The sequence below is a fragment of the Burkholderia cepacia ATCC 25416 genome (assembly GCF_001411495.1).
Lineage (GTDB): Bacteria > Pseudomonadota > Gammaproteobacteria > Burkholderiales > Burkholderiaceae > Burkholderia > Burkholderia cepacia.
In genome coordinates this window covers 3,328,496-3,384,069 of the sequence record NZ_CP012981.1, presented here as the reverse complement: position 1 = coordinate 3,384,069, position 55,574 = coordinate 3,328,496, and the positions used below count along the sequence as shown (strand labels likewise).

Annotated in this window: 60 protein-coding genes and 2 tRNA genes (1 of these 62 cut by a window edge); 52 read left to right on the top strand and 10 right to left on the bottom strand. The window is 62.9% G+C overall.

Features of this window, described 5'->3' with window-relative positions; all coding sequences use genetic code 11:
* Nucleotides 1–283, bottom strand: partial view of a transcriptional regulator gene (locus APZ15_RS39320; protein WP_080982019.1) — the 5' portion only. Its footprint begins 146 nt before the window's first position; the window shows 283 of its 429 coding nt (coding positions 1–283); its start codon is at nt 281–283; the stop codon falls past the left edge of the window.
* 389 nt (nt 284–672) lie between these two features.
* Between APZ15_RS39320 and APZ15_RS15655 the strand changes: the two genes are divergently transcribed.
* The 23 genes from APZ15_RS15655 (at nt 673) to APZ15_RS15545 (ending at nt 19,424) form a co-directional block, all read left to right on the top strand.
* Nucleotides 673–1,200, top strand: a complete 528-nt coding sequence (locus APZ15_RS15655) for a phage regulatory CII family protein (protein ID WP_027786999.1) — start codon at nt 673–675, stop codon at nt 1,198–1,200.
* A 1-nt stretch (nt 1,201) separates the two neighbouring features.
* Complete coding sequence (locus APZ15_RS15650) at nt 1,202–1,585, top strand: hypothetical protein (protein WP_027787000.1); 384 nt, start codon at nt 1,202–1,204, stop codon at nt 1,583–1,585.
* 277 nt (nt 1,586–1,862) lie between these two features.
* A complete protein-coding gene (locus tag APZ15_RS15645; RefSeq protein WP_099318678.1) occupies nt 1,863–2,348 on the top strand; it encodes a hypothetical protein in 486 nt (161 codons plus the stop codon).
* A gap of 49 nt (nt 2,349–2,397) precedes the next feature.
* A complete protein-coding gene (locus APZ15_RS15640; protein ID WP_027787002.1) occupies nt 2,398–4,905 on the top strand; it encodes a VapE domain-containing protein in 2,508 nt (835 codons plus the stop codon).
* A gap of 220 nt (nt 4,906–5,125) precedes the next feature.
* Entirely contained in the window at nt 5,126–5,713 is a 588-nt protein-coding gene (locus APZ15_RS15635; RefSeq protein WP_027787003.1) for a hypothetical protein, read from the top strand.
* A 329-nt stretch (nt 5,714–6,042) separates the two neighbouring features.
* Nucleotides 6,043–6,921: a DUF4747 family protein gene (locus APZ15_RS15630; protein WP_464153595.1), complete on the top strand. Its 879-nt coding sequence runs from the start codon at nt 6,043–6,045 to the stop codon at nt 6,919–6,921.
* A gap of 9 nt (nt 6,922–6,930) precedes the next feature.
* Nucleotides 6,931–7,590, top strand: coding sequence for a hypothetical protein (locus APZ15_RS42010; protein ID WP_174543642.1), 660 nt, complete (start codon nt 6,931–6,933; stop codon nt 7,588–7,590).
* Nucleotides 7,591–8,055: 465 nt separating this feature from the next.
* Nucleotides 8,056–8,586: a MarR family transcriptional regulator gene (locus APZ15_RS42005; protein ID WP_172535148.1), complete on the top strand. Its 531-nt coding sequence runs from the start codon at nt 8,056–8,058 to the stop codon at nt 8,584–8,586.
* Complete coding sequence (locus tag APZ15_RS15615) at nt 8,531–10,573, top strand: phage terminase large subunit family protein (protein ID WP_319002094.1); 2,043 nt, start codon at nt 8,531–8,533, stop codon at nt 10,571–10,573. The genes APZ15_RS42005 and APZ15_RS15615 overlap by 56 nt, the downstream gene beginning before the upstream one ends.
* A gap of 13 nt (nt 10,574–10,586) precedes the next feature.
* Nucleotides 10,587–10,793, top strand: a complete 207-nt coding sequence (locus APZ15_RS15610) for a phage head-tail joining protein (RefSeq protein ID WP_027787007.1) — start codon at nt 10,587–10,589, stop codon at nt 10,791–10,793.
* Entirely contained in the window at nt 10,790–12,283 is a 1,494-nt protein-coding gene (locus APZ15_RS15605; protein WP_027787008.1) for a phage portal protein, read from the top strand. The genes APZ15_RS15610 and APZ15_RS15605 overlap by 4 nt, the downstream gene beginning before the upstream one ends.
* Nucleotides 12,280–13,356, top strand: a complete 1,077-nt coding sequence (locus tag APZ15_RS15600; protein ID WP_027787009.1) for a head maturation protease, ClpP-related — start codon at nt 12,280–12,282, stop codon at nt 13,354–13,356. Before APZ15_RS15605 ends, APZ15_RS15600 begins: the two co-directional genes overlap by 4 nt.
* A gap of 30 nt (nt 13,357–13,386) precedes the next feature.
* Nucleotides 13,387–13,731 (top strand): head decoration protein, encoded by a 345-nt coding sequence (locus APZ15_RS15595; protein WP_027787010.1) that lies wholly within the window; start codon nt 13,387–13,389, stop codon nt 13,729–13,731.
* A gap of 73 nt (nt 13,732–13,804) precedes the next feature.
* A complete protein-coding gene (locus APZ15_RS15590; protein WP_027787011.1) occupies nt 13,805–14,800 on the top strand; it encodes a major capsid protein in 996 nt (331 codons plus the stop codon).
* A 1-nt stretch (nt 14,801) separates the two neighbouring features.
* Nucleotides 14,802–15,089: a head-tail joining protein gene (locus APZ15_RS15585; RefSeq protein ID WP_027787012.1), complete on the top strand. Its 288-nt coding sequence runs from the start codon at nt 14,802–14,804 to the stop codon at nt 15,087–15,089.
* 2 nt (nt 15,090–15,091) lie between these two features.
* A complete protein-coding gene (locus tag APZ15_RS15580) occupies nt 15,092–15,622 on the top strand; it encodes a phage tail protein (protein ID WP_027787013.1) in 531 nt (176 codons plus the stop codon).
* Complete coding sequence (locus tag APZ15_RS15575; RefSeq protein ID WP_027787014.1) at nt 15,612–16,136, top strand: hypothetical protein; 525 nt, start codon at nt 15,612–15,614, stop codon at nt 16,134–16,136. Before APZ15_RS15580 ends, APZ15_RS15575 begins: the two co-directional genes overlap by 11 nt.
* A 3-nt stretch (nt 16,137–16,139) precedes the next feature.
* Nucleotides 16,140–16,820: a phage baseplate assembly protein V gene (locus APZ15_RS15570; protein WP_027787015.1), complete on the top strand. Its 681-nt coding sequence runs from the start codon at nt 16,140–16,142 to the stop codon at nt 16,818–16,820.
* A gap of 17 nt (nt 16,821–16,837) precedes the next feature.
* Nucleotides 16,838–17,080 (top strand): hypothetical protein, encoded by a 243-nt coding sequence (locus tag APZ15_RS15565; protein WP_226153362.1) that lies wholly within the window; start codon nt 16,838–16,840, stop codon nt 17,078–17,080.
* A complete protein-coding gene (locus tag APZ15_RS15560; protein WP_034195754.1) occupies nt 17,080–17,415 on the top strand; it encodes a GPW/gp25 family protein in 336 nt (111 codons plus the stop codon). The genes APZ15_RS15565 and APZ15_RS15560 overlap by 1 nt, the downstream gene beginning before the upstream one ends.
* Entirely contained in the window at nt 17,412–18,308 is an 897-nt protein-coding gene (locus APZ15_RS15555) for a baseplate assembly protein (protein WP_027787018.1), read from the top strand. The genes APZ15_RS15560 and APZ15_RS15555 overlap by 4 nt, the downstream gene beginning before the upstream one ends.
* Complete coding sequence (locus APZ15_RS15550; RefSeq protein ID WP_034195755.1) at nt 18,298–18,876, top strand: phage tail protein I; 579 nt, start codon at nt 18,298–18,300, stop codon at nt 18,874–18,876. Before APZ15_RS15555 ends, APZ15_RS15550 begins: the two co-directional genes overlap by 11 nt.
* A complete protein-coding gene (locus APZ15_RS15545; protein WP_027787020.1) occupies nt 18,864–19,424 on the top strand; it encodes a hypothetical protein in 561 nt (186 codons plus the stop codon). Before APZ15_RS15550 ends, APZ15_RS15545 begins: the two co-directional genes overlap by 13 nt.
* Here the strand turns inward: APZ15_RS15545 and APZ15_RS15540 are convergent.
* A protein-coding gene (locus tag APZ15_RS15540; RefSeq protein WP_088611304.1) for an IS3-like element ISBcen6 family transposase occupies nt 19,416–20,626 on the bottom strand; the annotation gives its coding sequence in 2 pieces (ribosomal slippage) (nt 19,416–20,311 and nt 20,311–20,626; 1,212 coding nt in all). The genes APZ15_RS15545 and APZ15_RS15540 overlap by 9 nt on opposite strands.
* Nucleotides 20,627–20,801: 175 nt before the next feature.
* Between APZ15_RS15540 and APZ15_RS15530 the strand changes: the two genes are divergently transcribed.
* From APZ15_RS15530 to APZ15_RS15445, 19 genes are all read left to right on the top strand, one after another.
* A complete protein-coding gene (locus APZ15_RS15530) occupies nt 20,802–22,202 on the top strand; it encodes a phage tail protein (RefSeq protein WP_174543632.1) in 1,401 nt (466 codons plus the stop codon).
* Between the two features lie 15 nt (nt 22,203–22,217).
* The gene (locus APZ15_RS15525; RefSeq protein WP_027787024.1) at nt 22,218–22,997 is read left to right on the top strand and encodes a tail fiber assembly protein; all 780 of its coding nucleotides are present in this window, start codon (nt 22,218–22,220) and stop codon (nt 22,995–22,997) included.
* A gap of 84 nt (nt 22,998–23,081) precedes the next feature.
* Entirely contained in the window at nt 23,082–24,251 is a 1,170-nt protein-coding gene (locus APZ15_RS15520) for a phage tail sheath subtilisin-like domain-containing protein (protein WP_027787025.1), read from the top strand.
* Between the two features lie 10 nt (nt 24,252–24,261).
* The gene (locus tag APZ15_RS15515) at nt 24,262–24,765 is read left to right on the top strand and encodes a phage major tail tube protein (protein WP_027787026.1); all 504 of its coding nucleotides are present in this window, start codon (nt 24,262–24,264) and stop codon (nt 24,763–24,765) included.
* A 96-nt stretch (nt 24,766–24,861) separates the two neighbouring features.
* Complete coding sequence (locus APZ15_RS15510; RefSeq protein ID WP_027787027.1) at nt 24,862–25,164, top strand: phage tail assembly protein; 303 nt, start codon at nt 24,862–24,864, stop codon at nt 25,162–25,164.
* Between the two features lie 80 nt (nt 25,165–25,244).
* Entirely contained in the window at nt 25,245–27,686 is a 2,442-nt protein-coding gene (locus APZ15_RS15505) for a phage tail tape measure protein (RefSeq protein ID WP_027787028.1), read from the top strand.
* A 10-nt stretch (nt 27,687–27,696) separates the two neighbouring features.
* A complete protein-coding gene (locus tag APZ15_RS15500; RefSeq protein ID WP_027787029.1) occupies nt 27,697–28,575 on the top strand; it encodes a phage tail protein in 879 nt (292 codons plus the stop codon).
* On the top strand, nt 28,550–28,756 hold the full coding sequence (locus APZ15_RS15495) for a tail protein X (RefSeq protein ID WP_027789299.1): 207 nt from the start codon (nt 28,550–28,552) through the stop codon (nt 28,754–28,756). Before APZ15_RS15500 ends, APZ15_RS15495 begins: the two co-directional genes overlap by 26 nt.
* Before the next feature lie 9 nt (nt 28,757–28,765).
* Nucleotides 28,766–29,815, top strand: a complete 1,050-nt coding sequence (locus APZ15_RS15490; RefSeq protein WP_027787030.1) for a phage late control D family protein — start codon at nt 28,766–28,768, stop codon at nt 29,813–29,815.
* Between the two features lie 76 nt (nt 29,816–29,891).
* The gene (locus APZ15_RS15485) at nt 29,892–30,176 is read left to right on the top strand and encodes a phage holin family protein (protein ID WP_027787031.1); all 285 of its coding nucleotides are present in this window, start codon (nt 29,892–29,894) and stop codon (nt 30,174–30,176) included.
* A gap of 2 nt (nt 30,177–30,178) precedes the next feature.
* Entirely contained in the window at nt 30,179–30,673 is a 495-nt protein-coding gene (locus APZ15_RS15480; RefSeq protein WP_027787032.1) for a glycoside hydrolase family 24 protein, read from the top strand.
* Nucleotides 30,670–31,164: a DUF2514 family protein gene (locus tag APZ15_RS15475; protein ID WP_027787033.1), complete on the top strand. Its 495-nt coding sequence runs from the start codon at nt 30,670–30,672 to the stop codon at nt 31,162–31,164. The genes APZ15_RS15480 and APZ15_RS15475 overlap by 4 nt, the downstream gene beginning before the upstream one ends.
* A 170-nt stretch (nt 31,165–31,334) precedes the next feature.
* A complete protein-coding gene (locus APZ15_RS15470; protein ID WP_027787034.1) occupies nt 31,335–32,120 on the top strand; it encodes a DNA adenine methylase in 786 nt (261 codons plus the stop codon).
* Nucleotides 32,121–32,293: 173 nt separating this feature from the next.
* Nucleotides 32,294–32,725 (top strand): PAAR domain-containing protein, encoded by a 432-nt coding sequence (locus APZ15_RS42685; protein ID WP_226129584.1) that lies wholly within the window; start codon nt 32,294–32,296, stop codon nt 32,723–32,725.
* A 6-nt stretch (nt 32,726–32,731) separates the two neighbouring features.
* A complete protein-coding gene (locus APZ15_RS15465; protein WP_027787035.1) occupies nt 32,732–33,229 on the top strand; it encodes a DUF4123 domain-containing protein in 498 nt (165 codons plus the stop codon).
* Nucleotides 33,219–33,689, top strand: coding sequence for a hypothetical protein (locus APZ15_RS39305; protein WP_080982199.1), 471 nt, complete (start codon nt 33,219–33,221; stop codon nt 33,687–33,689). Before APZ15_RS15465 ends, APZ15_RS39305 begins: the two co-directional genes overlap by 11 nt.
* Before the next feature lie 61 nt (nt 33,690–33,750).
* Entirely contained in the window at nt 33,751–34,188 is a 438-nt protein-coding gene (locus APZ15_RS15455; RefSeq protein WP_370448779.1) for a restriction endonuclease fold toxin 5 domain-containing protein, read from the top strand.
* A 12-nt stretch (nt 34,189–34,200) separates the two neighbouring features.
* The gene (locus tag APZ15_RS42180; RefSeq protein WP_027787037.1) at nt 34,201–34,917 is read left to right on the top strand and encodes an Imm52 family immunity protein; all 717 of its coding nucleotides are present in this window, start codon (nt 34,201–34,203) and stop codon (nt 34,915–34,917) included.
* Between the two features lie 224 nt (nt 34,918–35,141).
* Nucleotides 35,142–36,620 (top strand): sensor domain-containing diguanylate cyclase, encoded by a 1,479-nt coding sequence (locus tag APZ15_RS15445; RefSeq protein ID WP_027787038.1) that lies wholly within the window; start codon nt 35,142–35,144, stop codon nt 36,618–36,620.
* Nucleotides 36,621–36,813: 193 nt separating this feature from the next.
* Here the strand turns inward: APZ15_RS15445 and APZ15_RS40940 are convergent, their stop codons facing one another.
* Entirely contained in the window at nt 36,814–37,764 is a 951-nt protein-coding gene (locus tag APZ15_RS40940) for an AbiTii domain-containing protein (protein WP_049096236.1), read from the bottom strand.
* A gap of 29 nt (nt 37,765–37,793) precedes the next feature.
* Between APZ15_RS40940 and APZ15_RS40935 the strand changes: the two genes are divergently transcribed.
* Nucleotides 37,794–37,909, top strand: a tRNA-Ser gene (locus APZ15_RS40935).
* Between the two features lie 75 nt (nt 37,910–37,984).
* Here the strand turns inward: APZ15_RS40935 and APZ15_RS42175 are convergent.
* On the bottom strand, nt 37,985–38,425 hold the full coding sequence (locus APZ15_RS42175; RefSeq protein WP_063776984.1) for a toll/interleukin-1 receptor domain-containing protein: 441 nt from the start codon (nt 38,423–38,425) through the stop codon (nt 37,985–37,987).
* A gap of 1,650 nt (nt 38,426–40,075) precedes the next feature.
* On the opposite strand from APZ15_RS42175, the gene APZ15_RS15435 reads away from it, so the two are divergent.
* Nucleotides 40,076–40,819 (top strand): chloramphenicol phosphotransferase CPT family protein, encoded by a 744-nt coding sequence (locus APZ15_RS15435; protein WP_100199223.1) that lies wholly within the window; start codon nt 40,076–40,078, stop codon nt 40,817–40,819.
* A 153-nt stretch (nt 40,820–40,972) separates the two neighbouring features.
* Here APZ15_RS15435 and APZ15_RS15430 read toward each other — a convergent pair whose 3' ends face one another.
* Nucleotides 40,973–42,595, bottom strand: coding sequence for an NAD(P)/FAD-dependent oxidoreductase (locus APZ15_RS15430; RefSeq protein WP_027787042.1), 1,623 nt, complete (start codon nt 42,593–42,595; stop codon nt 40,973–40,975).
* 325 nt (nt 42,596–42,920) lie between these two features.
* Nucleotides 42,921–43,724 carry an inositol monophosphatase family protein gene (locus APZ15_RS15425; protein ID WP_027787043.1) on the bottom strand — a complete coding sequence of 268 codons (804 nt, stop codon included), beginning with the start codon at nt 43,722–43,724 and terminating at the stop codon, nt 42,921–42,923.
* A gap of 280 nt (nt 43,725–44,004) precedes the next feature.
* Between APZ15_RS15425 and APZ15_RS15420 the strand changes: the two genes are divergently transcribed.
* Together APZ15_RS15420 and cysE are read left to right on the top strand one after the other, a co-directional pair.
* On the top strand, nt 44,005–44,829 hold the full coding sequence (locus APZ15_RS15420) for an RNA methyltransferase (protein WP_027787044.1): 825 nt from the start codon (nt 44,005–44,007) through the stop codon (nt 44,827–44,829).
* Between the two features lie 307 nt (nt 44,830–45,136).
* Nucleotides 45,137–45,910 carry a serine O-acetyltransferase gene (gene cysE / locus APZ15_RS15415; RefSeq protein ID WP_021162662.1) on the top strand — a complete coding sequence of 258 codons (774 nt, stop codon included), beginning with the start codon at nt 45,137–45,139 and terminating at the stop codon, nt 45,908–45,910.
* A 58-nt stretch (nt 45,911–45,968) separates the two neighbouring features.
* On the opposite strand, the gene APZ15_RS15410 is transcribed toward cysE, so the two are convergent.
* The 4 genes from APZ15_RS15410 to APZ15_RS15395 all read right to left on the bottom strand — a co-directional run bounded on the left by APZ15_RS15410 (nt 45,969) and on the right by APZ15_RS15395 (nt 48,720).
* On the bottom strand, nt 45,969–46,769 hold the full coding sequence (locus tag APZ15_RS15410; RefSeq protein ID WP_027787045.1) for a UDP-2,3-diacylglucosamine diphosphatase: 801 nt from the start codon (nt 46,767–46,769) through the stop codon (nt 45,969–45,971).
* A gap of 27 nt (nt 46,770–46,796) precedes the next feature.
* Entirely contained in the window at nt 46,797–47,288 is a 492-nt protein-coding gene (locus APZ15_RS15405) for a peptidylprolyl isomerase (protein ID WP_006751616.1), read from the bottom strand.
* 88 nt (nt 47,289–47,376) lie between these two features.
* A complete protein-coding gene (locus APZ15_RS15400; protein ID WP_021162660.1) occupies nt 47,377–47,958 on the bottom strand; it encodes a peptidylprolyl isomerase in 582 nt (193 codons plus the stop codon).
* Nucleotides 47,959–47,997: 39 nt separating this feature from the next.
* On the bottom strand, nt 47,998–48,720 hold the full coding sequence (locus APZ15_RS15395) for a tetratricopeptide repeat protein (protein ID WP_027787046.1): 723 nt from the start codon (nt 48,718–48,720) through the stop codon (nt 47,998–48,000).
* A 234-nt stretch (nt 48,721–48,954) separates the two neighbouring features.
* On the opposite strand from APZ15_RS15395, the gene cysS reads away from it, so the two are divergent.
* The 6 genes from cysS to APZ15_RS15365 all read left to right on the top strand — a co-directional run bounded on the left by cysS (nt 48,955) and on the right by APZ15_RS15365 (nt 55,567).
* Nucleotides 48,955–50,352, top strand: coding sequence for a cysteine--tRNA ligase (gene cysS, locus APZ15_RS15390; RefSeq protein WP_027787047.1), 1,398 nt, complete (start codon nt 48,955–48,957; stop codon nt 50,350–50,352).
* Nucleotides 50,353–50,395: 43 nt separating this feature from the next.
* Nucleotides 50,396–51,223: a DNA-3-methyladenine glycosylase family protein gene (locus tag APZ15_RS15385; protein ID WP_027787048.1), complete on the top strand. Its 828-nt coding sequence runs from the start codon at nt 50,396–50,398 to the stop codon at nt 51,221–51,223.
* A 103-nt stretch (nt 51,224–51,326) separates the two neighbouring features.
* Nucleotides 51,327–52,298, top strand: a complete 972-nt coding sequence (locus tag APZ15_RS15380) for an acetyl-CoA carboxylase carboxyltransferase subunit alpha (RefSeq protein WP_006478433.1) — start codon at nt 51,327–51,329, stop codon at nt 52,296–52,298.
* 46 nt (nt 52,299–52,344) lie between these two features.
* Nucleotides 52,345–53,766: a tRNA lysidine(34) synthetase TilS gene (tilS, locus tag APZ15_RS15375; RefSeq protein WP_027787049.1), complete on the top strand. Its 1,422-nt coding sequence runs from the start codon at nt 52,345–52,347 to the stop codon at nt 53,764–53,766.
* A 343-nt stretch (nt 53,767–54,109) separates the two neighbouring features.
* Nucleotides 54,110–55,363 (top strand): aspartate kinase, encoded by a 1,254-nt coding sequence (locus APZ15_RS15370; protein WP_027787050.1) that lies wholly within the window; start codon nt 54,110–54,112, stop codon nt 55,361–55,363.
* Between the two features lie 110 nt (nt 55,364–55,473).
* Nucleotides 55,474–55,567: transfer RNA gene (locus APZ15_RS15365), tRNA-Ser, on the top strand.
* The last annotated feature ends 7 nt before the right edge of the window (nt 55,568–55,574 follow it).

The following is a 55,574-nucleotide window of genomic DNA, read 5'->3' as shown; positions in this document are numbered from 1 at the left end:
CAACCAGCGCTTGAGCATGCGCGCCTAGCGTCTCCTGTCTTTGCGGCGCGGGCGCATTGGCGCGGCGTCGCATCTGCCCTTCACCGGTGGCAAGCCACCAAGGATCGACGTTCAGGAATTCGGCCGCGAGCAGCAAATTCGCCCCTTCCATCTTTTTTGTCTTCCCGCTTAACCAGTCGCTGACCGAGGGCGCTCGCACTCGGCACGCTCGCGCCAGATCCGCAGCCTTTTTTTCGGGCGGCAACTTCATTGCCTGTTCCAGGCGTTCGGCTAGTGTCGTCATTAGGAAAGCCTAACTGAATAGGCATTAGGAATGCCTTGCTTTTTGAATAAGGAGCGCCTAACATTGCGGCATGAATACGCTCCTGAATCGAGACCCGTACGCGTGTGCCGTGATCGATGCATTTGGCGGTACGGCTGCAACCGCACAACTCTGCGAAGTCCGGATGCCTTCCGTATCGGAATGGCGTCGAAACGGCATTCCGCGAGCGCGTCTGTTGTTCTTGAAGCTCGCGCGTCCTGACCTGTTTGCCTCTCTGGATTCACACGACGAGTCGTTGTGAAGCGCTCGCTGTTGTGTGACCGCATCCGACACGCACCTCATGAGCCGAATCTTAGTTGCGGCCCCGAGCGCGCGACAGGATGAAAGCCACCGTCTACCAATCTCCCACTATGACCTGCCGATACGACAGTACCGAATGGCTGGACGTGCTCTATACGTCCGTTCGAAACACGCCGGGCGGTGTCGCCGACGCGGCGAACCATCTCACGATCCGGCGCGGTAAGAACATCACGCCGGAATCGCTTCGCCTGCGCTTGCGTGGTGTTGGCGACAGTCGCTTGTCGATGGAGATGTTCGAGCTGCTGATCGAGTGGATGCAGGAAAAGACCGAGGCAAGTGCGCACGCACTGGATGCGTTGCACGCCCTGAACGCCCGATTCGGACTGGTCGCCGAGCATGTCGACGATCACGGGGTCGACGAAGCGCTTGAGCCGGGAACGATGCATCTCGTTTCGACCACGCTGCACCTGCAGGCGCACGTCGGTCGAGTTGCTGACGACGTGACACGTGCGCTCGAAGATCAGCGGATCGACGACCGCAAGGCCGAGGAGATCATCGCGACGGGGCGCAAGGGGCAGCGCTTGTTTCAGAAGCTGATCCACGCAGCCCGCAACCTCGCTAAACGCCGCCGTCGCTGATATGGAGCGGTTCACGATCGGTATGACATGTTGCAAGGCCGGCCGGGTATCGGTCGGCCTTGCATGTTCGCGCGAGCAACAACTCTCGTGCGGGACGGGGCGGTTGGCATGGTGCTTCGAGCAAGCGCCCGAACGCGCCGGTGGCCTGCTGTCCGATCTCATTTCCACCTTCCCGGACTCTCTCGCCGCGATTCTTGCCGTGGCCGAGGGTGCCGGGATGGTGCGTCAGTTCATCGAGCGTGCCTCGCGCATATGTGCGGCGCTGCCGAACAAGACCGAACGGCATGCATTTCGCGATCAGATCACCGGCCACCTCTCTGCTGGCGATCTGGCCGCGTTCGACGATCAGATGACCGCTGAGTGGCGTCGGCTGCGCGGCAAATAACCGGAGACCGAATTGAAGGTAAGTGCAACGAGTAGCGGCCTGAGACGCGGCACGTCACACATTCGCCGCAGACCGAGCGGCCCCCTGAGCTATGCGGCCGGGCGTGGTCTGTGGCGCAACTTTTCCCACCGGGCTGAGCGCGATCGTCGGCTGCTCGAGTTGCTGAACGATCGGCTGGTTCGCTAACAGTGGATCGCCGTGGGCGTGATCAATATCGACACCGAGGAGGATTGATGCAAACGGATATTTCGACGGTCTTGACGTATTGGGAGGATGCATGACGCCCGCACAACGTGAAGCGATTGTGCGCGATCTGTCGACGCAGGCACGCAAGGTATTTGAGTTCGTGCCTGGTGCAGCGGCGTGGACTCCGCAACAAATCATGGGGTGCATGTACGACACAACGAAGTCGAGGATGGAACTGCGCGCGGTCGCTGGTTGCCTCGCCAGTCTGGTCGACGCCGGCATTGTCAAAGAGACCTCGCGCGGACATTTCCAACGCTCAAAGGTGTCGGTGTCGCGCCCGCAACCGGTCGCCGACGCCGGTCAACCCGCAACACCCGTTGTGGAACCCGTTGCCGTATCTGAGCCGATCGACGTGTTGTCCGGCATTTCGGGGCGTCTGTCGCGCGTCGCCGCCGACATTCATGCAATCGCGTCGGATCTGGAAACGGCGGCGCTCAGGATCGACGAGCAGCGAGAGAACCGCGAACGCGAAGTCGGAAAGCTGCGCCAGTTGCAGGCGCTGCTCAAGGAATTGTGATCGGGCCGCGACATGCGGCCAAAGTGACTTTGATCGAGGAGGATTTTGTATGGCGACACTTGACCAGATTATTCAGCAATTGCGTGCGGCGGGACATCCTGACCTGCCCGCTGGCCATCCGGTTGCGGACGGCAAACATCATCGGTACGGACCGCGCAAGAAATACTGGTATCAGTTGCGCGAGGTGGTTAGCAAGGGTGTCGTGATCGGCTACGGCGGCACCTTCGGACACTTCTCGGGCGACGATCCGGGCACCGAACGCTTCGAATGGAGCGGCGCACCGTTGAGCGAGGAAACACTCGCCGAAACCCGTCGTCGGCAGGAGGTGGCCGACCGCGAGCAGGCCGAGCGCGAGGCTCGGCAGGCAAAGCTCGCCGCGAACCGCGCGCACGATCAGTGGAGCCGTGCAGCAGAGCATGGCGAGTCCGCATACCTGGATCGCAAGCACATCACGGCAGAAGGTGTGCGCTTCGACGCGGACGGCACGATCTTCGTACCAATGTATCAGTACGGCGACGAAGCGCGCCTCGTCGGCCTGCAGAAGATCACGCCGGACGGCGCGAAACGCTTCAATAAGGGCATGGAGAAGAAGGGCGCATCGTATCTGCTCGGCGAGTTGGGTGCTGACGACCAGATCGTGCTGGTCGCAGAAGGCTACGCGACCGCGCGCTCGATCCGCATGGCAATCGACGACGCGTTCGCTGTCAATATCTGCTTCGACGCGGGCGGCATCCTCCCGGCCGTGCGCTACCTGCGTGCGACGTATCCGGATGTGCATGTGCTGGTCTGCGCCGACGACGACTGGAAGATCAAGCAGCGCATGCGCGACTGGCTCGCCGACGAGTTTGCTTTCCGTGGTGAGCTGGTGTTTGGTGCTGACCCGGTGCGGATCGAGGCGAAGAACACGTGGTACATGGTTGCCGTGTCGCGCCGTCGTGACGACAACGGCGTGCCGTACGTCGAGGTGAGCTACGGTAACGATGTGATGCCGCAGCGCCGTAAGCGCTTCGAGAACACAGGCCTGAAGCGTGCGTACGAGGCGGCAGCGACGGTCGACGACGTCAGCGTCGTCTTTCCGGTCTTCGCCAATCGCGGCGAGCGCAAGCTGACCGATTTCAACGACCTGCACGTCGAAGAGTGCATCGAAGCTGTCGAGGCGCAGGTGCAGGCGGCAATCTTGCGCGTCATCGCGCCAGCCAACGAAGAGATCCGACCGGCGACGGTCGACGTGTCGACCGCGGACGTCATGCCGACGAAAACCGCTGCGACGTCCGCTGCCGCGAAACAGCCTGAATGGGATGGCCGTGAGGCAGAGAACGGTGCGCACACGTGGGAGCAGGATCTGGCGCGGTCGGACAAGGGCACGCTGCTGCCGACGCTCGGCAACGTGCACATGATCTTGTCGAACCACAAAGCGTGGCAGGGCGTCATCGAGCAGGACGACTTCGGTGGCCGCGTGATGAAGCGCAAAGCGCCGCCGTTTCCGCAGGGTGTGAAGGGCGAGTGGACCGACATGGACGATCAGCGCTGCGCGCTTTGGTTGTCACAGCGATACGGCCTCTCGGTGCGCACCGATATCGTGATGAACGCGGTTCTGTTGGTGGCGGACGCGACCCACTTCCATGACGTGCGCGAGTACCTCGAAGGGCTGAAATGGGACGGCGTGTCGCGTGTGCGATCGATGCCGTCGACATACCTGCGCGTGGCCGACAGCGAATATGTGCAGCTCGCGTTCATGAAATGGATGATCGCCGCCGTCGCGCGCGTGATGGAGCCGGGCTGCAAGGTCGACAACGTCCTGATCCTCGAAGGCAAGCAGGGGCATCGCAAATCGACGGCGCTGAAGGTGCTGGCCGGTGCACCGTGGTTCACCGATACGCCGATCCAGATCGGCAACAAAGACACGTACGCGGTGCTGGCCGGGAAGTGGGTGATCGAGCTGGCCGAGCTGGACTCGTTGAACAAGGCCGACTCGTCGGCGGTGAAGAGCTTCTTCGCGACCGCCGTCGACCGGTTCCGCAACTTCTACGGCAAGCGTGCGACCGACGTCCCGCGTCAGTGCGTGTTCGCCGGCTCGGTCAACTTCGACACGTACCTGAAGGACGAATCGGGCAACCGACGTTACTGGCCGCTGCGTGTCGGCGGTCTCGTCGACATCGACGGCATTGTGGCCGTTCGTGAACAGCTCTGGGCGGAAGCCGTGCACCTGTATCGCTCGGGCGTCGTGTGGCACGTGGAAGAGCATGAGCGCCCGCTGTTCGAGATCGAGCAGGCGGAGCGCTACGAAGGCGACGTGTACGAAGACAAGATCGCCAAGGCCCTGGAATTCGTGTCGAGCACGACGATGGAAGAGATCCTTGCGGACATTCTGAAGCTCGACACGTCGAAGTGGACGCTGGCAGAGCAGCGCCGTATCGGCAAGGCGTTGAAGTCGCTCGGGTGGGTACGCAAGCGCGAGTCGACCGGATCGCGGGGTTGGTACTACGTGAAGGAAGAGCAGCAGCCGGAAGCGGAGCGCGAACTGGTCGCAGCGGGTGATGACGACAGTCCGCTGTGATCGTGTGGCGCGCCATGGGATCAGTCACGGCCGGCCATTGGGTTCGTCATGGCCGGCCGTGACGTCCCGTGTCCCAACGTCCCAAGGCGTTGCCTCGTGTGCGGGTGCGCAGCGCGACATGCGCGACGTGAGCGGCGCATGTCGCGCATGTCGCCGGCGCGCACCCCCACAAGCCTTATCCCTTGGGACATTGAGACATTAGGACGAGTAGGAGAGAGTGATGATCGATTTGATGGAGCGGGCAGGCATTGCAATGAGCGTTCGTGGTCAGTTCACCGACCCGATTGCCGATCCGAAAGTTACTTTGGGCGCACTCGCATTTGCGAACGATCTCGGTCGGTTGCTGGTGCGGATCAAGGCAGGGCAGGAAACGAGGCCGGCAACGATCCGCAAGGCCACGTTGCTGTTCGCGCAAATGATCCGGTTGTCAGGACGCTTTAAGCGCAACCGGTTCACGGGCCTGAATCGTGAGGAGCGCCGCGATCAGCGCGCTGGACACGAAGTCGAACGTGCGAAGGTCGATATTGTTGAGCGCTTCGCGTTGCGCGTGCTAGACGAGTGGATCAACGATCAATGCGTGCGGTGCGAAGGGCGCGGCATCGTGCGGCGCGACGGTCGTTACATCTGTCCGGATTGCGCTGGCTCGGGCAAGCGGCCGATCGACGATGCAGCACGTGCACAAGCACTCGGCATCCCACTCGATGAATATCGACGCCACTGGTCGCGGCGCTTTCACGACATGCATTCGCTGCTCGATCACGTGAATGGATCGGTGTCCGACACAATGCGCCGTCAAATGCGAGAATGAAACGTCTTTCATTCCAAGAGTAGATCGCGTAAACTTCGAACATCCGTTGCAGCATCACTGGATATTCGCTGGCACCGCGCGTTAGTCGTGCAAACCTCTCGGGACATAAGAACACATAGTGGAGCCCGTTAGGTCGTGTGGGGGCGTTCGTCCCTGCAAAATGAATTATGAAGCCCTGAGTGCGAAAGCCCTTGGGGCTTTTTGCTGTCTATTACGTGACCGTGCCGATCTCCTTCATCGGTCAGATTTGACTTTCCCATTTCCGAGTAATATATGCGACAGCTGCGGAACTTTCCGGGCTATCTCAGATAACGACACGGGGGAATAGCGTGAGATCGGCTGTTGTAGGTGCTCTGAATATTGTTATGCCTGAGCCGCATGGCCCAGAACGGTATGTCGACTTGCTCAAGAAGGCTTACAAAACCAAGCATGTTGTCAAGATTCGAGGTCAGTTTGCTGGCATCCTTGGTACGTTCGGTGATGAAGTCGGTGATGGGTTCTACTACGGTGAAGTTTTCAAGTTCTACGACCTGAAGCTTACTGGTAAGTGGCTCAACGTCCTTCAGCAGGCACCGGCGGAGGAGGATGAGCTGGCCGAGCTGCATGTGCCTGACCATCTCAAGCCAGGCCTCGAAGCGTTTCCGTTCTTGTTTCATGCTCCATCGCACCGACTGTTCTTTGTGAGCCAAGACTCTAACGAGCACCTAGGGCCGCAGGATGCGGGCAAGTACTTCAAGCAGCTGCTCAATCAGCCGCGATTGACGGAACAGTTCAAGGAAATCACTGTTACTGTCATTCCAGGTGCAGATACGCTCGACAAGATTTTCGCTTTGCCCGAGCTTCGAAAACTCCACATTGTCATTACGCCGCCGAACCCCGACGATTGGGAGGATGTGGAGCAGGACGTTAAGGAGCGAATGGCCGAGCAGAATGCAGCGACGATGGTCACGGTCCTCGTCGCAAACAAGGGCGAATCTCTCGAGCCCAATGAGCATACTCGCTTGCTTTCTGAGGTGGCGCAGGCGAACGGTTATGTGGAAGCTCGTGGGATGACCGAGATCGGGAAAGTCCAGACACTTTCTACGAAGAAGCATCCGATGTTGACTCCTGCGCTATATGATCCAAACGTGGAGACGGTTGTGACCGCGTTGAAGAATGTAGCTGCGGAGTACCTCGCCCGAATTCGCCGTTTGCGCCGACCAGCCTGAGGCTAATGCATGCTGAGTGACCTGAAGAAATCGTATCGCGGTGTACGGAACATTTTCCGGCGATACTGGAGTGCATACGGGGGATGGCGAGCGGTCCTGACTTCTCCGTATCTCCATGCTTCAGCGGTTGCCACGGCGTTACTTGCCCATCTCTGGGTAGACGGCGGATGGTGGGGTGATCCGATCGCCGTCTTGCCGACTATGGTTGGTTTTGCGATTGGCGCGTATGCGATTGTGTTGGGCTTTGGCGACGAGCGCTTTCGAAGTGTCATCATGACCCGCCGGAAGGGAAAGACGAGTCCCTTTGTCACAATCAGCGCGTCACTCGCTCATTTCATCGTCGTGCAGCTTGCTGCATTCGGCGTTGCATTAGCGGCAAAAGGACTCGACTTCCCGCTCAAGGAGACCGAGGGCGTTGGCGCGTACGTGTACTCCGTTTTCGGTTCTATCGATTTCGTACACAAATGGATATCTCCGGTCGGATACTTTTTTGGATTTCTACTGTTCATCTACGCTATCGCGACGGCTCTCGCTACAGCGATGGCAATCTTTCGGCTGACGACGATGATTGAACGGGACGAGGAACCGAAGAAGAAGGAGCCACCACGACGCCGAGTCATGAGCCGAAGACGGATGTTGGCCCGCCGTGCTCGAAATTGGCGGGTCTAAGCGGCTAGCAAGTGCGAATGAAGACCACACCCAACTATGCATATGGTGGGTGTGGTCTTTCCATTTGAACTGACAGCCGGTTGTGATGTGTCTCGATTGGCAGGGGCGTCTGCTCCTACGAAGTTAATTTGAAGCCCTGAGCGCGCAAGCCCTCGGGGCTTTTTGCATTGGGGCGCTGAAATGCGAATCGAGTCGACGAGCGCTGGACCGAGCGAGGTCTGGTCGACGTGGGATGAAGATCGAAGCATGGGGCGCGTAACCGCGCGGTGCTTCGTGTTTGACGATGCGATGGACCGTGTCGTGTGGGCAATGGACCGTGCGGGCGACGGCGTGAACGCCGATGTCGCGATCGGTGCCGGTCTGCCCATTTTTTGAGCAGGCGGGGACCCTCTGGGCATCGCCACACGCGGGGGCTCGCACCCGCGTTTTTTCTCTACTGGCGAGTCTCCATAGGGGGTCATATTCATGCCGACTCAGCATCAGATCGCTGACCATCTCGACCTTGACCAATCGGCCGTTTCGCGGTTCGTCGACAAGGTCCAGCTCGATTATCGCGCGGCGTCGATCGACGAGATCCGCATCGCCTACATTCGGCACTTGCGCGAGGTCGCGGCCGGCCGCTCCAGTGAGACCGGGATCGATCTCGTCGCCGAGCGTGCAATGACGGAGCGCGTCGATCGCGAGATCAAGCTGCTGACGCTGGCAGAGAAGAAGGGGCAGCTGGTCAATGCGGCGCAGCTCGAACAGGCGTACGGCCTGATGGTCGGCGCATTTCAAACGGAGCTGCTGTCGCTGTCCGACAAGCTGGTGCAGGAGCTGCGCACGCTATACGGCGTCGAGGTGGACGTCGAATGGTTGAACGAGCATATATATGGATGCCTTGAGCAGCTTTCTGAATACGACCCAGACAGTCCACGCGGTGATTCGCCGGATCGCGACGATGTTGCGTCCGCCGGAGCGGATTGGGACGACGGACTGGGCACGCAAACATCGTAGGTTGAGCGCGAAGGGTTCTGCCAGCCCCGGCCGGTATAACCCGAACATCACGCCGTGGGTGTTCGGCATGCACGAAGCGCTGGACGATCCGACGGTGCAGAAAATCGTGTGCATGAAGTCGGCGCAGGTCGCATGGACAGATGGCGTGCTGCTGAACTACATCGGCAAGCGGATCGACGTTGACCCGTGCCCGATGATCGTCATGTTCCCGAAAGAGAAAACGGCGAAGAAGTTCAACCTGGAGAAGTTCGAGCCGATGGTTGAGGTGACACCTCGCCTGTCGGCGAAATTGCCGGTTCATGCGGCCCGCGACAAAAACAACTTGTGGGATCACAAGACGTTCGCGCGTGGCTTCCTGAAGTTCATCACGTCGAACGCGCCGGACGAAGTGAAGTCGACGCCGGCCCCGGTCGTCGCGGTCGAGGAGCCGGACGACGCGAATACGAACGTGCGCGAGCAGGGCGACTCGATCACGCTGCTGGAGGAACGGAACAAGAGCTACTCGGCCCGGCGACGCAAGATGATCTTGGGCGGCACGCCGACCATCGACGGCCTGTCGCGCATCCAGCAGGCTTACGCGGCATCTGATCAGCGCGTGTATCTGGTGCCGTGCCCTGATTGTGACGAGGAGCATGAGCTGGCGTGGGAAAACGTCACGTGGAGCGAGGGCGCCGAAGTCGTGCATGAGGTCTACGGCCGCGCACAACCGGAGACGGCCCGTTACACCTGTCCGCATTGCGGCTCGTTGTGGGACGACGCGACGCGCATTCGCGCGGTTCGTCGCGGGCGATGGGTTGCGACGGCGCCGTTTCACGGTGTTGCCGGCTTCCGCATCAACGAGCTGGTGTCGCCGTTCCCCGGCTCCAACATGGCCGAGCTGGTCAAGAAGTGGCTGACGGCCGACAAGGCGCTGCGCGAAGGCGACGATACGAAGATGCGTTCGTTCGTGAACAACTCGCAGGGCCGGGCGTACAAGTACAAGACCGATCTGCCCGAGCTGGACGTGCTCGCGCAACGTGCGCTGTCGTACGCGGAGCTGACCGTGCCGACTGGCGGTCTGGTGTTGACGCTTGGCGTCGACGTGCAACACGACCGGCTCGCAATCGTCCTGCGCGCATGGGGTCGGGGCGAGGAAAGCTGGCTCGTTTTGTGGGGCGAGATCTACGGCAACGTGACGGAGCAGCAGCAAGACCCGATGACGGGCGGCGTATGGGGCGCGTTGACGACGCTGCTGTCGCACGCATACCGGCATGAGAATGGCTGGCTGCTGCGTGTACGTGCAGCGTCGATCGACTCGTCGGACGGTGCGACGTCGGACGCCGTATACAAGTATGTGCGCACGGCGCAGCAGGCCGGTTACAACGTCATGGCGGTCAAGGGCAGCAGCAACGTCGACGCGGAGATATTCAGCGTGCCGAAGGCATCGATCGACTCGACGCGCAACAACAGTAAGGCGGCGAAGTACGGGTTGCGCCCGTATATGGTCGGCGTGAGCCGCGCGAAGGATCTGATCCTCGAAAACCGGTTGAAGCTCGACGGCAACGGGCCGGGCCGCATGCACTGGTATAGCGGTGTGCGCAGCGACTACCTGTCGCAGCTCACGGCAGAGGTCAAGGTGCCGGGGCCGCGTGGCGGTAAGCGCGTGTGGAAGAAGATCAGCCCGCGCAACGAGGCGTTGGACTGCGAAGGCTACGCGCTGCACGCGGCCCGCAGCGTGAAAGTGCACCTGATGACCGAGGCGCACTGGCAGGTCGAGCAGCATCGCGCATCGCAGGTCTCGCTGTTCGACGCGGTCCCGGTACTGGAGGCGTTGCCGTCGGCGCTGCCCGCCGAGGTGCTTCCGGATCCGCCGGTCGAAGAGGCAGTTAGTGAGACTCCGCGGCCGTCGCCGCAGGTAGCAAAACCCACCGAAACCCCGCCCCCGAGCGGGGTTTCGCGCATTCAGGGGCGTCGTGTTGGTCGCTCGACGTACCTGAAGCGGCGCTAAACGAGGGAATGGCATGGCATACACAAAACAGGATCTGCAGAGCATCCAGTCTGCAATCGCGAAGGGCGAGCTGGAAGTCCAGTATGCCGACCGGCGCGTGAAATATCGCTCGATCGGCGAGCTGCGCGAGGCACGCACCGAGATCATTCGCGACCTGAACGGCGCGGCCGGGCGTTCGTCGATCGTCCGGATTCGTCACGCCGGCAAGGGGGTGCGATGAAGGGGGGCTTTCCGTCACTCGCGCAGCGCGGGTTCGTGGTGCCGACGCGGCTGAAGGCGGCGGCGTACGAATCGGCGAGTACGACGGGCGCGCGGGCGAAGTCGTGGCGCACGTCGGGCGCGGGACCGAATGCGGCGGCGGTGCAAAACCTGCCGCTCTTGCGGTCGCGTGCTCGTGACGCGATCCGCAACGAGTCGTGGGCAAAAGCTGTCATCGAGCGCCTTGTCTCGAACACGATCGGCACTGGCATTCAGGCGCATCCGCAGCATCCGAACGATGCAGTGCGCAAAATGCAAAAGCAACTTTGGGAGGATAGCTGCGAGGAGATCGACGCGGACGAACGGGCCGACATCGGCGGAGTACAGACGCTTGCGGGTCGAGCATTTTTCAGCGATGGCGAGGTGTTGGTGCGTCGCAGATTACGCAGTCCGAGCGATGGCTTGGCCGTTCCGATGCAGATCCAGCTACTCGAAGGCGATCTGCTGCCGGTGGAGAAGAACGAGACCGTGGCGGGCGGGGGCGAGATCATCAACGGCGTCGAGTTCGATGCGGATGGTCGGCGTGTTGCTTATCACCTGCTGCAGCGTCATCCCGGCGAGTACGGGCGGGCGTCGACGACCAACATGCAGACCGTGCGTGTGCCGGCCAACGAGATCGCGCACGTTTTTCATGCTCTTCGACCCGGCCAGGTGCGCGGCGTGCCGGTGCTGTCGACCGTGCTGCTGCGGCTCAAGTCGCTGGACAACTTCGACGATGCAGTGCTGTTTCGGCAAGAGGTCAGCAACCTCTTTGCAGGGTTCATCACGAAGCCGCCCGCCGAGCCGGGCCTCATGGGTGATCCAGTGACGGGCGCGGCAATGGAATACGACGTTGACGGCTTCTCGCCGGTCGTGTCGCTCGAACCGGGGAGCATGCAGGAGCTGGCTCCGGGCGAAAGCGTCACGTTCGCTGAGCCGCCGGGCGCAGGCACCGACTACGGGCCATTCATGCGTCAGCAACTGATGGCCGCTGCGGCGTCGGTCGGCATGCCGTACGAGGTCATGACGGGCGATCTGCGCGACGTGAGCGATCGTGTGCTGCGGGTGATCTTGAACGAGTTCCGGAGGTCGGTCGAGCAGATCCAGTGGAACGTGTTCATTCATCAGTTTTGCCGGAAGGTTTGGCGCTGGTGGGTCGACGCTTGCGCGTTGTCGGGCGCGATGCCGATGCCGGACTACTACCGACGCCGTCGCGACTATCTGCGGGTGCGATGGGTGCCGCAGGGCTGGCCGTATATCCATCCGGTGCAGGACGTCACGGCGAAGCGGATGGAGATCCGTTCCGGGCTGGCGAGCCGGACAGGTGCGGTGCTTTCGCGCGGTGATGATCCTGAGCAGGTCGACCGGGAGAATGCGGCCGATCTTGCGCGCGAGCGCCAGCTCGGGATTCGATATGACACGCTCGATCCGGTCGACGGGGCGGGCGATCTTTCTAATGGGGATGGCGAATGAAAGAGAAGAAGCGGTGGTGGGACATCCGTGCGCAGGCGAATGCGACGGGCGGCAGCGAGGTAGAGATCCGGATCTACGGCGAAATCGGATTCTGGGGCACCGACGCCGAGATGTTCGCCGCGAAGCTCGATGAGGTGGCATCGACAGCGACATCGATCGTCGTCGCGATCAACTCGCTGGGTGGCGACGTGTTCGACGCGTTCGCGATCTACAACGCCGTGCGCCGGTACGCCGGCAAGGTGACGGGGCGTGTCGATGGCGTGGCTGCGTCGGCAGCATCGCTGATCCTGATGGCATGCGACACGATCGAGATGCCGTCGAACGCGAGGCTCATGATTCACAACCCTCATACGTTCGCGGCTGGTGAGGCCGGCGATCTACGCAGCCTTGCGGATCTGTTGGACAGTACGTCCGACAGCATGTTGGCGGCCTACGTCGAGCGCAGCGGCCGCACCGCAGAAGAGGTCCGCGCGATCATGGATGCTGAGACCTGGCTCACGGCGGCGCAAGCGAAGGAGCAAGGGTTTTGCGACGCGATCGTCGACCCGGTCCGCATTGCCGCATACGCGGGCGCAGCCCGGCACGCGGCTCGCTTCTCGTCGGTGCCGGCCGAAATCATGGCGGCACTGGAGGGCGACGGCGAGGTTCCGCCGGTCGATCCTGCGCCGCAGCCGCAGCCGCAGCCGCAGCCGCAGCCGCCGGCAGCGCCGGACGTCACGGCGCTCGCGTCGCATGTGTACGCGTCATGTCGTGAGGCGCGGATCGAGCACTGCGCCGAAGGCATCGTGCTGGCGACCGGCCTGCGCGATCGTGCGACCGTCGACGCGGCGATCGGCAATGCACAGGACATTGCGGGTATCTGTCTGGCCGCGAGCCTGACCGAGCTGACGGCCGGCTTTGTCTCGGATGGTCTGTCGCCGGATCAGGTCCGAGCGCGGCTGTTCGAGCGCATGACGGCCTCGCAGAAGCCGATCAACCATCGTGCTGCCCCGGTTGTGTCGCAAGACGCGCCCGTGGTCGCGAATGCGCCGCGTGCGGCGTCCATCTACGCGGCTCGCAAGAGCGGCAAGTAACTTTGACGTAACCCGAGGAGGGGAAAACTCATGTCGAACTGGAAAGTACAGGCCGCTCTGACGGCGGAATTTCTCGTGTCGGAGGGCAACGGCCAGATCTCGCGCGAGCGGATCGTCGTGAAGGCAGGCGCTGCACTGCCGGCCGGGCAGGTGCTCGGCGTAACCAGTACCGGCGAATACGCGCCGTACGACAACGCCGCGAACGACGGTTCCGAAGTCGCAGCAGCCGTGCTCTACGCGCCGCTGGCGGCGTCCGACGCGTCGCGCCCGGCGACGGGGATCGTCCGGCTTGCCGAAGTCGCGGGCGGCCTGCTGACGGGACTCGATGCAGCCGGTCGAGGGGATCTCGCCGAGCGGCACGTGATCGTTCGCTGATCACATCACACCCCATTCAAGGCCACGCCGACCGCGTGGCCTTTTTTGTATCCATTTTCATGTCGGAGGTTGTATGGCGGATATCGCCCTGTTTCAAGACGATGCGTTCTCGCTGTCGTCCCTGAGTGCTGCGATCAACGATCAGCCGTATGTTCCCGGCCGGATCGGCACGCTCGGCCTGTTCGAAGAGGACGGCATCACGACGACGACGATCCAGATCGAGCGCGACGGCGACACGCTCGCACTCGTCGCGGCGGGCGAGCGCGGTTCGCCGGCAGGCGTTGTCGTTGGCAGCAAGCGCAAGATGATCCCGTTCAATACGGTGCATCTGCCGCAGCGCGCAGTGATCAAGGCGGACGAGATCCAGAATTTGCGCGCATTCGGTTCCGAGACCGAGCTGGAGGCGCTGCAGACCGTCGTGAATCGCCGGCTCGCGAAGATGCGCCGCCAGCTCGACGCGACGCACGAATTCCACCGTATCGGCGCGATCAAGGGCGCAGTTCTGGATGCGGACGGCAAGACGGTGCTGATCGACCTGCTCCAGTATTTCGGCATCGAGCAGACGGTGATCCCGTTCGAGCTGGGCAAGGCCGACACCGAGATCCGCGTGAAGTGCGTCGACGTGCAGGACGCGATCGAAGATGCGCTGGGCGCGACGACGTACACGGGCGTGCGCGTACTCTGCGGCCGATCGTTCTGGAACAAGCTGATCGTCGCGAAGACCGTGAAGGAGACGTACCTTGCGACCGCGATGGCGGCGTCGCTGCGTGGCGACGCGCGCGATGCGTTCGACTTCGGCGGTTGCACGTTCGAGCGCTATCGCGGTCGCGTCGGCGATGTTGGCTACGTCGCGGACGACGAAGCGCACGCGATTCCCGAAGGTGTGCCGGACCTGTTCATCACGCGCTTCGCGCCGGCTGACTACGTCGAGGCAGTCAACACGACGGGTATTCCGTACTACGCGAAGCAGGAACTGATGGACTTCGGAAAGGGCGTCGAGATCGAGGCGCAGTCGAACCCGATCCACCTGTGCACGCGCCCGAAAGCGCTGGTCAAGCTGAAGGCGTGACATGGCGTTCCGGGATCTGATGGTCGACGTCGATACGGCCGTGAAGCGAGACCTGTCGGACGAGGTCAAGATCGATGGCAAGCCGCTGCAAGGCATGTTCAAGGCGCCGTGGCTCGGCCCTGATCTCGGAACGCAACGCACGCAGCTCGTTGCGCCGATCCTCGACATCACGGACGACGACGCGGCACGCGTGCGTGAGGGCAGCATCGTCGAAGCGGGTGGCGAACGGTTCCGCGTTTTGGAGGTCCGCCCGGCTGGCACGGGCTGGACGATCCTGATTCTGAGGTGATGATGGATCTGCTGAAGGTCGAGATCGACGTACGGGGGGCGCTCGAAGCGCTCGCGGGCCTGCCGCCTGCTGCAATGCAGGCGGCATGGCGTCGGACGCTGCGCAAGACAGGCGCGTGGATTCGGAGTCAGACGGCGAAAGAGGTCAGCGGCGCGACGGGCATTCAGCAGAAGCTGCTGCGGCAGCGGATGTACTTCTTCATGCGCTCGCTCGACACGGGCAAGGTGTGGCTTGGGTTGAACCCGCTCGAGGCGCATCGGCTCGGCGCTGTTCGGCGCACGAAGAAGGGGATGCGCGCCGGCAAATCGCTGTTCGAGGGCGCGTGGCGCAAGACCAAGGCGCAGCCGGACGGCGCGATCTACCGTCGCACCGGAAAGGCGCGAACGCCGTTCGAAGTGGTGACGGTCGAATGGTCGCGGACCGGCGATCCGGCATTTCGAAGCGCTGCGCGTGTGTGCGAGGCGCGGCTGATGACGGTGCTGCGGCAAGAGGTCAACTACGAAATCCAGAAGGCGGCGAATCGTGCTCGATAACCTGAAACAACTTCACGACGGCATCGAGGCCGGCCTGCGTGCGCGCTTGCCCGATCTCGAACGTATCCACGCGTACCCGAAGATCGGCAAGTCAATCGAAACGCCGTTCGTCGCGGTCGAGCTGGCGGAGCTGGAGCCGGGGCACGACGACGGAACGGGCCGAGTGCCGCTGATCGCGCGCATGCAGGCCCGCGTGATCGTCGACCCGCTGGTGGAGGATGCCGAGGTCCAGGTGCGCGAGTTGTCCGCGCGCGTGCTGCAAACGGTGCACGGGGCGACGTGGGGGCTGCCGATGACGCCCGGCAAACAGGTCGGGTCGGCGGGCGAAGATCCGTTCCGGCCCGAACTGGATACGTATCTCGTTTGGCTCGTCGAGTGGGTGCACGAATTTGACCTGGGCGACGCGTACGAACCGCCGACGAAGGGGCGTGCGGTGTTGTGGGGTGTCGATCCGGAGACGGGGCCGGGGCACGAAGACCATTACTGGAATCCGGTGGAGCAGGGAGCGGGGTGACGTGTGAGCGACTTCGAGCTTGGCGAGATGGATCGCCGCATGGCGTGCCTGACGCAGACTGCGGTCGTGGAGGCGATCACGTACGATCCGCCGCGCGTGAAAGTGCGTGTCGGCGATTGGGTCAGCGACTGGCTCAAATGGCAGGCCGGTGCCGCCGGCAAGGTTCGGCATTGGCGTCCGCCGTCCGTTGACGAGGAGGTTGCCCTGTGGGCACCGTCCGGCGATCTCGCGGGTGCGTTCGTCGCGCCCGGCTACTACACAGAGCAGCACGGCGGGTCTGGACGATCGAGTCCCGACGAGACCGCCACCGACTTCCCGGACGGTGCGTACGAGCAGTACAACCATGCGAGCCATGAATACGTGCTGTCAGTGCCTGCCGGTGGTCGGATCGTGTTCCGCATCGGCGGGACTGAGTTCGAGCTGAAGGCGGACGGCGCGACGCTGCGCAGTGCGAAGCTGCTGGCGGACGTTCCGGATTCGACGTTCACGGGTAACACGACGACCGAGAAAATGCTCACGTTCAACGGTGGCATGCAGGGCAAGCCGGGCGAGGGTGGCGGTGTCGCGATGAAGATCGCGGGCAGTGCGGACTATACAGGTGACGTTACGGCCGGCGGTAAGTCGCTCACGAAGCACAGGCACCGTGAGCAGGGCGACGGCGAGTTGGTCGGCCCGCCAGTGTGAGCACAGCAAAGTAACTTTTGACCCCGCCCGTGCGGGGTTTTTCGTTTGTGGGGGTGGTGATGGCGAAAGACGAACAGCAAGGCGGGGCGGTGGCACCCGTGACATTCATCGATACCGAGTTCCGCAGCCGCGTGATCGTGTTTCCGGACGGCTCGCACGTTGCCGTGCTGGCCGGCAAAACGGAAGTGACGGAGCCTGAGCATATCGCGTATCTCGAATCGCGCGGGTGCTTCAAGCGCATTCCGACGAAGGCGCAGTGATGGTCGCGCTGGTCGGTATGTGTCGCCGTACGGGCCGACTGATCGGCGGTCTGGATCATCTTGTGCAGAGCATCGCGGACATTCTCAGCACGCGCAAGGGAACCCGCCGCGAGCGACCCGATTACGGCTCGGATCTCCCTGCGATGGTTGACCTGCCCGTCACACGCGGATGGATCTCGGCCGCGCAGGCGGAAGCCGCGCGTGCGATCGGACGGTGGGAGCCGCGTATTGCGCTCGATAGCGTGAAGGCACTGTCTGTCGTGGACGGCAAAGTAACTTTTAGGATCGCCGGCCAATACAACGGCGACGATGTTGTATTCGAGGTGACGATATGACAGTGATCGATCTGTCGGCGCTTGATCCACCGGATCTCGTCGAAACGCTCGACTTCGAGGAGGTGTACCAGCGCAAGCTCGAACACTTCAAGAGCATCTATCCGGATTGGACGGCTGCGCTGGAATCCGATCCGGTCGTCAAGTTGATCGAGCTGGCGGCATACGACGACATACGGTTTCGGGCGCGTGTCAACGATGCAGCCCGAGCCGTGTTGCTGGCGTATTCGACGGGCGCGGATCTTGAACACCTCGCGGTGCTCTGGAATTTGCAGCGGGAGACAGTCGATCCCGGTGCTCCGGAGGCGCATCCGCCTGTCCCCGCGACAGTCGAGCGCGACGAGCGGCTGCGATTGCGTACGCAGATGGGTATCGAGCGTTCGTCAACGGCGGGGCCATTCGGTGCATATCGGTCGATGGCGATGGATGCATCGCCGGATGTCGCCGATGTGCGAGTCGATCGACCGGAGGGCGGTGTCGTTCGCGTCGTGGTGAAGTCGTACTCGAACGGTGGCGTTGCCAGTGCCGCGTTGCTCGACACGGTCCGCCGAGCGCTCTCTCCCGAAGATCGTCGGCCGCTCAATGACACGCTGCTCGTTGTGCCGGCCCGGCCGGTCGAATACTCGATCCTCGCCGACGTGTACATCGGGCGCGGGCCAGATCCGGGCGTCGTGCTTGCTGCGCGACGGCAGGATCTGGATATCGCAGTCGCTGCGGGCGAAGCGCTACGGGTTGGCATGCCTCGCTCGGCCGTAACCGGGGCACTGCATCCCAAAGCGTCGGGTGTCGTGCGTGTCGATCTGAAGGCCCCTATGGCTGACGTGGTGTGTGCGATCGATCAGTTCGCCCGGTGTACGGCGATCGTGCTCAATCCGAAGGTGAACGATGACGACTGAAGCACTACTGCCGACGAACCAGACGAGTCTAGAAGCGGCGCTCGCGCAGGTGATGCGGCCGTCTGTCGATCCGAACGTGATCCGCACGCTCTGGGATGCGGATCGCTGCCCCGCCGCTTTCCTGCCGTGGCTCGCGTGGTCGCTCGCAGTCGACGGATGGGAGCTGGCGGAGTCCGAAGAGGCGCGACGCGCGCTGATCAAGTCGTCTCTGGCGATCTATCAAAAGAAGGGCACGCCGTGGGCGATCCGCGAGATCGTTCGCCGTCTCGGGTTCGGCGAGATCGACATTCAGGAGGGACGACAGATCAAGCGGCGAGACGGTTCGGCGAAGCGCGACGGTCGATATCTGCACGGCGGATCGACTGCATGGGCCGAGTACATCGTGAAGCTGCGGCGGCCGGTGACGCGAGATCAGGGCGAGAACCTGAAGCGAGCGATCGAGCGTTACGCGCCGGCTCGCAGTCGGCTCGCGTGGCTCGATTTTTCTGAGGTTGCGATCCGACACAACGGTGTCGCGACACGCAATGGTCAATTTACGCGAGGGGTGATCGGTACATGGCCAATCTGAAGGAAGAAAGTAAGTGGGAGGACGGGGTCTACCAGTTCGAAACGTCGGACCCCGTACAGGGTGGTCCTGATGGGATCGACAACGTGCCGACAAAGCAACTTGCGAATCGGACGCGGCACCTCAAAGACCGGGCGGATGGCAACGACAAGCGGGTCGGCGAAGTCAGTGCGCAGGTCGAAGCGCTCGGCAAGCGAACCGACGCACTCGGAAACGACAAGCTGCCGTACACGGGCGGCACGTTGAAGGGAGTGCTTCGCGGGAAGGTCGGCGCAATCACGCCGAATAACGCAAACAACGCTGGGTTCGGGTTTGAGAACGATCCTGACACGGGTATGTTTTCGCCGAGCGACGGATACCTTCAGATCGGCGCACAAGGCGTTCCGCACCTGGAGATTCGGGGCGATAACTGCCTTGTTGGGCCGGCCGCCGCGAATGGTTGGCTCGCTCTGATCGCGGGCGGTGCCGAGCGGATGCGTGTCACTCGCGAGGGGCGCGTGCTTTTGGGGACTGGAGTTGACCCTGTAATACCGGACACAGCCTCACACTAAGGTTGCTGAATCCATCGAGCGCCGGAACTCGCGAGGCGAGCGGTATTTCAGCGCGCTATGGGGATGCTTCTCGTTGTAATGCTCGAACGCGATGGCCAGATTGCGTGCAGCAGTCGCTGCGTCCGGCTTCGGCATGAAGGCGACGTAGTCGCGTTTCATCGTCTTCACGAAGCTCTCGGCCATCCCATTACTTTGCGGGCTGCATACCGGCGTGGTCAATGGCTTCAGGCCGATGGCCACTGCGAACCGACGCGTGTCGTCGGCTGTGTAGCCCGAACCGTTGTCGCTCAGCCACTCGATTTCGGACGGCGTATGCAGCTCGATGCCAAACCGATTTTCCACTGCAGCCAGCATCACGTCGCGCACGATGTCGCCGCTGTGGCCTGCCGTCGTAGCCGCCCAGCTCATCGCCTCACGGTCACAGCAATCCAGCGCGAACGTTACGCGCAGCGGCTCGCCGTTGTCGCAGCAGAATTCGAAGCCGTCCGAGCACCATCGCTGATTGCTGCGCTCGACGGCTACCTTGCCGTCGTGTCGACGTTGGGGCCGAGGTGGAATCGGTCGGCGCTGCATCAGCAGCCCATGTGTGCGCATGACGCGATAGATTCGCTTGGCATTAAACGGCGCCAGTCCGACCGCAACGCGCTCGTTGCGCAAGATGCCCCAAACCCGGCGATAGCCATAGCTGGGCAAATCGCCAATGACCCGGCGGATCTCCTCGACCGCGTCCGCGTCGTCACTCTGCCTCGATTGACGGCCATCGCGCCACGTCGCCGGACGCGACAGTCGTGCCGATACGTTCGAGCGCGACACGCCGAGAACTTCACAAACCAGTTTCACTGGTCGTCCTCCGGCAGCGAGGGCGAGTGCGCTATCCATTTTTTTGCCCGGCCGTACTCGACTGCTTCGCGGAGAATCTCGTTCTCCATGGTCTTCTTGCCGAGCATCCGTTGCAACTCACGAATCTGCTTGAGTGCATCGGCCAGTTCCGAGGCCGGGACTACTTCCTCGCCGGCCTTGACCGCTGACAGGCTCCCATCCTGGTACAGCTTGCGCCAGTGGAACAGTTGGTTCGGATTCACGCCGTGCTGGCGCGCGACCATCGAAACCGATTTCCCCGGCTCAAAACTCTCGCGAACCATCGCCAGCTTCTGCTCCGCCGTCCAGCGCCGCCGACGCTCCGGGCCCGTCAACACTTCCATCACTTCCTGCCTAGTGTTAGTCAAAAACACAGTCCTATGCCTACCCGTTATTGTAAGTGGGTGACTGTGTCCGGCGTTTCAGGGGGCTGCTCCAGGGACGACGGCCGACAACGCGCGCGATGGCTTTCAAGTCGCGTATCGGACGTCGTTCGCAAATGGCGTCCGTTCTAGCGGGATGGACCTCGACGGCACGCTTGGAGGCCAGTACCGAGCGACGTCGGCGAACTACGGTGTCATGTTTCGCAATGACGATCGGGACTTCTACCTGCTTCAGACAAAGAAGGGCGATCCGCTTGGACCGTGGAATGAATTCCGGCCGATCTTGTGGAATCTCGAAAGCGGCTTTTTGCGGCTTGATGACACGGGATGCGGAACGTCAATCGGCGGGTCGGTCGAAATGCGTGGAGACCTTACGTTGAAGCCTTCGTGGGGCGAAGGCCGGCTTCGCTTTGGCGCGGTTGACGGCTATTTCTACGCGAATGCCGACAACGTCGGGTGGTATTCGGCAACGAAAGGCTCGTTTCAGTATTTCTTCGGCAGTCGGACATTTTGTATCGATGGCAAACCGGTTTACCACACGGGCAATCTGACGCCGCTCGACCTGAACAACGGAGGGACGCTTAAAGGGGCGCTCTGGCTTGCCGCCGGCGCTCGGATTTTCCTCTCGGAAGGCACGCCGCAGAATCCGTCGTTGACGTTCGACAAGGACGGTGCTCCGGATACTGGTCTGTATCACATCGGTGACGGCGCTTTCGGCGTCACGTGTAACGGGATCGTCACCGCGCGATTCACTGCCGACAAGGGCACGATCTTTGATCGACCTGTGCAGGTGCCTACGCCCGCCGCTGGAGATAAGTCGGGAAGTGTCGCGTCGACGGCGTTTGTCGTCGATGCGATCGCGTCGGCGTCGATCGGCCAGATCATTTTCGAGGTGCGAAACAGTGTGCGGGCGGGTTGCCTGAAGCTGGACGGAGCGTTACTCAAGCGAGCCGATTATCCGCAGCTCTGGGCGTACGCTCAGGCAAGCGGTGCGCTCGCAACGGAGAAGGACTGGGCCGCTGGTTGGTGGGGGTGCTTCTCGATCGGCGACGGGGAGACGACGTTCCGCATCCCCGAGTTTCGCGGCGAAGGTGTCCGGTGTGCTGACGGTGGGCGGGGTGTTGATTCTGGTCGCGGTGTCGGTTCGTGGCAGGACAGCCAAAACCGCTCCCACTCGCACGGCGCCTCGTCTGGTGCCGCTGGAGATCACACACATACCGCTTGGACTGATGCGGCCGGCTGGCACGGACACAACGTTACGCAGCAGCCTCACTCGCACGGGTTTGGTCTCGGGTCGAACGGTGCGTATTCGACGAGCACCGGGCGCGGGTACGGCATGGACAACGGTCGTGCGAACAACTTGGGAACGGATGGCGCAACGATCCCTATCGGCATCGACGGAAATGGACAGCATACGCACGCAGTCGGTATCGGTGGTGTTGGTGGTCACTCGCATGCAATCAGCGTTGCCGCTGACGGGGGCACCGAAGCGCGCATGCGCAACATCGCAGTGCTTGCCATGATCCGCGCATATTAATTCGTGAGGTAGAACATGCTTTGCAATCAATACGACAGTTTGACCGGGCAGTACATCGTAAGCTTTCTTGCCGATGTCGATCCGATGAATTCGAGCCGCTATCTGGTTCCCGCGTTCTGCACGCTGGAACCGCTGCCCGAACGTGCGCCGCGCACCTGGCCGTTCTGGCGTGATGAAAAATGGGAAATGCTGCCCGACTATCGCGGCGTGCGCCTCTATCGAACCGAGTCCGGTCTCGCGGCGGAAATTACCGTGGCCGGTGTGACGCCGGACGACGCTGGCCTGACTGAAGAGCCGCGCCCATCCGATACGCACGTATGGCGGGACGGGGCGTGGGTTGTCGACGAGAAGATCGTCGCGGACCGGGCGCGCGAGTCAGCGATGAATGACTTTTTCGCGCGGCTGGAAAAGGCTCGTCAGCAGAATCGCGGCAAGGCGGATGCTCGGATGACGGGGCGACTGTCGGATCTCGAAGAGGCGATGTTCGACGCATGGGCCGATTATCAGGTCGCGCTGGTGAATGTTGTCGAGTCACCGACGTTCCCGGCGCGGATTGCGTGGCCTGCCGAACCTGATCCAGCCGCGATTCTCGCGAAGGTTGAGGCCGAGCGTGCAGCGAAAGCGAAGCGCGAAGCGGAGGAGGCTGCGCAGCGGGCGGCTGCTGAGAAGCAGGCCGAAGAGGATCGCGCTGCGGCCGAGGCGGAAATGCAGCGTCGAGCGGAGGTGGCGGCAACAACCGACGCCGCCCCCGAGCCGGAGCAACCGAAGGCGTCCGATACGTCCGTCAAAAAGTAACTTTGCCGACGCCGCATGTGTTGCCGGCGTCGTTTCGTTTCAAGCCGCTCCGATGAGCGGCTTTTCTTATTTCCGGAGATCCGCATGGCAGCGACTTCCTTTTTTCACGGCATCACGACGACGATCGTCGACAGCGGTCCGCGCACGATTGCGGTGCCGTCGTCGTCGGTGGTCGGTATGACCGACACGTACACGCCCGGTCCCGATCTGGCGCAGCCGAACGTCCCGGTGCAACTGACGAGCTACGGCGAGGCGGTGCGTGCGTTCGGCGAGAACAGCGCAATCGCGCGGGCAGCTCGCGCGATCTACGCGCAGAGCAGCGCGATCGTTGTCGCGGTCGGAGTGCCGACTGCGACCGACGCGGCGCAGCTCACGTCGGCGATCATCGGTGGTGTGTCGGCCGGGGGCGCACGCACGGGCATGCAGGCGCTGCTCGACGCGAAGTCGCGCTTCAACGCACAACCGCGTTTGCTGATCGCACCTGGGCATACGTCCAAGCAGCCGGTCGCGACGGCTGCCGACTCGCTCGCCGGCAAGCTGCGCGCGATGGCCGTGATCGATGGCCCGAACGTCGACGACGAGGCAGCGATCGCGTACGCGAAGAACTTCGGCAGCAAGCGCCTGTACATGGTCGACCCCGGCGCGAAGGCATGGAACAACGCGACGAACGGCGAGATCTCGCTGCCCGCATCGACGTACGCGGCAGGGCTGTTCTGTCAGACCGACGCGAAGATCGGCTTCTGGGCGTCGCCGTCGAACAAGGAGATCGTCGAGATCACGGGCACGGGCCGGCCGATCGAATACCTCGACGGCGACGAGACGTGCCGGGCGAACCTGCTCAACAACGCGAACATCACGACGATTATTCGCGACGGCGGGTATCGCCTCTGGGGAAACCGTACGCTGTCGGCCGATCCGAAATGGAAGTTTGTCACGCGCGTGCGCACGCTCGACATCGTCATGGATGCCGTGCAGGCCGGTCACAAATGGGCGGTCGATCGCGGCATTACTGCGACGTACGTCAGCGACGTGACAGAAGGGCTGCACGCGTTCATGCGTGATCTGAAGCGTCAGGGTGCAGTGATCAACTTCGAGGTCTATCCGGACCCGTTGCTGAACACGGCGAGCCAGCTCGAAGACGGCAAGGTGTACTGGAACATCCGATTCACGGACGTCCCGCCGGCCGAAAACCCGATTTTCCGCTTCGAGGTCACGAACCAGTGGCTGACCGAAGTGCTGGATAACCAGATCTAAGGGAGGAACGATGATTCCGGAAACTCTGTACAACTGCAACGCTCATATCGACGGCCGCGGATACGCTGGCCGCGCGACGAGCATGACGCCACCGAAGCTGAAGATCAAGACGGATGACTTCCGCGCGGGCGGGATGGACGCGACGGTCAAGGTCGATCAAGGCATGGAAGCGCTCGATGCATCGTTCTCGATGTCGACGATGGAATACGAGGTGCTGCGCTTCTTCGGTCTGGTCGATCAGGGCGCGTTCAACGGTGTATTTCGCGCGGTGTTCATGGATCGCAGCGGTAAGACGAAAAACGTCGCCGTGTATCTGCGTGGGATGCTGCACGAAGTCGATCCGGGCGACTGGAAACCGGGCGACAAGTACGAGGCGAAATACTCCGTGTCGTGCGACTACTACAAGCTGGAGATCGCCGGTGCGATTGTGCACGAGATCGATGTCTTCGCGTCCAAGCGCGTGATCAACGGTGTTGATCAGCTCGCCGAGGTCCGCAAGGGTCTTGGCATGTAGTTCCCACGTCGGTGTCATTCGACGCACACACAGCAAAGCTACTTTGTTTAATTAATGGCGAGCCGATGGCTCGCCATTTTCTTTTCAGGAACCGCAATGGAAAAGGTCACGGTCAAGCTCAACTATCCGATCAAGCTCAACGGCGTCGAGTGCGACAGCTTCACGCTGCGCCGGCCGAAGGTGCGCGACATGCGTGGTGCGCAGAAGCTCGCGCCGAACGATGCCGAGCAGCAAGAGCTGATCCTGTTCGCGACGCTTGCAGATGTCGGCCCGGACGACATCGAAGAGATGGACATGGCCGATTACGAGCGCGTGCAGGACGCGTACTACTCCTTTCGATCCGTACGCCAAGCTGGACAGAAAGACGCTCAAGGCGTTGGCAAATCGGCTGGTGCGTGAATACGGCATGTCGCCGACATCGATTGACGAGATGACGGTCGACGACATGCTCTGGTGGCTGACGGATTGAGGGGGCCGGGATGGCGAAAGACTTAGCACTTGGCATCGTGATCGGCGGGGCTGTCTCGGCGACGTTCGGCAAGGCGATCACCGACACGTCGTCGAAGATCGACGCGATGAAGAAGCGGGCGAACGACTCGCGGCTCTGGCAGCGCCAGATCGGCGAGACGATGCGCCTGCAGGACGAGTTCCGTCGCCTTCATTTGGCGGGCGACAGCGCGGCGGATGGCATTCGTCGCAAGCTCGACAGCAATCTGAAATCGCTGCGAGACGCCGGCATCGAGGTCGGTCGGCTCGATCGAGCGTATGCGCAGCTCGGACGAACCGCTCGCGGACTGGATCTGAAGGTGGCCGGACGCGAGCGGCTGGCAGCCGGTCAAGAGGCCGGCCGTGGCGTGATCGGCGACGCGGTGAAGCTGACGGCGGCGGTCGCGGTGCCGGCGACGATCTCGGCGAACTATCAGGCGATCATTCGCGACATCGCGATTAAGGCGGGTATCGCGCGCACGCAGGAAGAGGCCGCGATGGCGACGCGGATCAGGCGTGACGCCGGGGCGAACGGTATCAGCCGCAACGAGCTGGCGGACGCCGTCAACCAGATGGTCGCAGGCGGCATGGATCTGGATCGCGCGCTCAACTTCGCGCCGCTGGTCGCGAAGTTCTCCATCGGCCAAGGCGCGACGACGGTCGAAACCGCGAAGATGATCCAAGCGCTGCAGCAGAACGCGGAGATTGTCGATCCGAAGCAGATGTCGAAGGCGCTCGAAGCGATCGCGTATCTCGGCAAAGAAGGGTCGTTCGAGTCGGTCGACATGGCGCGTTGGTTCCCGGTGCTACTCGCCGAGATGAAGAAGATCGGCATCACGGGGCAGGACTCGGTGACGCAGCTCGGGGCAATGCTCCAGGTGCAGATGAAGACCGCCGGCAGTTCGGACGAGGCGGCGAACAACCTGAAAAACTGGTTTTCGAAGATCGGTTCGGGCGAGACCGAACGCAATTACGCGAAGGCCGGTGTCGATTATCAGGCCAAGATGCGCGAGGCGATCGGCAAGGGCTGGTCGACGCTGGAGGCGTCTTTCGTGCTCGCCCGCGCGTACATCGAGCGTGTCGATCCGGCCAAGGCGAAGCAGCTCGCAGCTGCGGCGAAGCAGTTCAATTCGGAGATGGACCCCGCCAAGCGTCAGGCGCAAATGGCCGCGTTCGCCGAGACGATGAAGACCGGCGACCTGTTCAACGACATGCAGGTCAAGGCGGCGCTGACGGCATACATGCAAAACGCGGAGCTGTATTCGAACCTGAAGCGCAACGCGCAGCAGGCGAGCGGCGAGATTCAGAAGGATCTGGAGGCACGTCGCGAGACGTCCAAACAGATCTGGAGCGAGGTCGGGCAGCGATGGGACGACGCGATGCGCAGCATTGGCGACGCCCTACGGCCGATTACGGATCGCGTTGGCGAGGCGGCAAAGGGTGCCGGGAGCGGTATCCAGTCCGCAGCAGACAGCGCTCCGAAGGCGACAGCCGCTGTCGTCGGCATCGCCGGCACGGTGCTCGCGGTGCGCGGAGCAAAGGCACTTTGGGGCATCGGTCGTGGCTTGTTCGATATCGCGCGCGGGACGGTGCTGGCGCGTGGTGGTCGAGGGGTTGCAGGGCGTGCCGGTGGTGCGGGTGGCGTCGTCGGGCGCGCACTGGATGCAGTCGGCGGGGCTGCGAGCGCCGCTGGTGGCGTCCAGCGCGTGTTTGTCGTGAACATGCCCGGCGGTGGCGTCGATGGTGGCGGGCTTGGCGATCTGATGGGCGGTGGGCGTGCAGGACGCGCCGCGCGTCGCGCGGCAGCTCGGGCGGGGCGGCTCGGGAGGATCGGGCGGGTCGTCAACGCGGGACGTGCGCTCTTCGGTCGGGTTGCGCCGTGGGCAGGAAAGCTGGCCGTCGCGGGGACCGTCCTGAAGTTCGGCCTTGCGGCTCGCGAAGCATACGCCGTCGCGTCGAGCACCGATACGAACGATCGGAAGGCCACACGGTTCGCTGGCATTGCCGGCAGTCTCGCGGGTGGCGTGATCGGCGCGAAGGTCGGGGCGACGATCGGAGCGCTCGGCGGGCCGATCGGATCGGCTGTCGTCGGTGTGCTTGGCGGGGCACTCGGGACGTTTGTAGGCGACAAGGCACTGAGCGCCATCGCGAGCAAGTTCTTGGGCCAGAAGCCCGACGAGACGCCCGCGAATGCCGAGGCGGTCGCCAAGGCAGCGAAGGCAGCGGAAAGTCCGGCGGCAGATGCCCGGTTCGGGCCGCGTATCGATCAGACGAACACGTTCGCGCCGGTCTTCAACGTGAAGATCGAGGCGAGCGATACCGAAATGGCTAACAAGTTTCTCCAACAGGTCAGTCCGCAGTTGACGCGGATGATGGAGGAGCAGCAGCGCAAGGCGAACAGTCGTACGGCAATGTTCGACGCGCCGCATATGTAAGGGAGGCGCTATGGATGTGTTTCGACAGATCTCGGGAGCAGCAACGCAGGCGGGGATCGCGACGGAGCGCGTGCGGCAGATGGTTCGCATATTCGATCGAAACCGCGCGGCGAGCATGGCGACGGTCGACATGCTGCAACGTCTCGCAACCGGCAATCTGAGCAGCGCGGCCGAGCTGCTGACAGGCGCGACGAGTGCGCTGTCGGTGGCGTCGGACCTGTTTCCGCAGGTCGGCGCTGTCGTGCGTAGCTTCAACGCGACGCAGGCTTCGATCGGCTCGATTCTGAAAGCCGTCGACGGATCGAATTTCCCCCTTGTGCGGGCTGCCGCCGACAGCGTCAAGTCTGCATTGGGCGGGGCGTGGAATCAGTTCAACGCGGCGGTGGGTCTGAAGGACTCGGCGGTGATGGACGTGATCAAGTCGACGGGCGTCGGCTCGATGCTGTCGGGTCTGATCGACGGTGCGTCGTCGAGCACGCCGCACCTGATGTCGATGACGACGGATGCCGGCGACGCATTCCACTTCAACCTGTCGACGGCTGCTCACGACAAGTTGCGACGAGCGACGCGGTATCGCGTGGCGTCTCAGGAGCGCTTGAATCGCCAGGAGGCGCTGCAACCGGTCAGCGAAGGGGGCGAGACGATCACGCTGTCGGGCGTCGTGTTCCCGTCGCTTGGGGCCGGTACGAAGCAGATCAGCCGGCTGCGTGCCATCGGCGGCAGGATGAAGCCCGTGCAGCTCACGACGGGCGACGGCGAAGTGCTCGGCCGCTGGCTGTTGCAGGCGATCGAAGAGGAGCAGGACGCGCTGCTCGCGGACGGCTTGCCGCGCAAGCAAACTTTCTCGGTGGAGTTCGGGCGCTATGGCGAAGACTTTAAGAACGTCTGACGGTGACGTGCTCGACACGCTCTGCTATCGCTTCTACGGAGCGCTGCAGGGAACGGTCGAGGCCGTGTACGAAGCGAATCCGGGGCTGGCGAATCGGCCGCAGCCGTTCCCGGCCGGCGTCGAGATCCTGATGCCGGATCTCGATGCGCCGCGTGCCGAGTCCGTCCAGCTCTGGACATAGTGAGGTGCGATGGAAGCGATTTTTCAGGTCGTCGCGAACGGCTCGGACGTGACGAAGGTTATACAGGATCGCGTGCTTGAGATCCGGTCGATGGACAAACCTGGTCTAGACGCCGACGAGTGCACGATCACGCTCGACGATCGCGACGGCCGCGTCGAGTTTCCGCCGAAGGGCGCGACTTTGAAGGTGTCGATCGGATGGGAGGGGCAGGGGCTGTTGATGCTCGGCGAGTACGCCGTCGACGAGGTTGGATTGCGCGGGCCGCCGGCCAGCGTCGTGATCCGGGGCAAGCCTGCGAACATGCGCGCGACGTCGAAAACGCAGCGATACGGGAGCTGGTCGAACGCGAAGCTGGCCGACATCGTCGGCGACGTCGCGCGTCGTAACAAATGGGCGGCCGCGTGTGACGTCGACGTTGTCGTGCCGCGTATCGACCAGTTCGGCGAGAGCGATCTGCACTTCATCACGCGCGTGGCTCGCCAGTATGGGGCGACGGCGACGGTCAAGGCCGGCAAGCTGATCGTTTTGCCGCGCGGCGGCGGTAAGAGCGCGAGCGGCAAGCCGCTGCCGATCGTCACGCTCACGCCGGGCGACCTGCTCGATTACGACATCAATTTCCCCGACCGAGCGAGCTTCGCGGCCGTGCGCACGAAGGTGCATGACCGCAAGTCCGGGAAGAAGATCGATCTGACGATCCCGAACCCGGATGCACCGCCAGGTGCGTCCGCGGTGCATACCGAGCGCCATGCGTTCGCGAGTCCGGAAGCCGCGAAAGCGGGCGCGACATCGCGAATGGCGACGCTCAACCGGCACACGTCGACGAGCCGGCTGACGATGCGCGGCCGCGCAGATCTGTCGGCGGAAAAGACGATCGCGCTGAAGGGGTTCAAGACCGGAGTAGACGGTGAGTTTCTGATCGAGTCGGTCGAGCACACGTTCGCATCGCGCGGGTGGATCACGGTCGTGACTTTGAACGGAGGGAACAAGGGGAAAGCGAAGGTCGGGCACAAGAAGAAGTCGGGCAAGAAAATCACTCTGGTGGTGCCGGCGCCGCAGTAACGCGTCACGCACTGAATTTGCAGGCCGCTCACGGGCAACCGGGGCGGCCTTTCTTTTTATCGGGCAAGGGGAACCGATGCAAGACCACGAAAAAACGATTCTGGAGCTGATCGTCATGGGCGGATTGATTGGCATCGCGAAGGTGTTGGTGGGCGGGGAGCAACTGACGTTTCGGCTCGTCGCCGGCCGTGCCGTGTTGGGATCGGCGACGTCGATGGTGGCCGGGCTCGCGCTGCTGCAGATCCCGGATCTGCCGCCGATCGCTCTGCTCGGTCTGGGGAGTGCGCTCGGCATTGTGGGGTCGCAATACCTCGAAGTGCTGCTGCGCCGGAATGCAAAACGTGTGTTTGGGGGGAAGTGACGATGGCGCGAATCAGTGTTGCCGCCGCAGGCGGAAAGAACCGGGTGGCGTTTCTCGACACCATCGCGGTAAGCGAGATCGGCTTGCCGCTGCTCGCGAAGTCGGACGACGGTTACAACGTCCTGGTCGGTGCGACGGCATCGCGCCCGCTGCTGTTTGCGAGCTATGCCGCACATCCGAATGTGCTCAATCGCCAGATCCGCGTGCCGTCGACAGCGGCTGGTCGTTACCAGATCCTCACGCGCTGGTGGCGGATCTATCAGGCGCAGATGAAGCTGCCCGACTTCGGGCCGGTGTCGCAGGATCGGTACGCGCTGCAGCAGTTGCGCGAGCACGGCGCATTGCCGTTGATCGATGCAGGCCGGTTTCGCGAAGCCATCGCCAAGGTGTCGAACGTATGGGCCAGTCTGCCGGGGGCGGGATACGGCCAGCACGAAAACGACATCGAGGAATTGCTGGCGGCGTATCGCGCGGCCGGCGGGGAGGTGATCGCATGACGTGGATCGACCCGCGCATTTGGCTGCTCGTCGTTGCTGGCGTCATTGCCGGCGCTGCCTGCGGCTACTTCGAGGGACATCGTGATGCCGACCAATCCGCGAAGGTGGTGGATCAGGCGCGGCAGATCGATGACCTGACGAACGAACGTAACGAATATCGCCGCCGGTTGGCGGCACAACAGGAGATCGCAACCGATGCTGCGAAAGAACGTGATCAGGCAGCCGCTGATGCTGCTGTTGCCGGCGCTGCTGCTGACGGGCTGCGCAGGCAAGTCGCCTCACTCGTCGCCGACGTCCGGCGTGCCGGCGCTGCGGCCGGAAGCCCGGCAACCGGCGACGCCCTCGATCTGCTTGCCGACGTGTTCGGCCGGGCTGACGAGCGCGCGGGAGATCTGGCGAAAATCGCTGACGAGCGAGGCATTGCCGGCCGGCAGTGCGAGCGCAGTTACGACGCGTTGATCGGCGACGCGCAAAGCAACTTGCCGCAGTAGCGCGGCGATCGGGGCCGGGCGGCCTCGAAAGAAACAGGGCGACCGGAGGACGTGCAGCAACACGTCTCCCGGTCGCCTTTCCACTGTGTACGCCAGTGAATCGGCCAAGGCCCTGCTACCTACCGGTAGGCGGGCCGGATTCTACACCAAGTTTTAAAACGGCTTTCACAATGGCAAATCCCATCATTCCTTGGATCGGCGGTAAGCGCCGTCTTGCAGATCACCTGATCCCGCGTTTCCCGGCGCACGACTGCTATGTCGAAGTGTTCGCGGGCGGGGCCGCGTTGTACTTCATGCGTCCGCCGGCGAAGGTCGAGGTGGTCAACGACATCAACGGTGAACTGATCAATTTGTATCGTGTCGTGCAGCATCATGTCGATGAGTTCGTGCGGCAGTTCAATTGGGCGTTTACGAGTCGCGAGCTGTTTGGTTGGTTGAAGCATACGATCCCGGAAACGCTCACCGATATCCAGCGTGCTGCACGCTTCTACTACCTGCAAAAAAGTTGCTTTGGTGGGAAGCTCGAAGGGCAGACTTTCGGGTCGAAGACGCTGGCTGCGCCGGGATTGAATCCCATTCGTCTCAAGGAGGAGCTATCCGTCGCGCATCAGCGGTTGGCGAATGCCTTCATCGAACGCTTGGATTGGGCTGCGTGCATTGATCGATACGATCGGCCGCACACGCTGTTCTATCTCGATCCCCCGTATTACGAGACGCAGGGGTATGGCGTGCCGTTTCCGTTTGCGGAGTACGAAAAGATGGCCGAGCGGCTGCGCCGTCTCAAAGGTCGCGCGATTGTGAGTCTCAACGATCACCCGGACATTCGACGCGTGTTTGAAGGGTTTTACATCGAGACCGTGCCGATCCAGTACACGGTTGGTGTTGAGGCCGTCGACCGTAACGAGCTGATCATTTTCAGTTGGGATGACGCGTCGCAGCCGGTTGGTCTGTTCTAGCGGATGGCTCGCCCGCAGGACAGCTCCTGCGGCATACCCGGCAATTTTGCGGGGGTTTGAGCACGGGGGCGAGTTGGTTAAATGTCACATTTGGTCAAGTCGCCTTCCGACTCTCGACATCGGTCTCTTGCTCGGGTAATAGTCGGATCATTAGAAACCGAGAGGGCCTGCATGTGAGGCGGAACTATCTCCGAGTCGGAGACCAATCGACCAGCGGCGGGGTGGTCGTCGACGCTATCCCGACAATGAGTTGCGACGGAGTTGGACTCACCTACGTAGGTGCCAAAGTAACTTGTCCAGCGTGCAAGCGTGTCGGCGTCATCGTTGCAGAGGGGCCGCGTTGGCCGGGTAACTTGATGGGGCACGAAGCTGCGCTGGAAGGCGATAAGGTCGCTTGCGGGTGCAGTCCTCTCCCAACCATGATTGCATCGCAGTCAGAGATGTTTCAGTCCTTCGAGTCGGATGCACTCGTCAGAATGGGTTTCTCTGCGACCGGAGGTCCGGTCGCGCTCGAACTCGCTGCCCCGAAGCCGTCACAGGGATTCTGTCTCTCGTGCATGGTTGCTGCTGCCAAGAATGCGGCTGCGATGGTCGTTCGCGGGTGAGCGTCGATGAGCGTTCAAGATATCTATTCAGCGGTGCAAGAGCGGGCGAGCCTTCCGGTTCGTCTGTTTGCGCTTGTGGATGGGCTGTTGTATTCGGAGCTGGGCGGTTCCGAGCCGCGCCGGACGCGCGACGCGGCAATTGCGCTGCTTGATGCAACACCAGACGCCTCGCTCGCGGACGCCGGCCCGTGGCTATTCGACTTCGCGGCTGTCGACGGCGATTGCCGGCGTGTGCTTGGGCAGTTAGCGCAGGGCGAATATGGGGTGAGCTGGATTATCAGCGCGTATCAACCGCACCAGCTTGCGGCAGAACTTCGCGACCGGCTCGACGGCATATTGCCGGATGGCCGGTCGGTAATGCTTCGCTATTACGACGCCCGTGTGATGCGGCATTTCGCACCTGCCCTTAGTCCGACCGAGCGGACGACATTTTTCTCACCGACCTTCGACTGGTTGATCGAGATCGACGGGCAGCTCTTCAGGGCGCATCCCCATGCCGCTTAACCTTACTCCCGCCCACGTGTCTGCACTCGCCGAGGGCGAGGCTCGCAATTTCGTTGACGGCGTGCGCCGTGATCTGCTCAAGGCGGATCCTGCTTTGACGCAGGATATCGATCTTCATAACCGGCTCTGGGATGCATATCGCGCCGCTCGATCTCTCGGGATTCAGGATAGCGAGCATCTGGTTCAGTTCTTGAAAATCGAGGCATATTCGCCGCACTTTTACGAGAAGCCGGCTGCGAAGGCATGGCTGACGAAACCCGGCCGTAGCGCCGATGAGCGTTTTCACGTCTACGTCCAAGAGATCACTTGGCGATCACAACATCCCGATAGCTTGAAAGGAGTTCCGCATGGCGGCACCGTTAATCCCTCTAGTGACAGCCGCAGCAGCGGAAGCGGGGCCGGTATTGTCGGCTATTGGAAGCGCTTTATTGGGGGGCGTGGCAGTAGCGGGGATCGGTAGCCTTCGGGGTGACGTCAGCAAGATGGACGAGCAGGCGAAGGCAAAAACGGAATCGCGGACAATGTCCGATTCCACTGCGCCTTGCAAGAAGTGCCCGCCCGAACAGACGGGCAAGCTTGTGCGGAGCCGACACGGCGCTAACTGGCCGGCGTACCGATATCAGGCGCGCGTAACCGGCTTTGCGTTCGATACGGAGAGCTGCCAGTGGAGCGACGAGTGGGAGTGGCTTGGAATCGATTTTGACGGGTTCAAGCCGCAAGAGTGCTTGCTGCAAGAGGCCAAGGGGAACTATGACCAGTTCCTTGATGGATCTATTCCGAAGTCCGAACAGTTCTTCAAGGGCTTTCGCCATATGCGCGATCAGGCGATCAAGCGCGCGATGCGGGTCAAGGCGAATCCGCCTACGCGGCTACGGTACTATTTCCAAGGGCCGTTGACCTATAGGCGGATGTCGGTATGGTTTAAGACCATGTCGATCGAGTCGGAGTATTTTCCGTAAATTCCTACCATCATGAAAATTGATTCCTTCATCAAGGCCGGCGGGATCGAGGTGTTCGCTTTCTCGCAAACACTCGCGAAGGTTGGTGCGATTGTTGATGTAATGGCGGCAGCGGCTCCGGAACTGTCGCGTCCGAATTGGCGAATGCAGGGCGACACGCTCGAAGAGGCGCAGGCGGGGGAGGTGTACGCGACCGATGGCCAGCCCAGTAGCACGGCGGTCGCGGCGCTGGAGAATGAATACCGGGGCGAAGAAACGTCCTCGCTCGGGATATGGGATGGCAGCGCCGACGATTCCATCGGCGCATCGATTGAGGTCTTCGCGTGCGGCGGGCATTTCCCCGATACGGTATCAATTGACGCTCGCGGGGCGTTCATCGAACACAAAGACACTGTGGCGAGTATTGTGGGCGCGACCGCACAGGAGTTTTTGCCGGCCGTGATCTCGGCAGCGCCTGACGGTTACTCGGACAAGCAGGCGTTTCAAGACCGCCCCGGTGTGGGTTGGATGATCTATCTGCCCGTGGAGCTGACCATTCAACAGATCCCCGAAGCGCAGGAGATCGTTCCCGTGTTGTCGGCAGATCGGAAGATGCGACTCGGGACGATCCTTGTCAGCATCAAGGGTGAGGTGTTCTCGGCCGACAATGAGGAGCACCTGGCCGTGGCGCACAATATCGAGGCGCGACTCATTTCTATGGATCTACTGCCGCTTCTTGCCGAGATCTGAGGGCAGCTAAGGTCCGTCAATCCCTGCCAATTGAATCGGGTGACGTCTTGTCATAGATCGGACATAAAGTTACTGTTGCCGCTCGGGTTCACCGATAGCTCTGTCTCCCTTGCGCGATGTTCGCCTTTCGATCAATTTCGCTCTGCGCTTGCAAATGTGCTTATCCGATTTAGTATGCGGAAACCACGCGCCGGCGCGCGCACACTTTTGCGGCGAGGAGATCCATGCATCCCGGGAAGGCAGCCCCTTACGCCATTGTGGCAGTCGGCATTGTGATTGCCTGCGCGCTGATGGGCCTGTGCGTGCTACAGCTATTCCAGAGCCGCCACGACGCCCTGGAGCGGGCTAGCGAAACCTCGCGCAATCTCGGTCTGCTGGCCGAGCGCGATATCGAGCGCAACTTCGAACTCTACGACCTATCCTTACAGGCGCTGATTCACGGCTTGCAGCGGCCTGACGTGATGGCAGCAGCGCCCGCGCTGCGACGCGGCGTGCTGTTCGACCATGCAATGAATGCGCCCTTTATTGGTGCGCAGCTGGTGCTCGATGCCAAGGGCAACATCATCCTCGATTCGTCCAACGACGTGCCCCGCAAGGGAAATTTCTCCGACCGTAAGTACTTCACCGTCCATCGCGATCGTCCTGATGTTGGTCTCTATGTCAGCGATCCGTTCGCATCGCGCCTGCGCAGCGGCATGCTCGTCATTACGTTGTCGCGGCGGATCTCAAACTCGGACGGATCGTTCGCGGGTATTGCACTGATCGCGCTCAACCTCGAATACTTCCATCGGCTGTTTGCCGGCCTATCGCTCGGGCAGCATGGTTCGATGTCGCTGATCGGCAAGGACGGCATTATGGTGATGCGTCAGCCGTACAAGGACGGTATCGTCGGCCGCGACATCAGCAAGGCCGCGACTTTCCTGCGGTTCAAGTCCGCACCAGAAGGGGTGTTCTCGGAGACCGCCTCAATCGACGGCGTGCGCCGGCTCTACTACTTCAAGCACCTGCCCAAGTTGCCGCTGATCATCATGGTGGCGGAAGCCGAGCAGGACATCTATGCCGCGTGGCGGCACCGCGCCGTAACAATCGGCGCATTAGTAGCCACCTTCGGCGCTGCTTTCATCGCGCTGTCGATCTTGCTCAGTGGGCAACTGCGGCGTCGCATGCGTGCTGAGTCAGAGCTGGTGCTGCTTGCACGCACCGACGGGCTCACCGGCCTGAACAATCGCCGCAGCTTCGGGGAGGTGTTGAACCGGGAGTGGCGTCGCGCCAGGCGCGCGCATTCCGTCTTTTCACTGCTGTTCGTCGACGTCGACCGCTTTAAGGCTTACAACGATACTTACGGCCATCAGGCAGGGGATGATGCGCTGGCTGCGGTCGCCCGCTGTATCGGCGAGAGCATCCGACGCCCGGTCGATACTGCGGCTCGCTATGGCGGGGAGGAATTCGTCGTGCTGCTCCCGGACACGCCGCAGACCGGAGCCGTGCAGATCGCCGAACGGATTCGTGCGGCGATCGACGATCTGGCACTTGAGCACGCTGGTAGCGAATATGGGCGCGTGACGGCCAGTATTGGTTTGGCGACGTGGACGCCGGATCAAGGCTGTGAGCCAAGCGCGCTGATCAAGGAGGCAGACGAGGCGCTGTACTACGCGAAGTTAACCGGGAGGAACAAGGTCGCTACGTCCAACGTAGCAGCTTGATGGAGCGAATTGGCAGGTACAAGAATACGAAAGCCCGCTGCGAGCGGGCTTTTTCGCGTGCTACAAATTTGCTACAGCAAGGGGCGAGAGCCTTGCTGGATAAGCCTTGAGCTTATCATTCCATCCCCTGAACTACGGGGGCGGTTGCGACGGACCGACAAATATTGCTATGTGGCCGATGCGGCAGAGCCTGTCAGCTGGAGCCAAGTCCGTAATAGTTGGAAATTTCCGACGTTAGCAAGGTACCAGCAGTGTTGAGTCCGATTTGTAGTGCACCAGTTGCCGCCCTCTGCAGCATGTTTCCAATCCACTCAGCGACTCGCGGACCGAGCGTTTTTGTACGGTGGGGGGCATCACCATCGTCCTCGATCGCCTGATCCAATGTGGCTAGATCGGATTCGCCAATTCCGGCATCGCGCAGGACCTTTCGCAGCTGAGAGATGTCGCCCTGAGTCGCCGTGTTATTAACTGTTGTTCTATTTTGGCTCCCCACCACAATTGTCGTATTTGAGCCGAATACGGCTGATTGGAAAAGAGCCCCGGTATTTAGGCCTTCGGCCGCTTTCTTCATTTCACCCTCCGGTACATCGCCAATTTTGTCTTGTAACGACAGCACGAACTCTAGTAGGCGCGAACGAATCTCAACAAGAACGCCTTTTATGGAGGTTGAGCCGATGACGCTCTTTGCGGACGTTACGGAGAAGTCGCCGTCATACGGCTTGCTCATCATCCCATAAAGTTCGGGCGGGATGGCTGATGCCACAGACCCTTCTTTTGCTACGGCAAACGATTCGAGTTCTGCGACGGAATGCGCCAAGTGAGCTCTGTTGAATCTTTCTCTAAATACCTCAGGAAGATGAAGTGTTGGCAAAGTCACATTGTTGTATCGCTTCGCGATGTTCTCTACCGTGCCTATGACGTTTGCACCCACGATGCGATAGTTGGGAATCTGGGCGTCTTTGGGGTAACCGTTAAGCTCGCACGCCAGCCATCCGTCAATGTCTTTATGGCCGATCCGGTGCATAAGCACCCTAGTTTTTAAAAGCGCGCTCGTCAGGGACTTCGTCTCGTCGCTGAGCAATGTCACGATATCGTCAAAGAGCTGCATGGGCGTGGTTTGGAGTGGGATGTAGGGATCATACATCGATTGTGCGGGTGAACTGCTTATCGAATGACGCGGTCGCGTGAGGCGGTTAATTCGGGTGGTTTAATTTCGTAAACTATTGATTTATAATAGTTGATGTCGGCCTGCAAAGCCGTTTAGGCCGGTTGGACTCCGGCTCGCGCCCACAGAAAGAAAAGCCCCGCTTCGGCGGGGCTTTTTGTTGTGTCTCTTGACTCTCTGCCGGTTGGCAGAAGGCGAGCTAGTCCCAGATGGCGACCAGCTCGGCGATCTTGGTCGCGACCACTTCCATTGAGTCCTCGGCCGTGTCCAGGCCGGATCGGGAAGCAAGCAACGGGCTGATATTTCGGAGCTCTTGATACGTCGTTTGATGCACGATGGGCACGAGCCGATTGCCCGCCAAGAGGGCCGAAAGCTCTTTGTCCGCAACACCCTCTTGCGGGAGGCGGCGCAACAGGTTCGGGGTGACCAGCACGAGCCCGATGCGGGAATTCGCCAAGCCCTTGTCGATGGCACGCATCATCGGTACGCCCAGGCCAAGGTCTCTCTCACTGAACCATACCTTGACGCCAGCCGCATCGAGCAATTCATACAGCTCCTTGGCTGCCCCTTGCCGATCGTCCCACGCGTGGCACAAGAAGCAATCGCGAAGGTCCGGCTGCTCCTTCGCTGTATTCTCCACAGATTCACGAACTGGCGTGAGTGATACGACTTGGGCGGGCGTGTACGAGACTGATGAACCGGCTCGCGACCAGCGGGGTCTTGCTCCGCCACTGGGCCTGCCGCTGCCGCCACTGCTGTAAGTGCTTCCTCCGATGGCCGCCGTGGAGTAGGGCGAATCGTAGTAGGAAGAGCCGTAGCCACCGCCGTAGCCGTAGCCACGGCCGCCACATGCAGGACAGTCTGCAGCAGCAGCTGCCGACCTGTGCCCACGTACCGGTGCCGTGCATCTAGCCATATCCATGCTGCCTCATTTGATGTGACAGCTCCGATCTTAAACACAAACGCTTAAGTCGTCATGGGATGGGGATGTGAATCGCCGGAGTAACAGCTGGGCCTGAAAAAGGTTGGCGTAGGTCTTGGTGTAGGTTTGTGGACTGAGCCTTGTCAGATAATCCGCAGGTACTGCTGCATCATTGGCGTGACGGGTGCAGGTGCTGCCGTGGGTTGCGTGCTCATGTGACCGGGAAAAGTTGCTTTGGCTGCCCGAGTTTACCAGTGGCCCGCACGGGACTGCTCGCAGTTCGCCGTTCGGCCAGTTGCTGGAGATCACGACCGGCGGCTGCCGGTCAGTTGTCGCTGATGGGGAGGGGCAGCTAGCTGCACAACTTTCCGAGCCTCTTCGACGTTTCAGAACTGGATCATCGGCTCCAGTTTTTTCGTCTTCCGTGTGTAAGAGCACGTCGGCCCTTTGCGCGAACGGTATGGAATTGCCGATCACCGATTCAAGTCTGAATCATTCTATATCCTGCCCCATTTTTCAGCATACTGGTGTCTGCGGTCGCACTAATCCGACAGGCGAAGGGGGGCGGTGGTGCGCATTTTGCTTATCCATTGACCGTACAAAGGTCCTGCATAAGGAAGGAGCGGGCTCAGTCGCGCCGCAGATAGCGTGGGCAATGGTTCTCGTGTCGGGCCGTGTGTCGGAGGGGGGGGCGGGGTACGGCTCTCTTTTTGCCGCTAATAGAACCTTATGGGTCAGCAGCAGGGGTTGCTGCATTGCGGACAGTACGCTTACCGGGGGCGGGCGGTATGGACGATCGTTATGCTGGGATTGAGCGAGATCTAGTGCATGTAAAAAATGCCCTACGAACCCTTTCGAAGAACCGCGGTGAGTTTCCGCTTGGGGCGCCGATCTGCGATCCCGCATATTGGCGGGTGCGACTTCAGTCGATTCGCGTTATAGCCGACCGTTACAACTATCGTGATCTGCGAGATCGTTCTGATGAACTGCTCATCGAGATTTCGCACCTCCAGTATTGGTCGCCTCAGCGTTGCGTCAAAACGGTTGGTTTGGCCCCCGGCATAGATAGAAGCCCCGTTCGCCGTCGGAGGAAGTGACTTCGGTCTAAGTGGCACCGCACGAGGTCAAAAAAGCCCCGCTCAAGGCGGGCTAACAATAACGTGAAACGGGTCGGTATTGGCCCGTCCTCAAAAGTGTGGCGTAGGTCTTGGCGTAGCTTTGCGTGTCGAGCCTTGTCAGATAAGGCGCAGGTACTGCTGCATCATCGGAGTATGGCCGGCGAAGGCTTCGGGCGACAGCGTGGTCATAGGTCAGGCATGAAGTTGTTGCTTGGGTTGCCCGAGTTTACCAGTGGCGTCACGTGCGGGCGTGAAGTTCGCCGTTTGGCCAGTTGCGGGTGATGACGAGCAGCGGCTTGTCGGCCGGCGGCGGCGGTTCGATATTGTGGTTTACTTCGTCGAGAATCGAATTGCGTCTCACGTCCTCAAGACGTTGACGGGTACCCCAATGCGAAGCACTGAAATGCCGGCGCCCCATCACGCGGCCATCGTCGTACTCAACGGCCCGAGCAGCGCGGGCAAAAGCACGCTGTCCAGGTATCTGTGCGAAAACCTGGGCGAGCATCATTTGCACGTCGAGCTGGATGTATTTCGAAACATGGAGCCGCCCAACTATTGGGCGGTCGAGAAGCCGTTGGCGCAGATTCGTGTGGCCGCTCTGTGTCGAGCGATCAACGCCACCGCGGCTACGTTTTCCAGGCATGGCCAGGCGGTGATAGTCGATCATGTCTTGTCGCCGGACGCGTGGCGCTACATGCTTGAAGATCTGGTTGACCTGCCGGTATTTATCGTCGGTGTTTTTTGTTCGCTCGACGTTCTGATCGATCGCGAGCGTATTCGTGGTGACCGCAAGATCGGACTTGCCGCGTCTCAGCACGACAAGATTCACGCCGGCCGCCACTACGATTACGTCGTGGATACGTCGTCGACAAACGAGATCGAGTGCGGTCAGTCCGTTCTGAAATGGCTGCAAAGCGAACCGGTCCCTGCCGCCTTCTCGAAAATGCGCCGGGAGTTTTTCGGCGACGCGGATGACGCAGGTGTTTGCTGGTAACGGCCGCGCCCCATGGGGCGAGCGGGGGCGCAGGTTTCAGGGCGATACCTTACCGGGCAAGGTGCCGGTACGGCTGCATCATCCGGCTCCGCCCCGCCGAGGCCGGCCTCACTCGGCGCACGGGCCTTTGCGTGCCGAGTGAGCCAGGGCAGATCAGTACGCGCCAGCCGAAGTCAGGCTGAGGGCCACCGCCTGCGCAACTTCGATGCCGTCGATCGCCGCCGAATAAATGCCGCCTGCATACCCGGCGCCTTCGCCGGCCGGATACAGGCCTTCGACGTTCATGCTCTGGTAATCGTCCTTGCGTCGAATTCGGATCGGTGACGACGTGCGCGTCTCCACACCGGTGAGCACTGCATCGTGCATCGCAAAGCCGGCGATCTTCTTGTCGATCTGGGGCAGGGCTTCACGGATCGCTTCGATCACGTAGTCCGGCAGCGCGGTGCTGAGATCGGTCGGGTTCACGCCCGGCTTGTACGACGGCTCCACGGAGCCCAGCGACGTCGACGGTCGGCCTGCGATGAAATCGCCGACCAGTTGACCCGGCGCGCGGTAATCGCCGCCGCCGAGTTCGAACGCGCGCTCTTCCCATTTGCGCTGGAACGCGATGCCCGCCAGCGGGCCGCCGGGATAATCGTCCGGCGTGATGCCGACGACGATACCCGCGTTCGCGTTGCGCTCGGCCCGCGAATACTGGCTCATGCCGTTGGTGACCACGCGGCCCGGCTCGGAGGTCGCCGCGACCACGGTGCCGCCAGGGCACATGCAGAAGCTGTAGACGGCGCGGCCGTTGCTGCAGTGGTGGACCACCTTGTAGTCGGCGGCGCCGAGCTGCTTGTGGCCCGCGAACTTGCCGAAGCGGCTGCGATCGATCAGCCCTTGCGGATGCTCGATGCGAAAACCCAGCGAGAACGGCTTGGCTTCGATATAGACGCCGCGATCGTGCAGCATCTGGAAGGTGTCGCGCGCGCTGTGGCCCACGGCCAGCACCACGTGGTCGCACCGCAGCGTTTCTCCGTTCGAGAGCTTCAGCGAGCGCACCTTGCCCTGATCGATCTCGATGTCGTCGACCCGCGTTTCGAAACGCACTTCACCACCCAGTTCGTGGATGGACGCACGCATTTTTTCCACCATGCTGACGAGGCGGAACGTGCCGATATGCGGCCGGCTCAGATACAGGATGTCTTCCGGTGCGCCTGCCTTGACGAATTCGTCCAGCACCTTGCGGCCATAGTGGTTGGGATCCTTGATCTGGCTGTACAGCTTGCCGTCGGAAAACGTCCCGGCCCCGCCTTCGCCGAACTGCACGTTGGATTCGGGGTTGAGCACGCTCTTGCGCCACAGGCCGAAGGTGTCCTTGGTGCGCTCGCGCACGGCCTTGCCGCGTTCGAGGATGATGGGGCGGAAACCCATCTGCGCGAGGATCAGCCCAGCGAACAGGCCGCACGGCCCCATGCCGATCACGACCGGGCGCAGGAAATTGCCGTGCTCGGGCGCCTTCGTGACGAAGTGGTACGCCATGTCGGGCGTCACGCCGCAATGCGGCTTGCCGGCGAGGCGCTTGATCGCGGCCGCTTCGTCCGCGACTTCGACGTCGACGATATATGTGAGCTTGATGTCGGCGCGCTTGCGCGCATCGTGCGCACGACGGAACACGGTGTAACGGAGGAGCTCGTCCGCGGCCACGCCAAGCTCCGCGAGGCGCGCGCGAATCGCGGCCTCGAGCGCGCTTTCGGGGTGGTCGAGGGGGAGTTTAATTTCGCTTAGCCGTAACATGGGGACTCGGATGCGATTGCCACGGCGTCGTGGCGGTGTTGATACGGTCGGGGGCCGGCAGGCCGGCGGGGTTGTCCGCCGCGCGGGCGTGCCGCACGCAAACCCGCACGCAAACCATTTATTGTCGTTGCGGGAACGGCGGTGTGGGCGGCAGTACGCTACCGGCCCCGACAAACTCAAGCAACTTCAGGATAGGCGCACGAAGCGACCCTTGTGCGGGAAGATTTTCCCGCCTCCCGGCAACCGGGAGGCGAACGGTGCGCCGTCGTGACGATGCCCGCGAGCGGTGTGCGCGAAAGCCGCGCCGCGCGGGCGCGGCCGGGGCTTACTCCGCCGCCGGATGCACGCGGGTGTAGCGGTTCAGGATCGGGATCATCTGCGCGTAGATCTTCGGGTTCGCCGCGACGATTTCATGGCGATGCAGGAAATCGGCGTCGCCCGTGTAGTTGCCGACGAGGCCGCCGGCCTCGGTGATCAGCAGGCTGCCCGCTGCCATGTCCCACACGTTGATGCCTTGCTCGAAGAACGCGTCGAGGCGGCCGGCCGCAACGTTCGCGAGATCGAGTGCTGCCGCGCCCGGACGACGCAGGCCGGTGCAGGCTTGCGTCATTTCGGTGAAGAGGCGCGCGTATGCATCGAGGCCGTCCTTTTCGCGGAACGGGAAGCCCGTGCCGACCAGTGCGTCCGACAGGCGGTCGCGGCGGCCGACGCGGATGCGGCGGTCGTTCAGGTACGCACCGCGGCCGCGCGTGGCCGTGAACAGGTCGTTCTTGTTCGGGTCGTAGACGACGGCCTGCGTGACGACGCCCTTGTGCTCGAGCGCAATCGACACGCAGTAGTACGGGAAGCCGTGGATGAAGTTGGTCGTGCCGTCGAGCGGATCGACGATCCACTTGAATTCGGATTCGTTCTCCGATTCACCCGATTCCTCGGCGAGGATCGCGTGGTCGGGGTAGGCGGTCTTCAGCGTCTCGATGATCGCGTCTTCGGCGGCCTTGTCCACTTCGGTGACGAAGTCGTTCTGCTGCTTCTTGCGGATCTCGATCAGGTCGAGATCGAGGGACGCGCGGTTGATGATCTGTCCGGCGCGGCGCGCAGCCTTGACAGCGATGTTGAGCATGGGATGCATGAGCCTGGATCCTGTAGCCGGCGGCACGGGCCGCCACGAAGTGGAACAACCGCCCGGCACGGCGCAAGCGTGGCAGGCGAGGTGAGACGCGAATTGACAAAGAACGGGGTACGACCCGCGCCGCACGGAGTGCGACGCGTAAAGGCATGATTTTACCCGATTTTTGGCGGTTTCAGGCGACCGGGATACGGGGAAACCCCCACTATCCATCCGGACGAGTGGGTTTGCCGCGGCGATGGCGATACCATACTGCCATTCTGATGAACCGAGTCGTATCGTAGTGGAAACCCCGCAGATCACCGCCGCGCCGTCCGAGCCGGGCGCGGCCTCGTCCCGGCCGCCGTCCGGCGGCTTCACGTCCACCCGTTTCGTGCTCGTCGAGCCGAGCCATCCCGGCAACGTCGGGGCGGCCGCCCGCGCGCTGAAGACGATGGGTTTCTCGCGTCTGGTGCTGGTCGCGCCGCGTGTGCCGCACGTCCAGAGCGATCCCGAGGCGATCGCGATGGCCAGCGGCGCGGACGACGTCCTCGCCTCCGCGCATGTCGTGCCGACGCTTGGCGACGCGCTGTCCGGCGTGCACTGGTCGATCGCACTGACCGCGCGTACGCGCGAATACGGGCCGCCGCGTCTCGCGCCGCGCGCGGCTGCCACGCAGGCGTGCGCACAGGTCGGCACGGGCGACATCGCGCTCGTGTTCGGCAACGAGCGCACGGGCCTCGCGAACGAGCACGTCGAGCAGTGCAGCGCGCTCGCGCACATCCCGGCGAACCCGGCCTACAGTTCGCTGAATCTCGCACAGGCCGTGCAGGTGCTCGCGTACGAGCTGCGCGTCGCGTTTCTCGAGCAGGCGAGCGAGCCGTCGGCGCAAGCGCCGGCCGAAGCCGGCACGCTCGCGCAGAGCGACGAGATCGAGCGGATGTACGTGCACCTCGAGAACGCGCTGATCGCACTCGATTTCCTCGATCCGCACAACCCGAAGAAGCTGATGCCGCGGTTGCGGCGCCTGTTCGCGCGCACGGGCCTCGAGCGTGAGGAGGTCAATATCCTGCGCGGTATCGCGAAGCACATCCTGCTGAAATCGGGCAAACCGGGCGGCGACGCGTAAGCGGCCGGCGCGCAGTGCACGGGCCGCAGGACGGCTCGGCGCGCGGGGCCGTTTCCCTGTCGGGCAGATGCTACGCCGGCCGCCGGAAGCGCCGGGCCGAATCGCCCGGCCTGTTCGGCCATCCCGCAAACTCAATGCCAGCAAGCGTTCCGGCCGAATACCCGCGCCGTCGGCGGGGTGAACACGCGGGCTCGTGCGGCCGTGCGCGACTCGCCCTACAATCGCCGAACGTCATAACTAAATTACCCGGCGCGATAACGGCCGGTCATTGTCGGCGATGCGCGCCGGCTTTTTCCCAGACCACATCATGTTCACGAGACTGCGCGAAGACGTTGCAACGATTCGCGAGCGGGATCCCGCCGCTCGCAGTGCATGGGAAGTGCTGACCTGTTATCCGGGGCTGCATGCGCTCGTACTGCATCGTTTCGCGCACGCATGCTGGCGCGCGAAGCGCTACTGGCTCGCGCGTTTCGCGTCACAGGCCGGCCGGTTCCTGACCGGCATTGAAATCCACCCGGGCGCGACGATCGGCCGGCGTGTGTTTATCGATCACGGCATGGGTGTCGTGATCGGCGAGACGGCGATCATCGGCGACGACTGCACGATCTATCAGGGCGTGACGCTGGGCGGCACGTCGCTCACGCGCGGCGCGAAGCGCCACCCCACGCTCGAGGCCGGCGTGATCGTCGGCGCGGGTGCGAAGGTGCTCGGCGGTTTCACGGTCGGTGCGGGCGCGAAGATTGGTTCGAACGCGGTCGTCGTGAAGCCGGTGCCGGCAGGCGGCACGGCGGTCGGCAATCCGGCGCGCATCGTGATGCCGGCGCAGCCGAAGCCGCAGCCCGAACGCGCGGCGTTCTCCGCGTACGGGATCACGCCGAATGCCGACGATCCGATGTCGCTCGCCATTCACGGGCTGATCGATCACGCTGCGAAGGAAAGCCGCCGCGTCGACGAGATCGTCGCGGCGCTCGAACGGCTCGGCACGCATCTGGAAACGCTGCAGGGCGCCGACGCGGCGCGCCTCGATCTGCGCCGGCTGTCGGCGGTGCTGGAAGGCAAGACGGTCGAGCGCCAGGCGTAATGTGATCGATGCGGGTCGCTGCCGGTCGCGACAGGTTGGTTCGACGGCGGCGGCCGCGTCAGTCGAGCGGCATCGCGTGGATGCCTTCCGCGTCGACACGCAGGTAACCGCCGCGCGGCTTGCCGTGGTCGAGATCCCAGTCGGGCAACACCCAGCGAATGCCGCCCGGCTCGCTGTGGCGCGCGGGGCGGTGCGTGTGGCCGTGAATGATCACGCTCGCGCGGCTTTTCCGGAACAGGGCGGCCACCCCTTCGCGCGTGACATCGTAAATCGCCGAAGCAGGGCGCATCCGGCCCGCTTCGCTGTTCGAGCGCATGCGGTGCGCGAGCGCGCGGCGCCAGCGGAACGGCCATGCGAGAAACAGCCATTGCGCGACGCGGTTGCGTGCGAAGCGGCGGAACAGCTGGTAGCCGCGATCGGCCGTGCATTGCGCGTCGCCGTGCGCGAGCACGATACGCTGGCCGAACGCCATGATCAGCGACGGGTCGGGCAGCAGCATCGCGCCGGCTGCCTTCATGAAGCGACGGCCGAGCAGGAAATCGCGGTTGCCGTGCATCACGTAGAGCGCAATTCCGCGTTCGGAGAACGTGTGCATGAGCGCGGCCATGCGGGCCGCGAACGGATCGTCGTCGAGGATGTCGTCGCCGATCCAGTATTCGAACAGATCACCGAGGATGAACACCGAGTCGGCGCTGTCGGCGGTGTATTTCACGAAATGCTCGAACGCGGCGACCGTCTTCGGAATCGCTTCGCTCAGGTGCAGATCGGAGAGAAACAGGAACGGGCGTGCGGCTTGCGCGTATTCGCGCTCGCCCGGCACGCCCGCGGAGACGCTTCGCGGCGGACTCTCCTGCAACATCGAAGTGCCTCCGTTACGTGCTGTGCGTCAGACCACGACGGCCTTTTCGATCACGACGTCGTCGGCCGGCACGTCCTGATGGAAACCGGCGTTGCCCGTCTTGACGCCCTTGATCTTGTCGACCACGTCCTGGCCTTCGACAACCTTGCCGAACACGGCGTAGCCCCAGCCTTGCGGCGTCGGCGACGAGTGGTTCAGGAAGTCGTTGTCGTTCACGTTGATGAAGAACTGGGCGGTCGCCGAGTGCGGATCGTTCGTGCGCGCCATCGCGATCGTGTAGTTGTCGTTCTTCAGGCCGTTGTTCGCTTCGTTGTCGATCGGCGCGTCGGTCGGCTTCTGCTTCAGGCCCGGCTCGAAACCGCCGCCCTGGATCATGAAGCCGTTGATCACGCGATGGAACACGGTGCCGTCGTAGTGGCCCTTCTTCACGTAGTTCAGGAAGTTTTCGACCGTCTTCGGTGCCTTCGCGGCGTCGAGCTCGAGCTTGATCACGCCGTGGTTCGTATGCAGTTCAACCATGATGAATTCCTTCGGTGAGGCGGTTTAAATGGCACGCGGCCGGTCGTGCGACGCGGCCGCGTGAGGCGCCGGACGTGCCGGCAGGTTCTTACTTCGAGACGACGCTCGCCGATTCGATCACGATCGGTTGTGCGGGCACGTCCTGCATCGGACCGCGCGAGGTCGTCGCGACGCCTTCGATCTTCTTCACGACGTCGAGACCCGACACGACCTTGCCGAACACCGCATAACCGTTGCCGTCCGGGTTCGGGTAGTCGAGGCCGCTGTTGTCGACCGTGTTGATGAAGAACTGCGCGGTGGCCGAGTTCGGATCGCTCGTGCGTGCCATCGCGATCGTGCCCGTCAGGTTCTTCAGACCATTGCGGCTTTCCAGCGGGATCGGCGCGCGGGTCGGCTTCTCCTCGAAGTTGGTCTTGTAGCCGCCGCCCTGGATCATGAAGCCCTTGATCACGCGATGGAAGATCGTGCCGTTGTACTGGCCGGCCTTCACGTAATCGAGGAAGTTGGCGACCGATTTCGGCGCCTTCTCCGGGTAGAGCTCGACGCGGATGTCGCCCTGCGAGGTCTTCAGCTGCACGACGGGGTGCGCGGTAGCCGATTGCGCGAACGCAGGTGCGGTCGCGGTCGCGAGAAGGGCGGCGCCGCCAAGCGCCAGCAACAGACGTTTCATTGCGATCCTCAGGTTGGGAGGGAAAGAAGGCCGCGCCGCTTATTGCGACGGCGCGACGTACGGCGCCGCCAGTGCGCCCGACGGACCGCTGAACTGGAACGTCGGCGACATCGGCAGCGTGGTGGTGCTCACGTTCGCGGCGGCGCGGTCGGAGTAGTCGCGCGTGGCCGGTGAGGCCGCGCGGGCGTTCGGCGCGGTCTTCGGCGGCGACACGATCTTCTGGAGATCGGCGAGGCGCTGCGCGGTCGCGCCGCTCGTGCGGCCGAGCGATTGCGCGCGCTTGTACGACTCGGCCGCGAGGCGCAGGTAAAGATCGCCGAGGTTCTCGTATGCGAGCGAGTAGCTCGGGTTCGCTTGCGTCGCCGTGACGAGCGCGGTGCGCGCTTCGTCGTATCGGCCATGCTTCGCGTAAAGCGCCGCAAGGTTGTTGTACGGCTCGGGCAGTTCGGGGTACGCCTGCGTGATCGCGACGAACTGCTGGATCGCGTCGTCGTCGCGGTTCAGGCGGGCCAGCACGGTGCCGCGCTTGAACTGCGCCTGCAGGTCGTGCGGGTTCGATGCGATGCGCGCGTCGAGCTGCGCGAGCGCCTGCTTCCACTGCTTGCCGGCGATCGACGCGTCGATTTCGGGGGTGCCGTCGGCGGTGGCCGGGGCCTTCTGCGCATGCGCTGCGGGGGCCGCGAACAGCGTCAGCGCGACGCCCATGACGGTGGTCGCAACGAGGGTCGCAGCGCTCGGCGCGCGGCCGCGATGAGGTTTCATAGGCGTAAATCGGAATGTTATACTCCGAGCCATTCTAACAAAACGTCTGCGCGTTCCGGCGAGCCGCAGGCAGTCTTTCTTAGCCTCTCGTGGCCGTCACCGCTGTGCTTGCAGCCTGACCGCCCCATGTGATATCGAGGACGCTCGGCCTGGTGCCGCAGCAGATGGTCCGTCCGTTTCGCATGCTGGGCGAGCTTCGCCAGGGCGGTTTCCTTCGGCTCACGGTTCATCTCTATGGAATCACTGCGCATCTACAACACGCTCGCGCGTGACAAGCAAGTTTTCGTGCCGCGCCAGCCCGGCGAAGTGCGGATGTACGTATGCGGAATCACCGTATACGACTATTGTCACGTGGGCCACGCGCGCATGCTGGTCGTGTTCGACCTCGTCCAGCGCTGGTTGCGTGCGATCGGTTACCGGGTCACGTATGTGCGCAACATCACCGACATCGACGACAAGATCATCCGCCGCGCGGTCGAGAACGGCGAGACGATCAAGTCGCTGACCGACCGGTTCATCGGCGCGATGCACGACGACGAAAGCGCGCTCGGCATCCAGCGGCCCGACATCGAGCCGCGGGCGACGGCGTTCATTCCGCAGATGCTCGGCATGATCGAGACGCTCGAGACGAACGGTTACGCGTATCAGGCGACCGACGGCGACGTCAATTACTCGGTGCGCAAGTTCGCGAACTACGGAAAGCTGTCGGGCAAGTCGCTCGACGATCTCCGCGCGGGCGAGCGCGTCGCCGCGAACGACGCGAAGGAAGATCCGCTCGACTTCGTGCTGTGGAAGCGGGCGAAGCCGGAAGATCCGGAAGGCGCGTCGTGGGCGTCGAAGTACGGGATGGGCCGCCCGGGCTGGCACATCGAGTGCTCGGCGATGGGCTGCACGCTGCTTGGCGAACATTTCGACATCCATGGCGGCGGGCAGGATCTGCAATTCCCGCACCACGAGAACGAGATCGCGCAGAGCGAAGGCGCGACCGGCCAGACGTTCGTCAATTACTGGATGCACAACGGCTTCGTGCAGGTCGACAACGAGAAGATGTCGAAATCGCTCGGCAACTTCTTCACGATCCGCGAAGTGCTCGAGCGCTACGACGCGGAAGTCATGCGTTTCTTCATCGTGCGCACGCACTACCGTTCGCCTCTCAATTACAGCGACGTGCATCTCGACGATGCGCGCGCGTCGCTCACGCGCCTCTACACTGCGCTGAAGGACGTCAATGCCGACACGCTCGCGCTCGACTGGAACGAGCCGCACGCGCAGCGTTTTGCGGCCGCGATGAACGACGACTTCAACACGCCGGTCGCGGTGGCGACGTTGTTCGAGCTGGCGGGCGAGGTGAATCGCACGCGCGACGCATCGCTCGCGCGGCAACTGAAACAGCTGGCGGGGCTGCTCGGCCTGCTGGGCCGCGAACCGCGCGCGTTCCTGCAGCAGGCGTCGGGTGCCGCGCAGGCGGGCGGGCTCGCCGCCGACGAGATCGAAGCGAAGATCGCCGCGCGCGTCGCGGCGAAGCAAGCGAAGGACTATGCCGAAGCGGACCGGATCCGGGCGGAACTGCTCGAGACCGGTATCGCACTTGAAGACAAACCGGGCGGATCGACCGAATGGCGTCGCGTATGAGCGCGGTGCGTTCCACTGACCGATCCGTCAGGTAGGAGGCAAGATGGCAACGGCCAGAAAAGCGCCGGTCAGGCGCGCGACCCCGGTCGCCGCGCGTCCGGCAGCCAAGCGCGTGCCGCCGGTGAAGACGGACGCAACGCGCGCCGTGCCGAACGGCGCGCTCAACGGTCATGCGCAGCCCGCGGCCGCGCAGCCGGCCGCCGACGCGGCCCGCAAGGCCCGTGCGACCGAAGCGGACGGCGAGGAGGTCGTCGTGCGTCCTGCTTACTGGGACAAGGCATGCGCCGACCTCGTCAAGCGCGACCGGATCCTGAAGAAACTGATTCCGAAGTTCGGTCCCGCGCATCTCGTGAAGCGCGGCGACCCGTTCGTCACGCTTGCGCGCTCGGTCGTCGGCCAGCAGATTTCGGTGCCGTCGGCGCAGTCGCTGTGGGCGCGCATCGGGGATGCCTGTCCGAAACTCGCGCCGCAACCGGTGATCCGGCTCGGCGCGGACAAGCTGATCGCGTGCGGGCTGTCGAAGCGCAAGACGGAATACATCCTCGATCTCGCGCAGCATTTCGTGTCGGGCGCGCTGCACGTCGACAAATGGACGTCGATGGACGACGAGGACGTGATCGCGGAACTCACGCAGATTCGCGGCATCAGCCGCTGGACGGCCGAGATGTTCCTGATCTTCAACCTGTCGCGGCCGGACGTTCTGCCGCTCGACGACCCGGGCCTGATCCGCGCGATCAGCGTCAATTACTTCAGCGGGGAACCCGTCACGCGCAGCGAGGCGCGTGAAGTCGCGGCCAACTGGGAACCGTGGCGCACCGTTGCGACCTGGTACATGTGGCGCAGCCTCGATGCGCCCGACGCCGACGCCTGAGCGGCGGCTATCGGGTTTTAAACATCAATAGTTGAGAGCCGGTTTTGAGCGTCGCCCGCGCGGGTAGAATACGCGCTGCCGCAAGACCCAAGGATTCGAACACATGAAGACCACGTTTCTGGATTTCGAACAGCCGATCGCCGAACTCGAGGCCAAGATCGAAGAGCTGCGATTCGTGCAGGACGACTCGGCTGTCGACATTTCGGAAGAAATCGAGCGGCTGTCGAAGAAAAGCCAGCAACTGACGAAAGACCTCTACGCGAACCTGTCGCCGTGGCAGGTTTCGCAGATCGCGCGGCATCCGCAGCGCCCGTACACGCTCGATTACGTTGCGGAACTGTTTACCGATTTTCACGAGCTGCACGGCGACCGCGCATTCGCGGACGACCTGTCGATCGTCGGCGGTCTCGCGCGCTTCGGCGGCCATCCGTGCATGGTGATCGGTCACCAGAAGGGCCGTGACACGAAGGAACGCGCCGCGCGCAACTTCGGGATGCCGCGTCCGGAAGGCTATCGCAAGGCCGAGCGCCTGATGCGTCTCGCCGAGAAGTTCGGGCTGCCGATCTTCACGTTCGTCGACACGCCGGGCGCGTACCCGGGCATCGGCGCGGAAGAGCGCGGCCAGTCGGAGGCGATCGGCCGCAACCTGTACGTGATGGCCGAGCTGAAGACGCCGATCATCACGACCGTGATCGGCGAGGGCGGTTCGGGCGGCGCGCTCGCGATTGCAGTGGCCGACACCGTGATGATGCTGCAGTTCTCGACCTACTCGGTGATCTCGCCGGAAGGCTGCGCGTCGATCCTGTGGAAGAGCGCAGCGAAGGCGCCGGAAGCCGCGGAAGCGCTCGGCCTGACCGCGCACCGCCTGAAGGCGCTCGGCCTGATCGACAAGATCATCAACGAGCCGCTCGGCGGCGCGCATCGCGATCCGAAGGGCATGGCTGCGCTGCTGCGCCGCGCGCTCGCCGATTCGCTGCGCCAGTTCCAGGGCATGAGCATCGATGCGCTGCGCGAGCGCCGCTTCGAGCGCCTGATGGCCTACGGCAAGTTCAAGGAAACCACGCCGGGCGCATGACCGGCCGCTTGTTCAATACGCGCGCCGCTGCGCGCGCATTCCTCTCGTGATCCCACCGACCGAATTCTCCGCCGACCGCGTCGTCCTCGACGCGGTCGGCGTTGCGCTTTCCGGCATGCCGCCCGATGCGCGCATCGCGATCGCATACAGCGGCGGCCTCGACTCGACGGTGTTGCTCGATGCGGCCGTGCGCGTCGCGGGCGCGTCGCGCTGCGTCGCGCTGCACGTGCACCACGGGCTGAGTGCGAACGCCGATGCGTGGGTTGCGCATGCCGAGGCGAGCGCGGCCGGGCTCGGCGTCGCATTCGAATCGATGTGCGTCGACGTCCCGCGCGACAGCGGCCTCGGTGTCGAGGCGACGGCGCGCGAGCGGCGCTATGCGGCGCTCGACGAGATGTGCGAACGCCACGGCGCGGCTGCGCTGTGGCTCGCGCAGCATGCGGACGACCAGGCCGAGACCGTGTTGCTGCAGTTGTTGCGCGGCGCGGGGATCGCGGGGCTTGCCGCGATGGCGCCGCGTTACCGTCCCGACGGCGTGAGCGTCGAGCGCGTGCGCCCGCTGCTGCGACTGCTGCGCGCGCAACTCGAGCGTTATGCGGCGCAGCGCGCGCTCGAATGGATCGACGACGAATCGAACAACGACACGCGTTACGCGCGCAATGCGCTGCGCATCGACGTGCTGCCGGTGCTGGCCGTGCATTTCCCGGGCTTTCGCGACGCGCTGGGCCGCGCGGCCCAGCACGCGGCCGCCGCCCAGCGGCTGCTCGACGATCTGGCTGAACTCGACTTCGCCGTTGCCGCGCGCGATGACGGGCAGGCGCTGTCACGCGATGCACTGGTTGCGTTCGACGATACGCGTGGCGCGAACCTGCTGCGCTTCTGGATGCGCCGGCTCGGTTTGCCGGGCGCGTCGGCCGCCCGGCTCGCCAACATGATGCGGCAGTTGCGTGCCGCACACGATGCCCATGCATTGCGCGTCGATCACGCGGGGCAATGCCTGCGGCTTTATCGCGATGTCGTCTACTGGGAAGCGGGCGACAGCAGCGAGCCGGCCGACGATGGCACCGGCACCCCCCATCCGGACGCGTCGCTCGCGTGGGACGGGCAGGAGGTCTGGCACCTGCCGGGATGGCGCGGCACGTTCGTGTTCGCGCCGGTCGACGCGCCAAGCGCCGATGCGGTGCCGGAGGCGCTGCTGCGCGGTGCGCGGCTCGTGGCGCGCGCCCGCGCGGGCGGCGAGCGGATGCGCACGTCGCCGGGCGGGCCGGGCCGCACGCTGAAGAACCTGTTCCAGGAGCGCGGCGTGCCGGCCTGGCAGCGCGACGTGCCGCTCTTGTTCGCGGGCGAGCGGCTGATCTACGTGCCGCGGCTCGGCATCAATCGCGATGTCGGCGCGTTCGGCAGCGAGGCGGCAGGCGACGGCACCTGGCGCCGGATCGAATGGCGTCCCGACCTGCTGATCGCGTAACGGCGGGCAGGCTTCCGGCGGCGCGATGGCGCGCGCATTTTCACCATTTGGTAAACAGCGCCGGAACGGCTCCGGACGCGGCGAGCGGCTTGTCAAGCGGGCCTCTATCGGGTACGCTCGGTCGTTTGCTCGGCTCGATTTTTGAGCGATTTGTGCAGGTTTTCCGCGTGACGTACCCGGTTTGCGCGGCCTGATCGGCCTTCCGGGCAAAATCCGTCACGCTTGCGTGTTGCGTCCCAGCCGTCCCCCTCGTCGTCCGTCCACAGCCACAAGCCGCGTGACCGAACGGCTACGCGGCCTGCCCAGCGCGCCCGTGCGGTTTCTCCTCCAGTTCAGAACGACAATGGCACTCATCGTACACAAATACGGCGGCACTTCGATGGGCTCGGTCGAGCGCATCAAGAACGTCGCGAAACGCGTCGCAAAATGGCATCAGGCCGGGCACCAGATGGTGGTCGTGCCTTCGGCGATGTCCGGCGAAACCAACCGTCTGCTCGGTCTTGCGAAAGAGATTTCGAGCCAGCCGAGCCCGCGCGAGCTCGACATGATCGCGTCGACCGGCGAGCAGGTCAGCGTCGGCCTGCTGTCGATCGCGCTGCAGGAAATCGGCGTCGAGGCCGTGAGCTACGCGGGTTGGCAAGTGCCGATCAAGACGGACAGCGCGTTCACGAAAGCGCGCATTCACTCGATCGATGACGAGCGCGTGAAGGCCGATCTGAATGCAGGCAAGGTCGTGATCATCACGGGCTTCCAGGGCGTCGATCCGGACGGCCACATCACGACGCTGGGCCGTGGCGGCTCGGATACGTCGGCGGTGGCGGTCGCGGCTGCGCTGGGTGCCGAAGAGTGCCTGATTTACACGGACGTCGACGGCGTCTACACGACCGACCCGCGCGTCGTCGAAGAGGCGCGACGCCTCGATCGCGTGACGTTCGAGGAAATGCTGGAAATGGCCAGCCTCGGCTCGAAGGTCCTGCAGATCCGCTCGGTCGAATTCGCCGGCAAATACCAGGTGAAGACGCGCGTGCTGTCGAGCCTGACCGATCCGCTGATTGCGCTCGACGAAGAAATGCGCTCGGGCACCCTGATTACTTTTGAAGAAGACGAGACCATGGAAAAGGCAGTCATTTCCGGCATCGCGTTCCAGCGCGACGAAGCACGCATTGCTGTGATGGGCGTGCCCGACAAGCCGGGCATCGCGTATCAGATCCTCGGCCCGGTCGCGGATGCGAACGTCGACGTCGACATGATCATCCAGAACCAGAGCGTCCAGGGCAAGACCGACTTCACGTTCACGGTCGGCCGCGGCGACTACCAGAAGGCGATGGACATCCTCACCAACCAGGTGAAGGGCCACGTGAACGCCGAGCAGGTGCAGGGCGATCCGAAGGTGTCGAAGGTGTCGGTGGTCGGTGTCGGCATGCGTTCGCACGTGGGCGTCGCGAGCAAGATGTTCCGCACGCTGTCGGAAGAGGGCATCAACATCCAGATGATCTCGACGTCCGAAATCAAGATTTCCGTGCTGATCGACGAGAAATACATGGAGCTGGCCGTCCGCGCGTTGCACAAGGCATTCGAACTCGACCAGGCATCGTGAATTTTTCGTGATGCATTGAAGAAAATGCATCACGGAAATTGACGTGCGGTTCGAAACCCTATATTATTTCGTTCTCGTCGCACTGCCTCCCTGGTGCGAGCGAAAGTTTGGGAGACGTGGCCGAGAGGTCGAAGGCACTCCCCTGCTAAGGGAGCATCTGGGCCAAAACCTGGATCGAGGGTTCGAATCCCTCCGTCTCCGCCAAAAGCGG

What these genes read in the sequence shown, in the direction of transcription:
- APZ15_RS15655 (WP_027786999.1), top strand. Translation starts at nt 673, where the DNA reads ATGACCTGCCGATACGACAGTACCGAATGGCTGGACGTGCTCTATACG.
- APZ15_RS15650 (WP_027787000.1), top strand. Translation starts at nt 1,202, where the DNA reads ATGGAGCGGTTCACGATCGGTATGACATGTTGCAAGGCCGGCCGGGTA.
- APZ15_RS15645 (WP_099318678.1), top strand. Translation starts at nt 1,863, where the DNA reads ATGACGCCCGCACAACGTGAAGCGATTGTGCGCGATCTGTCGACGCAG.
- APZ15_RS15640 (WP_027787002.1), top strand. Translation starts at nt 2,398, where the DNA reads ATGGCGACACTTGACCAGATTATTCAGCAATTGCGTGCGGCGGGACAT.
- APZ15_RS15635 (WP_027787003.1), top strand. Translation starts at nt 5,126, where the DNA reads ATGATCGATTTGATGGAGCGGGCAGGCATTGCAATGAGCGTTCGTGGT.
- APZ15_RS42010 (WP_174543642.1), top strand. Translation starts at nt 6,931, where the DNA reads ATGCTGAGTGACCTGAAGAAATCGTATCGCGGTGTACGGAACATTTTC.
- APZ15_RS42005 (WP_172535148.1), top strand. Translation starts at nt 8,056, where the DNA reads ATGCCGACTCAGCATCAGATCGCTGACCATCTCGACCTTGACCAATCG.
- APZ15_RS15615 (WP_319002094.1), top strand. Translation starts at nt 8,531, where the DNA reads ATGTTGCGTCCGCCGGAGCGGATTGGGACGACGGACTGGGCACGCAAA.
- APZ15_RS15610 (WP_027787007.1), top strand. Translation starts at nt 10,587, where the DNA reads ATGGCATACACAAAACAGGATCTGCAGAGCATCCAGTCTGCAATCGCG.
- APZ15_RS15605 (WP_027787008.1), top strand. Translation starts at nt 10,790, where the DNA reads ATGAAGGGGGGCTTTCCGTCACTCGCGCAGCGCGGGTTCGTGGTGCCG.
- APZ15_RS15600 (WP_027787009.1), top strand. Translation starts at nt 12,280, where the DNA reads ATGAAAGAGAAGAAGCGGTGGTGGGACATCCGTGCGCAGGCGAATGCG.
- APZ15_RS15595 (WP_027787010.1), top strand. Translation starts at nt 13,387, where the DNA reads ATGTCGAACTGGAAAGTACAGGCCGCTCTGACGGCGGAATTTCTCGTG.
- APZ15_RS15590 (WP_027787011.1), top strand. Translation starts at nt 13,805, where the DNA reads ATGGCGGATATCGCCCTGTTTCAAGACGATGCGTTCTCGCTGTCGTCC.
- APZ15_RS15585 (WP_027787012.1), top strand. Translation starts at nt 14,802, where the DNA reads ATGGCGTTCCGGGATCTGATGGTCGACGTCGATACGGCCGTGAAGCGA.
- APZ15_RS15580 (WP_027787013.1), top strand. Translation starts at nt 15,092, where the DNA reads ATGGATCTGCTGAAGGTCGAGATCGACGTACGGGGGGCGCTCGAAGCG.
- APZ15_RS15560 (WP_034195754.1), top strand. Translation starts at nt 17,080, where the DNA reads ATGGTCGCGCTGGTCGGTATGTGTCGCCGTACGGGCCGACTGATCGGC.
- APZ15_RS15555 (WP_027787018.1), top strand. Translation starts at nt 17,412, where the DNA reads ATGACAGTGATCGATCTGTCGGCGCTTGATCCACCGGATCTCGTCGAA.
- APZ15_RS15550 (WP_034195755.1), top strand. Translation starts at nt 18,298, where the DNA reads ATGACGACTGAAGCACTACTGCCGACGAACCAGACGAGTCTAGAAGCG.
- APZ15_RS15545 (WP_027787020.1), top strand. Translation starts at nt 18,864, where the DNA reads ATGGCCAATCTGAAGGAAGAAAGTAAGTGGGAGGACGGGGTCTACCAG.
- APZ15_RS15530 (WP_174543632.1), top strand. Translation starts at nt 20,802, where the DNA reads ATGGACCTCGACGGCACGCTTGGAGGCCAGTACCGAGCGACGTCGGCG.
- APZ15_RS15525 (WP_027787024.1), top strand. Translation starts at nt 22,218, where the DNA reads ATGCTTTGCAATCAATACGACAGTTTGACCGGGCAGTACATCGTAAGC.
- APZ15_RS15520 (WP_027787025.1), top strand. Translation starts at nt 23,082, where the DNA reads ATGGCAGCGACTTCCTTTTTTCACGGCATCACGACGACGATCGTCGAC.
- APZ15_RS15515 (WP_027787026.1), top strand. Translation starts at nt 24,262, where the DNA reads ATGATTCCGGAAACTCTGTACAACTGCAACGCTCATATCGACGGCCGC.
- APZ15_RS15510 (WP_027787027.1), top strand. Translation starts at nt 24,862, where the DNA reads ATGGAAAAGGTCACGGTCAAGCTCAACTATCCGATCAAGCTCAACGGC.
- APZ15_RS15505 (WP_027787028.1), top strand. Translation starts at nt 25,245, where the DNA reads ATGGCGAAAGACTTAGCACTTGGCATCGTGATCGGCGGGGCTGTCTCG.
- APZ15_RS15500 (WP_027787029.1), top strand. Translation starts at nt 27,697, where the DNA reads ATGGATGTGTTTCGACAGATCTCGGGAGCAGCAACGCAGGCGGGGATC.
- APZ15_RS15495 (WP_027789299.1), top strand. Translation starts at nt 28,550, where the DNA reads ATGGCGAAGACTTTAAGAACGTCTGACGGTGACGTGCTCGACACGCTC.
- APZ15_RS15490 (WP_027787030.1), top strand. Translation starts at nt 28,766, where the DNA reads ATGGAAGCGATTTTTCAGGTCGTCGCGAACGGCTCGGACGTGACGAAG.
- APZ15_RS15485 (WP_027787031.1), top strand. Translation starts at nt 29,892, where the DNA reads ATGCAAGACCACGAAAAAACGATTCTGGAGCTGATCGTCATGGGCGGA.
- APZ15_RS15480 (WP_027787032.1), top strand. Translation starts at nt 30,179, where the DNA reads ATGGCGCGAATCAGTGTTGCCGCCGCAGGCGGAAAGAACCGGGTGGCG.
- APZ15_RS15475 (WP_027787033.1), top strand. Translation starts at nt 30,670, where the DNA reads ATGACGTGGATCGACCCGCGCATTTGGCTGCTCGTCGTTGCTGGCGTC.
- APZ15_RS15470 (WP_027787034.1), top strand. Translation starts at nt 31,335, where the DNA reads ATGGCAAATCCCATCATTCCTTGGATCGGCGGTAAGCGCCGTCTTGCA.
- APZ15_RS15465 (WP_027787035.1), top strand. Translation starts at nt 32,732, where the DNA reads ATGAGCGTTCAAGATATCTATTCAGCGGTGCAAGAGCGGGCGAGCCTT.
- APZ15_RS39305 (WP_080982199.1), top strand. Translation starts at nt 33,219, where the DNA reads ATGCCGCTTAACCTTACTCCCGCCCACGTGTCTGCACTCGCCGAGGGC.
- APZ15_RS15455 (WP_370448779.1), top strand. Translation starts at nt 33,751, where the DNA reads ATGTCCGATTCCACTGCGCCTTGCAAGAAGTGCCCGCCCGAACAGACG.
- APZ15_RS42180 (WP_027787037.1), top strand. Translation starts at nt 34,201, where the DNA reads ATGAAAATTGATTCCTTCATCAAGGCCGGCGGGATCGAGGTGTTCGCT.
- APZ15_RS15445 (WP_027787038.1), top strand. Translation starts at nt 35,142, where the DNA reads ATGCATCCCGGGAAGGCAGCCCCTTACGCCATTGTGGCAGTCGGCATT.
- APZ15_RS40940 (WP_049096236.1), bottom strand. Translation starts at nt 37,764, where the DNA reads ATGTATGATCCCTACATCCCACTCCAAACCACGCCCATGCAGCTCTTT.
- APZ15_RS15430 (WP_027787042.1), bottom strand. Translation starts at nt 42,595, where the DNA reads ATGTTACGGCTAAGCGAAATTAAACTCCCCCTCGACCACCCCGAAAGC.
- APZ15_RS15425 (WP_027787043.1), bottom strand. Translation starts at nt 43,724, where the DNA reads ATGCATCCCATGCTCAACATCGCTGTCAAGGCTGCGCGCCGCGCCGGA.
- cysE (WP_021162662.1), top strand. Translation starts at nt 45,137, where the DNA reads ATGTTCACGAGACTGCGCGAAGACGTTGCAACGATTCGCGAGCGGGAT.
- APZ15_RS15410 (WP_027787045.1), bottom strand. Translation starts at nt 46,769, where the DNA reads ATGTTGCAGGAGAGTCCGCCGCGAAGCGTCTCCGCGGGCGTGCCGGGC.
- APZ15_RS15405 (WP_006751616.1), bottom strand. Translation starts at nt 47,288, where the DNA reads ATGGTTGAACTGCATACGAACCACGGCGTGATCAAGCTCGAGCTCGAC.
- APZ15_RS15400 (WP_021162660.1), bottom strand. Translation starts at nt 47,958, where the DNA reads ATGAAACGTCTGTTGCTGGCGCTTGGCGGCGCCGCCCTTCTCGCGACC.
- APZ15_RS15395 (WP_027787046.1), bottom strand. Translation starts at nt 48,720, where the DNA reads ATGAAACCTCATCGCGGCCGCGCGCCGAGCGCTGCGACCCTCGTTGCG.
- cysS (WP_027787047.1), top strand. Translation starts at nt 48,955, where the DNA reads ATGGAATCACTGCGCATCTACAACACGCTCGCGCGTGACAAGCAAGTT.
- APZ15_RS15385 (WP_027787048.1), top strand. Translation starts at nt 50,396, where the DNA reads ATGGCAACGGCCAGAAAAGCGCCGGTCAGGCGCGCGACCCCGGTCGCC.
- APZ15_RS15380 (WP_006478433.1), top strand. Translation starts at nt 51,327, where the DNA reads ATGAAGACCACGTTTCTGGATTTCGAACAGCCGATCGCCGAACTCGAG.
- APZ15_RS15370 (WP_027787050.1), top strand. Translation starts at nt 54,110, where the DNA reads ATGGCACTCATCGTACACAAATACGGCGGCACTTCGATGGGCTCGGTC.